Below are 57372 nucleotides of genomic sequence, written 5' to 3'. Positions count from 1 at the left end.
TATATCAGGGTTACCATCATTGACCGGGGAGCCGGCATCCCTGCGGAGCTTCTGCCGCGGATATTCGACCCCTATTTTACCACCAAATCCCAGGGGAGCGGCCTTGGCCTGGCTTCGGTCTATTCGATCCTGAAACGGCACGGCGGCATGGTGACGGCCTCCTCCAAGATAGGCGAAGGAAGCGCATTTACCCTGCTGATACCTGCCGTAAAGGCCCAGACAAAGGAAATACCGGATAACGAACCGGTAATTCCCTCACCGACGGGGCATGGCAAGATTCTGGTAATGGACGACGAAGAGATGATACGGACCCTTGCCGTATCCATGCTCAAGACGCTGGGATATCAGGCCGAATCCTGCGCCGACGGCCGGGAGGCCGTGGCACGCCATGCCGCTGCCCTTGAAAGGGGAGCCCCCTTTGACGCCATCCTGCTTGACCTCACCGTTCCGGGCGGCATGGGTGGCAAGGAGGCGGCACAACTGATCCATGCCCGGGACCCAAAGGTCGCCATGGTCGTTTCCAGCGGCTATTCAAGCGATACGGTGATTGCGGACTACCAGGATCACGGCTTTTCGGGCGCCGTCATTAAACCCTATACCATGCAGAGAATGGCTGCCGAACTGGCCAGGGTGCTGCGGAAGCAGGGAGATTGACGAAGCGGGGAGGTGGAATGGACAGGGCCCGGAATCTGATTAACGGAGAGACGCGATAACGCCCTTGACAGCTGCCACGCTCACGCGAGGGTGAACCAGAACGACGCCCCCTTCCCCACATCGCTCTCAGCCCAGATGACCCCGCCATGGCGATGGATGATCCGCTGTACGGTTGCCAGGCCGATGCCGGTCCCCTCGAACCTGTCCGAAGCGTGAAACCGTTGAAAGGCACTGAACAGTTTATCGGCACGTGAGGTATCGAATCCGGCACCGTTGTCGCTTACGCAGAAGGCCATCCCTTCCCATGACGGCGCCACGGAAAAGTTGATGACCGCCGGATCGACATCACGGGTATATTTCCACGCATTGCCCAGCAGGTTCTGCAGGACCGACCGCATCATCATGGGATCGGCGTCCGCCACAATCCCCTCGTCGATGTTACAGCGGACGTTACGTCCGGAATCCCCCTCGCAGAGTTCACAGCAGATCTCCCTGGCAAGGGCGGACAGGTCGACGGTCTGGCGATTCAGTTCGACGGAACTGAGGTGGGCAAGCTGCAGCAATGCATCGATCAGGCTCTCCATCTTGCCGCAGGCCCGTTCGATCCGTTCCGCATAGCCCCTGGCCCCCCCGGCAGCATCGTCGGGGCAATCGTCGAGCAGCAGCCGGGTGAAGCCGATCATGTTCCTGAGAGGCGCCCGCAGGTCGTGGGAAACCGAATAGCTGAATGACTCCAGCTCTTTGTTGACGGCCTCAAGCTGGGCGGTACGCTCGGCAACGCGCTGCTCCAGCTCGGCATTCAGCGTTCTGATTTCCTCTTCGGCCCGCTTCCGGGCAGTGATGTCCTGGGCAATGCCGAGAAAACCGGTGATGGCCTCGTCCTCGCCGCGGATGGCAGTGATCACCAGCTCAACCAGAAGACAGCTCCCATCCTTGCAGCAATAGGTCCATTCCCGTTTTTCCGCCCCCTCGTGGACGACACTCTCCATGAACATCTGAAAACCGGAAACGTCGACACCATATCGCTCGCCCACTTCCCTGGCGTGGGCCTCTAGCTCCTCATGGAGATGGAAGACGAGGGGGGTTGCCTGGCCGACCAGCTCATCGGCGCCATACCCCAGCATGTTTTCGGCACCACGATTGAAAAGGGTAATGATACCGTCACAGGAGGTCGCAATGATGGCGACCTGCGTGGCAGAGTCCATGACCGCCTGAAGATAGGCGTTAAGCGCGGTGAGAGATTTCTTGGCGTCTTCCAGCTCCTTGAGCCGAGCCTTAAGCTCGGGATAGTAGCTCTTATGCGCCGAATGTTCCCCCAGCCCGATGATCCGGTCCCGCAGATCATTCCAGTCCGGCGGCTGATCAGAGCGCTGCCGCATAAATAGCCTCAATCTCCTTGACCGTCGGGCGGCGCGGATTGGTTACCATACAGGCATCGAGCAGCGCTTTCTGTGCCAGGAGCGATAACTGCTCCGGTTTCACCCCTTGGGATGCCAGCGATCCCTTGATGCCCACCGCATTCCTGAACCTGCCGATACCTTCGACCAGGGCCTCGCAGACGACGCCATCGGTGCATCCGTGAAGATCGAACCCCAGTGCCTGGCCAATCTCGCGGTAGCGCACGGGAGAAGAGACGTAGTTGTAGGCAACGACATGCTCAAGCAGGAAGGCGTTGCAGTCCCCGTGGGGAGAGTCGAGCAGCCCCCCCAGGCTGTGAGCCATGGCATGCACGGCGCCGAGGCTTGCATTGGAGAAGGCAAGGCCGGCCTGGGTGCTGGCAAACATCATCCCGTTACGGGCGGTTATGGATTTCGGATCGTCAATGGCGGCAAGCAGATGGAAGGCAACGGAACGCACCGCCTGGAGAGCGTGAATATCGGTAAAGGGCGAACTGGCATTGGATACATACGCCTCTATCGCATGGGTCAGGGCATCCATGCCGGTGCAGGCGGTCAAATCGCGATCCATGGTAGTCGTGAGCATCGGGTCGATGAGAGCCAGATCGGGGACCACCGATTTGCTGACAATGGCGATCTTCCTCTGCCCCTCGGTATCGGTGATGATGGCGAACTGGGAGACGTCGGCTGCGGAACCGGCAGTAGAAGGGATGCAGATAAGAGGCGGCATCGGCTGGGGAACCTGATCGACCCCTTCGTAATCGAGGATATGCCCCCCGTTAGAGCAGACGATGCCGATACCCTTGGCACAATCCATGGGGCTCCCGCCACCGACTGCTACGATGCCGTCGCACCCCGCACCGCGGTACTGCTCGACACCAGCCATGATCTCGTAATCTTTGGGATTGGACGTGACAGCGACAAACGGCACGCCTACGATACCTGCCGCGTGCAAACTGTCCAGAACCCGGCCCAGCCAGCCGACCGACTCGACGCCCGGATCGCTTACGACGAGAACCGTGCTGAGACCGAGTCGTCCGGCATATTGGCCGGTCAGGCGATGGGCATCCACCCCGTAGATGATTTCCGGAACCACATATTTGCGCAACGCCCTAAAGTTTTCCATCGTTCCCTGTCCCATGGCAGCTGCCGGTTTCCTGAATTACTGCACTATGTTACATTGTATCAGCCAGGAGCTTATGCCGCAAATTTCGTCAGCCCCTGGCAAACCGCGACAATGATGATTATAGTTACCCCATGGAGTGGCACAGCGAAGGCAGCGCACCCGATACAGTCTGGCAGGAAGTCGCCCCGGGCCGACCGGAAGCCGGCCATGGAGCATTGAGCGAAGCGCAGGCCAACAGCCTGGCCCTGGTCCTTTTGTCGCGGTCGATCCCCTGCCAGCTCGAACAAGACGACAGGGGCTGGCATCTCCTTGTGCCGACGGTCGTCAGCGCCGCAGCCCGCGAGGAGCTCCACCTCTACTGGGCCGAGAACAGCAACTGGCCTCCCCCATCACCACCGTCCCGCCCCTTGGTGGAGAATACCCTCGCCACCCTGTCGGTCCTGCTCCTGCTCGCCGCTTTCCACAACATCACCCTCCTCGACATCTCGCTCCCCATCAGACAGCACATCGACTGGCTGGCACTCGGGAGTGCCGATGCCGCAAAAATCCGGGCGGGTGAGTGGTGGCGACTGGTAACAGCCCTTACCCTCCACGCCGACTGGCTGCACCTGCTCAGCAACCTGGCAATCGGCGGCATCTTCACCGTCCAGCTCTGCCGCGAACTCGGCTCGGGCCTTGCCTGGAGCCTTCTCCTTGGTTCCGGCGCCCTCGGCAACCTTGCCAATGCCTGGATTCACCCCCCCAGTCATAGTTCGGTGGGAGCCTCCACGGTGGTTTTCGGCGCCGTCGGTATCCTGGCGGCGCTCACCCTGGTCCGCAACCGGCACCAGCTGCAGAGGCGCTGGCCCCTTCCCGTCGCAGCCGCCCTAGCCCTGCTGGCGCTGCTGGGAACGCAGGGGGAGCGGACCGACCTGGGGGCACACCTGTTCGGCCTGCTCTCCGGCACCGGTCTCGGTCTCGTGACCGAACTCCTGCTCGGCCGATTCGGTCGACCCGGCCGCGGCTTGGATGCGCTGCTGGCGGCTGCAAGTGCCGCGATTGTGGTTATGGCATGGTGGGCTGCTTTGGCAAGCGGCTGAGCATCTTCCCGTCATCGCGGTAGAACGGGCAGGAACGGCGCACCGCAGACACCGCGTTACTGGACGATCCCACAGGCGACCCCCCCCTTGCCCTTGCCCCTGGCTTCGGTATAGAGCTTCTTCGCCCGAGCCACAAGCTTTTCCAGCGTCATGTTCGGCATCAGACACGAAACCACGCCGATATTGTACGAAATGGCATGCTCTTCCCCTCTGTTCACCGAGGCGATCGCATTCTTAATCTTGCTGACGGCATCGTTGGCCGCGCTGATGTTCGTCGAGGGGAGAAACAGGACGAATTCCGCCCCGCCGAGCCGAGCGAACTTGTCGGTCTTTCGCAGTTGAGCGGAGATGGCCGATACCATTGCCGCAAGCAGGGTATCGCCGGCCACGTACCCTTTGGACCTGTTGACCTCCTTGAACCCTTCCAGCCCCAGGTAGACCAGGGAGAACCACTCCTTGCCCCGGTTCATGAGAGCGATGTCGTTCGTCACGTATTCATTAAAGGTGGTCACGTTGAGAATGCCGGTCAGTTGGTCCCTTTTGGCGCTGAAGAGCTGGTGGTCGTACAGCACCCTGATCCTGGAGACGATGACCGAAAACGACAGGTAATAGCCGATGTTGGTCAACATCACCCACAACACGTGATCCCGTGTATAGATGTCGTTGGCATAGAACCAGGCAAAGGCACAGATGATCGAGAACATGAGCGCGTACAGGGTCTCGAAAAACCAGGCCATAATGCTGATGGGAATGAGATAGAACAGGGCCAGAGAGTAGTCGGTGCCAACCCGCACATCTACAATTGACATCACCAGCGTCAGGACAACGGCAATGGCGAGGATGGTCCCCTTCTTCTGCCGTTCCAGGTACCGGAACATCTGGATTACGAAACTCTGCTGCATCATCACGTCATCTCCGGTCAGTCCGGGTCATCAGGAATCTCCCAGGGTAAAATAAAACGTAGCGCCCCCGCCAACAGAGGCCTTTGCCCAGATCCTGCCATGATGACGGTCGATAATCCTCTCCACCGTGGCGAGGCCGATCCCCATGCCGGGGAATTCGTCCTCCCGGTGCAGCCGCTGGAAAGGGACAAAGAGCTTCTCTGCAAAGTCCATGTCGAACCCCGCCCCATTGTCCCGGACGAAAAAGACCCGTTGGCCATGCTGTTCGGTAACACCGAACTCGATCCGCGTCCCGGTCGTCTGGCCGGTATACTTGAGGGCATTGCCGACCAGGTTTTCGATACAGACCTCGATCAATGCAGGATCGGCAACCGCAACGACATCGGGAGCTATAGCCAGTGCAACCTGCCGGTCCGGATGCTCAGCCAGTTTGCAGGCAATCTTCTGCCGCACTATCCCGCTCAGGTCCACCGGCTGCAGCGACAGTTCGACCTTGGACAACCTGCTCAGCATCAGTATTGCATCGACCACCCCCTGCAACTGCCCGCTGGCCACACTGATCCGTTCGGCCAGGAAACGGGCCTCGCCGGCAGAAAGAGTCTCATCGGTCAAGGCTTTGCTGAATCCGATCAGGCGTGCGATCGGTGCTCGCAGTTCGTGCGTCACTGCATAGGAAAAACTGGCCAGTTCCTCGTTGATCCTTCCCAGTTCGAGGGTGCGCTCTGTCACCAGGTGTTCGAGGTTTTCGTTAAGGATCTTGATATCGCGATCCTGCTGCCTGCGCAAGGTTATATCCTGCGACGTCCCGAACAGGATCAGTTCGTCCGGCCTCCCCCCTTCCAGGCACCGGCAGACCTCGTGGACCCAGCGGACCGTGCCGTCCTTCCTGACTATCCTGAATTCGGCCGCATGGGTATCGCAGGGGGCAAGTCGCATCAATCCCTCGCTGATCCGTGCCACATCGTCGGGATAGACGATCTGCAGCCAGCACCCTTTGGCGGCAATCTCCTCCGGGGTATAGCCGGTAATCGTCTCGATGGCCCCCCCCAGCCACACAACACGGTAGGGATCGTTGCCACGGCGGCTGCAGGAATAGACATAATCCGAGGTCAGGGCGGAGAAGAGCCGGTAACGTTCCTCGCTCTCCCGCAGTGACCTCTCCATCTGTTTTCGTTCGGTGATATCGTGCATGATGCAGATGGTCAGTCCGGAACCGGTTGCCGCAAACTCGACAGTCCTCGTGCTGCCGTCCTTCCGGCGGATCACCAGTTCGCGGAGAACCGGGAAACCGGCGGCACGGTCGTCTTCGAAAAGGGCGCGGGCCGCTTCGTGCCCATCGGGAAAGATCCGGTGGTACCATTCGTCCTGGAGACCGATCTCCTGCCGCTCGTAACCGGTAAGCTCCTCTGCGGCCCTGTTCAGATAGACACGCTCCCCATCGATGAATACCGCGGCGATCGGCATGTTCTCGACGATAGTGCGGAGAGTATCGCTCCCCAGTCTGGCAATGTCTGGCACCGGCAGGTCCATCATGACTCCCTGATTCATGGCCGGTAACGGTCATTCGTTATATGGAAATAGTGCGAAAACTGTCGTGTGTCTCGATTTTATCAATAGTTGCCCGTTTGACAAGGCGCGACGGAGGGAAACTTCCCGCCTCACAGCTCCTTCAGCCAGGGATATCCCGCAGCGAAACTGCACAAAAAAACGGCAGATGACCGGCAAAGGGCACCCGCACAATCGTACAATAGCAATAAAGACTTACATATCAGTATAATATGGCTTGGCACACAGCATGCTTTACGAGAAACATCCGCTGAACCCCCTTGGCAACGACGCCAACCATTCCATGAACGGGTTGGCGTTTTTTTATGCGTGCTGCAGCACCGCACCGTCCGGAAAGGTGGAAACCATGGCCAGACCCGATTACTACGACGCCCCCGAATGCGACACCCAGGAAAAGGGCGCCCCCAAATTCTGCAAGAAGTCGGAGCCCGGAGAAGGTACCGAGCGGAGTTGCGCCTACGACGGCGCCCGCGTGGTACTGATGCCGATCACCGACGTCATCCACCTGGTGCATGGCCCAATCGCCTGCGCCGGCAACTCGTGGGACAACCGGGGAGCACGCTCGTCCGGCTCCCAGCTCTACCGCCGGGGCTTCACCACCGAGATGCTGGAAAACGACGTCATCTTCGGCGGCGAGAAAAAGCTCTACAAGGCGATCCTCGACCTGGCGGGCCGCTACCCCGAAGCCAAGGCCATCTTCGTCTATGCCACCTGCGTCACCGCCATGACCGGCGACGACGTGGAGGCGGTCTGCAAGGCAGCTCAAGATGCCCTCAACAAGAATTTTTGTTCAGGCCAAGGCGGCAAGGAGGAAGCGACGCAGGCGTACACGGAAGTACGTCGAGGAGATTCCGACGCAGCCAACGCCGGCCTGGGCAAAAAGGCGCCGTTGAGGATTCCGGTGATCCCGGTCAACACCCCCGGCTTCATCGGCGACAAGAACATCGGCAACCGGCTGGCAGGGGAAATCCTCTTCAAGCACGTGATCGGCACGGCCGAGCCGCCGGAGGTGGGGGAATACCCCATCAACCTGATCGGCGAGTACAACATCGCCGGCGACCTCTGGGGGATGCAGCCGCTCTTCGACCGGCTCGGCATCCAGATCCTCTCCTGCTTTTCCGGCGATGCCCGGTTCGAGGAACTCCGCTACGCCCACCGGGCAAAGCTGAACATCATCATCTGCTCCAAATCGCTCACCAACCTGGCCAAGAAGATGCAAAAGACCTACGGCATGCCCTACCTGGAGGAGTCGTTCTACGGCATGACCGACACGGCCAAGGCGCTCAGGGAGATTGCCAGGGAACTGGACAATGCGGTAAACGGCCTGGAGAAGCGGGTCATGCAGGATCGGGTGGAACAGCTGCTGGCAGAGGAAGAGGCGCTCTGCCGCATCCGGATAGCACCCTTTCGGGCTCGCCTGGAGGGGAAGCGGGCAGTCCTTTTCACCGGCGGGGTGAAGACCTGGTCCATGGTCAATGCCCTGCGGGAGCTGGGGGTGGAGATCCTGGCCGCCGGGACCCAGAATTCGACCCTGGAAGATTTCTACCGGATGAAGGGGCTGATGCACAAGGATGCCACGATCATCGAGGACACCTCCACCGCCGGCCTTTTGGGGGTCATGCGGGAGAAGATGCCGGACCTGATCGTGGCCGGGGGGAAGACCAAGTTCCTGGCGCTGAAGACCAGGACGCCGTTTCTCGATATCAACCACGGCCGGGCCCATCCCTATGCCGGGTACGAGGGGATGGTCACCTTTGCCCGCCAGCTCGACCTGACCGTCAACAACCCGATCTGGCCGGCACTGAACGCCCCTGCCCCCTGGGAGAAGAGCGCAGGGGAACTGGCAGCGGACGTCGCGCTGGCGGCGACCCACGGCGAAACCTTTCTCGGCGAGGATATCTCTGCCTCGCGGGTCAAGGTGTCGACCAAGCAGGCCACGGTCAACCCGCAGAAAAACTCGCCGGCGCTGGGGGCGACCCTTGCCTATCTCGGCATCGACGGGATGCTCGGACTCCTGCACGGCGCCCAGGGCTGCTCCACCTTCATCCGCCTGCAGCTGTCGCGTCACTTCAAGGAGTCCATCGCCCTCAATGCCACTGCCATGAGCGAAGACACCGCCATCTTCGGGGGATGGGATAACCTGAAAAAGGGGATCGGCCGGGTCATCGAGAAGTTTCAGCCCGCCATCGTCGGCGTCATGACCTCCGGCCTGACCGAGACCATGGGGGACGACGTGCGGAGCGCCATCCACCAGTTCCGCGAGGAACACCCCGAATCGGCGTCAGTGCCGGTGGTCTGGGCCTCCACCCCGGATTACTGCGGCTCGCTGCAGGAGGGATATGCCGCGGCAGTGGAAGCGATCGTCGCCACGCTGCCCGAGGGGGGGGAGACGATCCCCGGCCAGGTGAACCTGCTGCCCGGCGCCCATCTCACCCCGGCGGACGTGGAGGAGCTGAAGGAGATCGTCGAATCCTTCGGTCTGACCTGCCTGACCATCCCCGACATCGCCAATGCCCTGGACGGCCATATCGACGTCGAGGTGTCGCCGCTCTCCACCGGCGGGATTCCCGTCGAGGAGATCCGCCGTGCCGGACGGAGCCAAGCCACGCTCTATATCGGCGACTCACTGGCAAAGGCCGGCATCGTGCTGCGGGAAAAATTCGGGATACCGGCCTATGGTTTCTCGTCCGCCACCGGCCTGGCCGAGATAGACCGGCTGATGGCCACCCTTGCCGACCTCAGCGGGCAACCGATCCCGGAAAGGCATCGCCGCTGGCGGAGCCGACTCATGGACGCCATGGTGGACAGCCACTACCAGTTCGGCGCAAAAAAAGTCGCCATTGCCCTGGAATCCGACAACCTCAAGACCCTGACCCGGTTCCTCGCCGGCATGGGGTGCGAGATCCAGGCAGCGCTCTCCGCCACCCGCACCAGGGGGCTGGATGACCTCCCCTGCGCCAATGTCTCTGTCGGCGACCTGGAAGACCTGGAAGAGGCGGCCAAAGGCGTCGACCTGCTGGTGGCGAACAGCAACGGCCGCCAGGCAGCCGGGAAGCTGAAGATCGGCGCCCATCTGCGGGCCGGATTGCCGGTGTTCGACCGTCTCGGCGCCCACCAGAAGATGTGGGTCGGCTACCGCGGCACCATGAACCTGGTCTTCGAGGTGGCGAACCTCTTCCAGGCCAACGCCAAGGAAGCCCAGAAACTGGCGCACAACTGAGGTCCCGCGAGCCCCTACCTCTCTCCCTGGTACAGCCTGAACCGGGAGACCTGCTGTTCAAGCTCTGAGGCAAGGGTATTGACCTGGGCGGAGATATCGGCGGTCTCCCGGCCCATGGTTTGTGCATGCGCCACCACCGTGGCTATCTGCTGCAGGCTGGCGGAAATCTCGCCGGCAGTGGCACTCTCCTGACCGGCAGCAGTGGCAATCTCCGCGATCTGGGCAGCCACCTGCTCCACACTCCGAAGGATCTCCGCCAGCGAGGCGCCCGAGCGCTCCACTGCTTCACTCCCCTGCACTACCTCGTACACCCCCTCCTCCATGGAAGAAACCGCCAGCGCCGTCTCCTGCTGGATCGCCCGGATCATCTCGCCGATCTCTCGGGTGGCCTTGGTGGTCCGTTCGGCCAGCGCCCGCACCTCGTCGGCAACCACGGCAAACCCCCGCCCCTGCTCCCCTGCCCTGGCCGCTTCAATTGCCGCATTGAGCGCCAAAAGGTTGGTCTGATCGGCAATATCCTCGATGGTGGCAATGATGTTGCCGATCTGGTCCGATTTGGCCCCCAGCTTTCCTATAACCGTGGCGGTATCGTTGATCCGGTCGCTGATCTTGCGGATGCTGGTCACCGCCTCCTGGACGATCCCGACCCCGGCGGCCGCCGCCGTCGACGCATTTCCGGAGTTGTGCGCGGCCTGGTCACAATTGCCCGCGATCGTCGCCGAAGTGGCGGAAAATTCCTCAGCTGCTGCCGAGATGGAGAGGGTGCGGCCGGCAACGTCCTCGAGGTGGCCGGAGATGGTTTCCACGTCCCTGAACTGGGTGTTCGAGCCGTCTTTCACCAGCAGCGCCGTCTTCTTGACCGTGGTGACGATGTCGGAAAGACCGGTCTGCAACAGCGCGAGACTGTCGACCAGCGACCGGTCGCAGCCGGCACCGGTTCCGGCAACGTCAACCGACAGGTCACCTTCGGCAAACCGTGACGAGGTCCGGATGCTCATGTCGAGCGAGGCCAGAATGGTGCGAATGACCCGCATGAAGGCCATGAGGATGCCGCCGAGCAGCAGGAAGCCGGCCAGCAGCAGCCCTCCCTGATAGCGGGAGAGCGCCTGCGCCGTCTGCTTTTCGACCTGGCTGTTCTGTGCATTGGTCAGCGTGACGATTTCGTCGATAGCCTTGCGGTGCGCATCGTAGAGCGGCTGCAGCCTCTCTTCCGACACCTTGTGGGCCTGTTCGCGGTTGCCTGCTGCAAGCAGGGGGAAGAACTCCTTCTGCGCCAGGTCATAGAAGGCAACGGCCGGCGTATAGGAATCATCGAGCAGCAGCTTTTTGATGTTCCCTTCGGGCAGGTCCCTAAGCCAGAATTCGTGGCGGCTGTCGTAATCCTTGCGGAGCTGGGAAAGCCGCTCCTGCAGCCCCTTGATCTGGTCCGCATCCTTTGCCCCCAGAGCCTGCAGGGTCACCAGATACGACTCGATGATGTATTCGGGGGGCGGCAGGATATCGGCAATCAGGTCCTTGCCCCGGACGATCTCCTGATAGGCCGGGCCGTTCACCTTGACCTTGGCGGTGATGAACATCCCCAGGCCGATGAAGAGTGAAAAGCAGACAATGATCAACCCGACCATTGCGTAGAGCCTCGTCTTGATCGTTCCGTGCATAGTGCCTCCCTGACCCATGAAAAATGGCAATTACCCATAACCATGTGAACCGACGCAAAAAAGGGGATCGACACGCCGCGCGGCGGTCGACCCCCTTCTTTGGGAATCATTAGTTTTCTTTGCATATCGCCTTATACTTCTGACGACTTTAATAAAAAATTCATATGGAACGATTTCGGCATGGAATTCGGGGGAGCACAGGGGCCGGTGGTGGGGTGAGCGAAATTTTACTTGCCAACTCAAGACCTGAAATATATATTTAAAATATATATTATCGTGGAGGTCCGGGATGAAAACCGCAAAGATTTTTCAAAATGGACAAAGCCAGGCAGTAAGGCTGCCCAAAGAATTTCGCTTCGAAGACAGCGAAGTATTCATTAAGAAAAGCGGCAACGTCGTTCAATTGATCCCCCGGAGCGATTCGTGGGATTCCCTCTTCGACAGCCTCAAGAAATTCTCCCGCGATTTCATGTCCGAGCGCATACAACCTGAACCGGACAAGCGGGAGAGCTTCTGATGAAACTGCTGCTCGACACCAATATCTGCATTTACATCATAAAACAGCAGCCGGTCGCCGTGCTTAAGCGTTTCCTGGAGTACCAGATCGGGGACATTGGCATTTCATCCGTAACGCTCTCGGAATTGCGCTACGGAGTTGCCAAGAGCGCCCATAGAGAGAAAAACGCCAAAGCCCTCGACGAATTCATCATCCCTCTGGAATTGGTTTCATATGATGAAGCAGCGGCTCATGCCTATGGAGATATTCGAGCAATCCTAGAAAAAGCCGGCACGCCAATCGGCTCCATGGATATGTTGATTGCCGCCCACGCCGTATCGCTGGGAATCCCCCTGGTTACCAATAACACCCGTGAATTTCTCCAGGTACCTTCTCTCAAAGTCATTGATTGGACGGTTTAGCTTTTCCTGCTGGCAACGGGCGGGCGGTAACCCGCTCCTTTTCCCGTCTCACCTCTCAAATGGAGAATGAGGATTTGGCCCTTCATCCTCTCCCCCTATTCCTTTGATCTTCTCACATATCAGCTTGACAACGTATCAGCTACCGATACATTATGGCTTATGGCATGGAATGTTGTTTACAGCCGAAAGGCGGTAAAGCTCCGTGAAAAAATCCCGGAGCGGATAAAGGCGGTGCTTAATGCTCTCATTATCGACATTCGCGCCACAGGTCCAGTACGTGGAGACTGGCCAAATTATTCCAAACTTTCCGGAGGATTACACCACTGCCACCTGAAAAAAGGCCAACCAACTTATGTAGCTGTTTGGCGTGTTGAAGACAACGAAGTACATATTGTGGAGATTATTTATGTTGGCACCCACGAAAAAGCACCCTACTGAAAGTATTCGTATTATAGGATCTCCTGAAGTTATAAGCCGGTTGCGTAAATATGCACTCAAGGTCGGTGCCGGTATTATTGAGTCTTCCGATAGTATTCCTGCTCCCGATATTTCACCGGAGTTGGACACCAACCCTGCCGGGGTTTACCTTCGTGGTATCCGTTTGCGTGAAGGCCTCACTCAGGATGCACTGGCTGAATTGACTGGCATTTCTCGGTCAAACATTAGTGCCATGGAACACGGCAAACGGCCCATAGGCAAGGAAACCGCAAAGAAACTGGCAACTGCTTTGAGCTGTGATTATCGCCGCTTTCTTTAGTTTTTTCTTGGTGTTCGCCTTTCTCGCGGTTCCGGACAGGAATTCCGTCCACGCCTTGGGGGATGCCCTTTACATATTTACATTCGACCCATGTCGAACTTCCAAGCACCAAAATATAAATATCTAAATGACGTCCCCATGTCTTCCCCCGGTTTAGCCTTCCCCTGCTGGCAACGGGGCTGAGGCTGTACGGGCCTCACCGATGGTTAGCGGCTGGCTGTTTCTTAGATTCCGCCTTCTCCAGAATGTCAATGACATCTCGATGTTTGCCCTGTTTTGCCAGTTGAAGCGCGGTTTCTCCCCATTTATTCACCTCATTAATATCTGCACCAGCGTCGAGAAGTAATCCGACAACTCGTTTATGTCCGTTCCATGCGGCATGCATAAGTGGAGTTATGTCATCTCCGTCACCAACGTTAACTCCTGCCCCTGCTGCGAGTAATAATGAAACCATTTCTACACGACCAAGACGTGCGGCTTGAGTGAGGAATGTTGGAGAAGCTCGTGTATCTCTTCTTCTATTTGGGTTCGTGTATTTTTTTGCTAAGAGTACCTTCACTGTACGAATGTCATTTTTATCAATAGCTTCATTCATTTTGTCGAAGTAATTAGCGGCGTATGCGATATCTACAACAATTACCATACTGATAATAATCGCCAGTAGGACTCGGGTCATCATTATTCAACCTCTGCTTACGTGATATCAGATTTTTATGTCACATTTTTGCAGCTTTGCAGGCTTGACCCCATTACCTGCAGGCTTGACCCCATTACCTGTGACCCCATTACCTGCTGGCTTGACCCCATTACCCACCATTACCCTTCATGTATTCCCTGTCCCCATGTATTCCCCCTATGCTTGTTCAATAAGCTTCCTCAGCATTCGTTTTGCTTCAGTCGACAAGCTAACACTAAGAAATGGTTCGGCAGCTTCAAGAACAGAAGAAATTTTTGCAAGCCCACTATTAGAGCCATTTTGACAAGATTTCTCTATTTCCGTGAATGCCAATGAAGGCGTTGAAAATGCAAACCTTTGATTGTTTATCGCAAAAAGCCAACGTGAGATGAGTAATTCTTCTAACGCCTTTTCTGCCCAACGTTTTTCACTCATAAGTGCATTGAGCAGCCGAAAGGAAGCTTTCCATAACTCTTGTGGAGCAAGAGCCCCTTTCCTCAATTCTGAAATTGCGCCAGCGGCTTGCTGGTAAAGTGACTCATCTGGTTGTTCTCCATTTAGCACATCCAAAAACTGATTAACTTCATGAACCAAAGCACCAGATTTCGAAAGGTCACTGCGCCACCTCTCAATTGGTAATGCAGTGGCATCTGCGGTGCAAATAACGCTTGCTACAAGTAAATAATGGTAAATCCAATCCCGAGACTCCTGTTTCTCCCAATATTCAATAGGGAGTTTTGGGATATCACCGATTGCCCATTCGTCATTATTTTCATCGTTGAGAGATTTCGAATGTAACAAAGCTTCGTGAATCCCAATAAGCGCGGTGACAAGATTATCAAAATCCTTGTCTTTGAAAACCAATTCAAACGCAACAGTACGGCTATACCCCTCAATTAATTGAGGTCTTTTGCCACTATTCACAAGGGTGGAGCGAGCCTTGATGCCTATATCAAACCCAAGAATCTTCTCAGATGAGGCAAGTAATTCCCAAGCTGCACTTATGTCGATAATCCGATGTTCTTTAATCCCTTCGTGTGGGTCTTGATTGCTGCACATTCCTGGAATCGGTTCTGTAAAGTCAGTTGGGCGCTTCCCAAGTGCATCAAAATGTACCCAGGAAATACTATGGCGAACAGTCGCGTGAAGGTGACGAATACGGATATCATCCGAGAGTGGAATTGTGCCTAGCGAATCAAGTGTATCGGCAAAGAGCAAAAGACTTTTCTCATATTTCATTTGTTTCCATAACGCAAAGGCCGCATCTGCTAGCAATCCAATTCCCATGCTACTTCCAGCACTTAGTAATTTTACTTTATCAGCCCCCAACAGAAATAAACGTTCAGCTTCATCCCAAGCACCTGATTTCGCAACAGATATGCCAGCAACGCGGCAGCAAAAAGCATACTCGACATTTGAAAGGCCAGGCAAGTCAAGTGCTTTGTATGCTACTGGCAAAGCTTCCTTGTCTCGATTTGCGTGGAAGAGCACTTTTGCACGCTGATTTAACAACTTAACATCATCAGGGAATTCGATGTCTGCTGCATCTAAAACATCCAATGCTCTTTCGATTGAGTTGCCATATTCATCATGGATAACTGACATCGCTACGAGGCATGCTTTTGTAAGTTCTGTTTTTTGCCACTCCCGTGATTTTTCTAAAGTGAGGCCGAAGACTCGAATTGCCTTGTTTACGTCAAGATTGCCGTTTTCAACTTCTTTCCACCAAGCTCGACTGATTAATAGAGAAGCAAAATCCATATCTGAATTGCAGGCCATCAAAAGGTGGTCTCGTTTCTGTGCGGGAAGTGCATCCAATGATGTGACAAGTTCGCATAGGTCATCGAGGTCACTTATCCGCACAGCTTGATATGAGAAAAGAAGCTGTGCGGGCTTATTTTCTCCCACGTGAGGGAATTCCTCATGGGCATTTTCGAATGAATTGGATATTTCTTTTAAATTAAGATTCTCCTCCTGAAGATCGATAAAGCGTGAGAGCATCCGGATTACCATAGCTGCCGGAATTTTAACTTCAAGAGTATTGAGTATCATGCCATATGCAAGCCCCTCAGAAAGCTGCTTGAGTTCTGGTGGCTCAACTTCACTAAGTAATTCTTCAATTCGCTCAATTACTGCTATTGCATTATCTAATTTAGGCGCATTAGAAATTAGCTTGTATTGTGCCAAACGAAGCATGAAATCAATTGTTGGATTATCAGGGAATATTTTTTGGCCTTTCTCCAACCCCACCAAAGTAAACCAGCTCATCGCGTCATAGAGATGAAACGTGTTTTTTGTATCAGTAGTAGCTATAGTGTTAGCTAACTTAAACAATACAAACGTATGTTTTCCAAGAAATGCATGAAAAAAAGCCGAACTTACTTCAAACTGATCAATGCTCTTGCGACTGACTATGCTGACAGCGATTGCGCAATGGACATCTTTTATATTTGTGTCAGTCAAAACATCTTTAGCTGCACCAGTGAGCAATGGGGATATGCGGTAACGATTTTCTCCTTCTCGTTCAATCCACGGGCCAATTAGTGCATCAAAAGCTTCTCCAGGCAAAGATACCGGGGGTGGAGTCTCTGCAACTGCTATGGCAGTTTCACGAGTAAATGTGGAATTTATAAGGCTTAATCGATATGCCAAAACGCGGGTATTCTCAGTTGGGAATTCTGTTACCAGCCTGAGTCGTGCTTCAGATCTAACTCTTTCGACATCTTCGGGCGCGGTCAAGTCAGAAAAACCAATTGTCGGCCAACTGCGTGCACTAATATTTCTCACCCTTGCGTGAACCAGTTGGGGGTGTCCACTTGTCGTAAGCCAAATAGCCCGAGCCCATTCTGATGCACGTTTTTTATCACTAAGACCATTTGCATAAACCATTTCAGCTACTTCCGTTTCATTGAAATAGGGAACGGAAGCTTCGCATGCTTCACTTTTCCAAAGTTTAGGTAATAGATGAAGCGGAGGCCTTGATGGTCCTGTGACAATTACCAGCCCATTTGAGTTGGTGGCGGCGAAGATAAGCGTAATGAACTCTCGTTCAAATTGGGTTACTTGGCTGAGATCAAGATCATCTAGAACGAGGAATGGCAATAAGCGGGTTGAATTTATTTCAAAAACTGCACGTTTAAGGATGTCCTTTATTTGCTCTGGCTCTTTGCCACGGAAACCTGCCCAACCCCAATTCTCCCCAACCTGCTGTGAAATAAGCAAGGCAAGATTAGTCTTACCAATCCCACTACTTCCAGATAAGAAAACTATGCGGTGTTCAATAAGTAATTTAACAAGATTTGAGACAACAGTTGTTCTTGAGATGCCGCCATCCACAACAGGGATAGGACTCCCAATTACTGTGGACATATTAAGTAGTCGCAACATTTCTTGAGAATCAATCATCGTTGCAACTTGTTGCAAGCTACTGGTGCTAACCATTGATTCTAGTTTACCACGGGGAATAGTTACTGTGGTAGCTTCATCAAAAATGTCAAGGAAATCTGAAAATCTAAGTTCTTTTGGCCCACTAGTAGACAATAGGTCAGCAGTTTTCTTGAGAAGGTGCGGTAATACCTGGCACGACAAATGAGTATTAATACTAAGTTTAAATCCGTGAATTTTGAGTTTTTCCTCAATTGCATACTGAAGGGCTTCTCTCGGCTTATTTCCCATATCCCACTTAATGCGCCGGATTAAGTGGTCTCGAAGTTCATCCTGAGTCGCATTAGTAATGAACGAATGAATATTTTGAGAAAGTTCCAGCGTGAGTAGGAATGAACGGAGTGGCTCGATATCAACGTGATTTGACTCTGCAGACTGCCAGTAAATTAAGCCTTTTAAGCCTGCTCCAAATGGAGAGCCTTGTTCTTGCCCGGCTTCAGAGGTCGTTAAAAAACGTAGAACTATATCATAATCGGGGTTTCTTTCCTTATTTGTCCAGTAATTGTTGAGAGTGTCAATTACTGCCGCTGATCTTAACGTTATATTACTAGCGACATCCTTTATTTGTGTAGTAACAACTGATTGCCTGTAATGAACATCGAAATCCTCTGCTCCTTCAAGCACCAAAAGTTCACTATCCTTAAGTTTCATCCATGCATAGACGCTTTGATAAATCTGATAGACATATCCACGAATACTGGCTGTTGCATCACGATCTACATCAGTCTTAAAATCAGGTATGGAGCTCACAATTAATACCTCATATCACTAAATCGTCAATTCTTAGTATGCTTGCCAACTCATTATTGAGCAGTTAGCGCAATGTTTATACATTTATAAACAAGCTTATACATACAGAAGCAATGTTATAACTATATCAACCAAACAGGTTTCTATTAGAATAAACCCTTTAATGATATAGTACTTGGCGGGTTCATCAGGTGCGTTTCTAATACTATAAGCTTTCCCAGTTTCGTACTCGCAATGCACCCATATGGTACCAGCCAAACCTGCCGATGTTTGCCCCATCCCCACAGGTCGTCCCCCAACTTACCGAGAAGCACTACACCATTTCCGGTTAATTAGCAACAGGTTTTATGGCATAACTCATCGTATTACAACTCCATATCTGTCAACGCTACAGCTGGTCTCAGTCATATTCCCAGCCTATGACAGAGCCGATTGTGCAGACTCAAACAAACGTGTCTTGCAACCATTATTTGACAGCTCCTCATTAGTGCCCTTCCGGGACTCCGGATGAGACACTACGAGATTCTGCCGCATTATTCAGCTGGTATCAAAGCTGCCCATAAATTCGGCAAAAGTGACCAAACATGCCTCATCAGCTACGGACACGCCTCCTGTTGTGACGCAATTTCAGGCAGTTGCATTTTGGCACACGCCGTGCTTTTACATCGGCATTCGTTTCCGGTTCGGCAAAGGCGCCGCGCATCCATCAGGATGCCGGCGCCTTTTGTGTTGCAGAAAGGGGTTCCCATGAAAGTGGCATTTACCAGTACCAACGGCGAAATGATCGACCAGCACTTTGGCCAGTGCACCAGTTTTCACGTCTGGGAGATCGGCCCGGACGAGGCCGTGCAGCTGCCATCCATAAGCGCCATCACCTCGGCCGAGGACGAGGAGGACCGGATCGCTGCCAGGGCCGCTGCCATTGCCGGCTGCGCCATCGTCTATACCATGCAGATCGGCGGACCGGCGGCAGCCAAGCTGGTTGCCCGGAAGATCCACCCGATGAAAACCAATGCAGAGGTGCCGGTGGCCGACATCGTGAGCAAGCTCCAGGAAGTGCTCCAGGGAAACCCGCCGCCCTGGCTCAAAAAGGCGATGCACAAGGACGAACGGAGATCGTTTCTCGACGATTGAGACCCGGAAGAGGGACTGGCTTAGCCATCCCGACCCCGCACCACCTACAGGAGGTAGTACCAATGGCATACATCACCGGATTGCGCAGAGACAAGACCGAATGGACCCCGGAGTTCATCAAGTCCATCGACGACGAGACCTGCATCGGCTGCGGCCGCTGCTTCAAGGTCTGCGTCCATGACGTGCTGGCATACGAAGAGCTGGATGAGGACGATTCGGCCAAGATGTTCATGAAAGTGGCAAATCCCGGCAACTGCATCGGCTGCCAGGCCTGCGGCAGGACCTGCTCCAAGAAGTGCTTTACGTTCGAACCGGTCGTACTCTAGTCCGGAAAGGGCTCTTTTCCGCCCTGGCGGTGTCAATCCGCGGGATTCCTTGTGCAGCGTAGCGTGGCTCAAGCCTCCGCGCAATCCCTTGGTTTCCTTGCCAGGACGAAAAATTTCTCCTTTCTGATTTGCAAACCAGCAGTGTCTCATCCGGAGTTTTCGATGGACACTCGTTACGAGCAGAACAAGGGGGCATGTGCCCAAGGCCGCACGTCGGCAAGGAGGGAGATTATGCTCATCGCTGTCGCATCCAAGGACGGAAAGGTGGTCAACCAGCATTTCGGCCATGCCGAACGGTTTCTGATCTATGATGTGGACAATGGCAAGGCACGGCTGGTGGATGAGAAGAAAGTGGAGCGCTACTGCTCATACGATCCCGATCATCCGCTGCGCAATCACCTTCTGCAGGCAATCGCAGAAGCACTGACCGGTTGTCGGGCAGTGCTCTGTTCCCAGATTGGCGAGGCACCGCAGAACGCCATGCGGGACCTCGGCATCGAAACCTATGTGACCAGCGGGCCAGTGGAGCCGACTGTGGTGGAACTGGCCAAGCTGCTCTGATGTACGGAGAGAGGTCCGACCTCCTGACAGGGGGTGCGGCACGAGAACCGGCGGTTTTCCTCCTTTCACCCGGTCTTCGTGTCCCCCCCTGCCGATCTCCCGGAACATCGGCATACAACGAGGTATCGCCATGCGTAGCGGCTCCTACAACCTGTGCAACCTTCCCCCCTGGGTGATCGCCTCCCGCCATTTCAACGAAAACCCCCAGCCCCTTGTGATTCAAGGGGTCCGTCAGGCAAACCGCTTCCTATTCACAAAGCTCGACACCATCGCATCTGCCGAGGAGCGGGGCGTCGTCTTCAACGACTACATGTCGGTCAAATTCCAGCTCCACCACTGGCAGGACCAGGCCTCGGACACGGCCCGCAAGAGCCTGAAAAACAGCTATCTCCGCTTTCTGCGCGGCTGGATGATGGATTCCAACTCTATCGAAGGGGCGGTGCTCAAAGGATGGGTGGAGAGCAGGATCGGCATCCCGCCGACCTTTCACAAGATCCGCATTCCGGGCATCCATGCCGAAGAGTACATGGTCTATGCCGTGGACCGCACCAGGGGGAGCGAGCGGACCAGTGCCATCAATTCCCAGCTTGATCTCCTGTTCGAGTATTGCCAGTACGAGCTGGGACGGGCCTTCCCCCAGGCGATCCCCTGCATCAGGCTGTTCCGCGGCACCAACGACGCCAACGACCACGAGGTCATCCAGACCCTGGGCAGGCGGGAGCAGATCGTCCGGCTGAACAACCTGGTCTCCTTCACCTCGGACGAGGAACGGGCCTGGGAATTCGGCGACACGGTCTGGGAGATCATGGCGCCGCTCGCCAAGGTATTCTTTTACAACAAGCTGATCCCCAACAGCATCCTCAAGGGAGAAGGGGAATATCTGGTCATCGGCGGCGAGTACCTGGTGCGGCGGATCATGTGCACCACCTGAGCCGATGCTTCTTCAGGGAAAACGGGATATCACTGCGAGGAAAGCGGGGAGAGTCGCAAAAGCAGCTGGGCCAGGTCGACAAGTTCTGCGGCGACCCGTTTGTCCAGCCGTTTCAGCCAGCGCTGGGGAATGCTCTCCAGGCCGTAGTAGGCCCCGGCCAGACCGCCGATGATGGCTCCGGTGGTGTCAGCGTCCCCTCCCTGGTTGACCGCCCCCACCAGGCATTCCTCGAAGTCGCGGCCACGGAAGAAAAAATGGCAGACGGTCTGGAAGGTGTCCACCACGTAGCCGGTGGCAAGCCCCTTGTAGGGATCGAAGCGGAAGGTGGCAAACTCCTCCAGCATCCGGTCCACCTCGCGGCGGAGCCTCGACTTGGAGGCGCCCAGGAGGGCCAGGTGCAGGAGCCTGCCGTAACAGACGCAGGCAGCATCGGAGAGCGGGTGGTTGTGGGTCAGGTGCGCCTGCTGGATAGTGCAGCTCTGGAGGAGTTCGTCGCTGCCGACGGTGAAGAGGGCCACCGGGGCCATGCGCATCAGCGCGCCATTGCCCGCGTCCCACTGGTTGAACGGGGTTTCCAGATCCCCCTTGAGCATGAAGTTGCGGATGCCACGACGGCAGGTGTCCCCCACATCCACCGGCCTGGTCTTCAGCCAGGCGGCAAACTGCCCGGCAACCCCCGCCAGGTCCCAGCCACCGGCAGCAGCAATGGCCCGGCCGACGCAGAGGGACATCTCGGTATCATCAGTGACCTGGCCCGGCTTGAGGCGGAGCCACCCCCCGCCCACCAGCTCGCGCAGCACGCCATACTTTGCCCTGATCTCGCCGGAGGTCATGAATTCCACCGGCGCGCCCAGGGCATCGCCCAGGGCCACACCCAGCAGGGCAGACCTGGCGCGGGCAGCCACTTCTCCGGGATGGATCGGCAGCGAGGCTCTCATTGCTGCGCAAGGATTTCGGTCATGCTCCCGACCAGGAAATCGTACACCTCTTCGCGGGAGACGAGAAAGCACGGCATGTCGCGGATCATCAGCTCCTCGATGAGATGCAGGGTCCGGCTGTCGTCCCGGCCAAGCGCATCCATGACAGCACCGTACATTGGAATCACCTCGTAGAGGTCATCCCGGTTGAACGGCCGCGGATCGGGCAGGCCGGAAAACTTCGGCCGGTCCCGGTTGACGGTGTCCCTGGGATACTTATAATACAGGTCGGACGGTTTGATCTGGATGCCCATTGCTGGCTCCTTCTCTCCCTGCTTGGCATACTCCCCGCAAGAGGTGGCGCATGCGCGAAACAACAGGAAACATCTGGGATTATCTCGGTCAGGCGGTCATCGTCATCACCACCAACGGCCATGTCTCTCCCAATGGAGACGCCGTGCTCGGCAACGGCTGTGCCCGCCAGGCACGGCAGCGCTTCCCGGGTCTCCCTGCCGAACTGGGGCGCCTGCTGATGCACGGTGGAAACCATGTCCACCGGCTCGGAACGGACATGGCCAGCTTCCCGGTGGAGGAAACCCCCTGGTCGCTGCCGGATCTTCGCCTCATCAGCCGTTCTGCCAATGAGCTGCGCGAGCTCGCCGATCGCGAGGGATGGGAGCTGGTCGTCGTCCCCCGCCCCGGCTGCGGTGGCGGCGGGCTTGCCTGGGATCTGGTGCGCCCGCTCCTGGAACCGTTTTTCGATGATCGCTTCCTGGTCATCACCAACGGCTGATTTCCCGCCGGGTCACTTGCAGCCGCAACCGCCTGAAGAGCAGTAGGTTGTGCACCCCCTGGCAACCTTCATATCCGCGCCGTGAGTCTTGCAGCATTCCAGCGAATCACGGGTCACCAGCCATTCCCCCTCTGCCTCGATCCCGAGCAATGCCTTTTCCTTAAGCAGCATCATCACCCGCAGATGGGTCGTTGACAGCTCCGCAGCCGCCTCCTGCACCGTTACATGCTCAATGCCATCTATTGTCCGCGTCATGGGACACCTCCTCCAGTTGCAACTCTCTGCCACACCTTGATACATGGACCATGCCATCCTGTACAACGGCCATGGGCAAGGCTCCATCCGATTCGCCCCCATTTTTGTCGGGCCTGGTGCATAGGCAATAACCAGTGCTGCCTCGTTCAAGGCAGCAACCAGCCTTCCGGCACACCATCGTTCTCGTATCCAACCGAAATACAAAGGATTTACGCTTTAATGAAGTAATGGCACGGCAAATGCTATCTCCCGTGAAAAGGGACGATACAGCGTTGTATCAAGATGATGCATGGCGGGGAGGAGAGATTCCCCGGCTTCGGAGGATGTGGCAAGGGCGCGGACCAGACGGTCAGGCGCCCTTTTTTGTCCCTGAAAAGGGCTGCAGAGGAAAGGAGTCGATCATGGCAACAACATGCACGGAACGGAAAAATATCCAGGGGCATCCCTGCTTCGGCGGCAATCACCACAAAAACGGCAGGATGCACCTCGCCGTGGCACCGCGCTGCAACATCAAGTGCGGCTACTGCACGCGGCGGCACGACTGTGCCAATGAATCGCGCCCCGGCGTCACCAGCCGCATCCTCACCCCTGCCGAAGCGCTGACCAAGGTGCGCGAGGTCATGGCCAGCGAACTGTTGGGGCCGATGATCAAGGTGATCGGCATTGCCGGACCGGGCGACCCCCTGGCAAACGAGGAGACCTTCGAAACCTTCCGCCTGATCGGGGAGGAATTCCCCCACCTGATCCTCTGCATGAGCACCAACGGGCTGCTGCTGCCGGAAAGCATCGACCGCCTGAACGACCTGGGGCTGCACAGCCTGACCGTGACCGTGAATGCCCTCGATCCGGCCGTCGCGGCCCGCATCTACAATTACGTCAGCTATCGCGGCAAGCGCCTGACCGGCGAGGAAGCGGGCCGCGTCCTGATCGCCAACCAGCTTTCGGGCATCGAAAAGGCTGTCCGCTACGGCATGACCGTCAAGATCAACACGGTCTACATCCCCGGCGTCAACGAACAGCAGGTGCCGCTCGTTGCCCGGAAGATCAGGGAACTGGGCGCCTTTGTCATGAACGTCATGCCGCTCATCCCCCAGGCCGACTTCGCCGGCGTCGTGCCACCGACTCCGGAGGAGTTGGAAAAGGTCCGTACGGCCAACGAGCAGATCATCGGCCAGTTCAAGCACTGCCGCCAGTGCCGGGCCGACGCAGTCGGGCTGATCGGCCAGGACCTCTCCCAGACAACGGCCGGATGCGCCATACCATGATGCGGGTCGAACCGTTCGTTGCCGCGGATATCCCCCCTTTCCTTGCCATGGCAGACCGGGAGGGGTGGATCTGCGCACCGGAAGAGTTCTCCTTCCTCCTCAGGACGTTCCCTGCGGGCTGCTGCACTGTCCGCCGGGACGGCATCCCCCTGGCGTTCATCACCTCCATCCGCTACGGCACGAGCGGCTGGATCGGCAACCTGATCGTCGACCACGGCCTGCGGGGGCAGGGGGTCGGCAGACAGCTGATGGAGGCCGCGCTGGCGGCGCTGCAGCAGGCAGGAACCAAATCCGTCTGGTTGACGGCCTCGCAGCAGGGTGCACCGCTCTATGCCAGGCTCGGCTTTGCCACGGTCGACACGATCCGCCGCTGGCAGGGCATGGGAGCAGTTGCACCGGCACCGGCTGACAAGCTTTCCCAGTCTTCCTACCGCAAGATGGTGAGCATCGACCGCCACGGCTGGGGAGACCGGCGCGCCAGCATTCTCTGCGATTCCCTGGTGGCAGGCGACTGCCGCTCCCTTGACAACGGTTTCATCGTGACCCGGCCTGCTCCCGATGGCATCCAGATCGGCCCCTGGAGCGCCCTGACAGCCGATACCGCAACACGGCTCCTTGATGCCTCGTACAGCCCCGACCCTTCTGCATCGCCGGTGGTGCTCGATCTGCCGGAAGGGAACCGCCACGCAACCGACCTGCTCGGCCGGTCCGGTTTTTCAACCATCGGCAGCACCCTCCTCATGTGCCGCGGCACACTCCCACCGTTTCACCCGGAAACCATCTACGCCCTTGCCAGCATGGGGAGCATGGGCTGACCGCCAGCCGGTTCCCCTCATTTTTCGACTGGACTTCCCTTCAGGCTGTGAGAAAATATCACCCTACCCAAAGCTGATTCGACGATTCCACGGCAGGAGACGGCCATGACCAGAGACGCTCACGACCAGTGGCTCCATGCAACCATCATCCGGCACTGCCCCGATGCGATTCTCTATACGGACCGGGAGGGGATCATCCGCCTCTGGAACGAGGGGGCAGAACGAATCTTCCGCATCCCCTCCGACGAGGCGCTGGGGAAGCCGCTGGACCTGATCATCCCCGAGAACCTGCGCAAACGGCACTGGGATGGCTATCGCCAGGTGATGGAGAGCGGGGTCACCCGCTATCAGACCGGGCTGCTGTCCGTTCCCGCCCTGCGCGGCGACGGGGTCCGCATCTCCACGGAATTTTCCATCCTGATGGTCCGTGACGACGCAGGGACCCCGGTCGGCTGCGCGGCTGTCCTGCGCGACGTTTCCGATCGCTGGAAACGGGAGCAGGACCTGAAGAACCGCCTGATTGCCATGGAGACAGCCCGTTACGGCGACAGCGGGGACTGACCGGGCTTTCACACTCACCATCCGAAAGGCCACTGCAGATGCCGAAAACCCTTACCCCGGCCGAGGAACTCCTTCTTGGCGCAAACACCCTCCGGATGCTGGCGGTCGATGCCGTCGAGCAGGCGGCATCGGGCCACCCCGGCCTTCCTATGGGAGCCGCCGATTACGCCTTCCTCCTCTGGCACCACTTTCTGCGGTTCGATCCGGCAGACCCCTCCTGGGCCGATCGCGACCGGTTCATCCTCTCTGCCGGGCACGGCTCCATGCTTCTCTATGGCCTGCTGCACCTGTTCGGCTTCGACCTGCCGCTCTCTGAGCTGCAGCGTTTCCGCCAGTGGGGGAGCAGGACGCCGGGGCATCCGGAGTACGGCCACACCCCAGGGGTGGAGATGACGACCGGGCCGCTCGGCCAGGGCTTTGCTGCCGGTGTCGGCATGGCGCTGGCATCCAGGATGGCAGCGGCCCGCTTTGCGGACGACCAGTTCTCCCCCATCAGCCACCGGGTCTATGCCATTGTCAGCGACGGCGACCTGATGGAAGGGGTCAGCTATGAGGCCGCCTCGCTGGCTGGCCATCTCCGTCTGGGGAACCTCATCTATCTCTACGACGACAACTGCATCACCATCGAGGGTGCAACCGACCTGGCCTTTTCCGAGGATGTGGAAAAGCGGTTCGTCGCCTGCGGCTGGCAGGTGCAGCGGGTCGACGGCCACGCACCGGACGAGGTGGCGGCAGCGCTTACAAGTGCCCGGAAAGAGACGCAACGCCCCTCCCTGATCATGGCCCGGACCCGCATCGCCAAGGGGAGTCCAGGCAAGGAAGGGTCCGCCGCTGCCCATGGCAGCCCGCTGGGATCCGCCGAGGCGGCAGCGACCCGCCGGGCGCTCGACTGGCCCGAAGAGCCCTTTCATGTCCCGGCAGAGGTCCGTGCACTCTGCCGCACGCGGGTCGAGGAGCTGACTGCCCAATCCGCATCATGGCGGGAATCATTCGCCCGCTGGCAGGAGCGTAACCCCGACCGAGCCCGTCTCTGGGACCGGATGTGGCAGAAGGAGCTTCCCGAGGGGCTCATCCCCACCCTGCTGGAGGCGGCAGGGACGAACGACGGCGCCACCCGCTCCCTCTCCGGTGCTGTCCTGCAGGCGGCAGCGGCGGCGATTCCCTCCTTGGCGGGGGGATCGGCAGACCTTGCCCCGTCGACCAACAGCTGGATCAAGGAGAGCGACGCCATCGCTGCCGGTTCGTTCCTCGGCCGCAACCTCCATTTCGGCATCCGCGAGCATGCCATGGCCGCCATCCAGAACGGCATGGCCCTGTACGGCTGCTTCATCCCCTTCGGCGCCACCTTTCTCGTCTTTTCCGACTACTGCCGGCCTGCAGTAAGGCTGGCGGCCCTGATGAAACTGCAGACGATCTATCTCTTCACCCACGATTCGATCTTCGTAGGGGAGGATGGCCCGACCCACCAGCCGGTGGAACACCTGTCAGCGCTCCGGATGATCCCCAACCTGCAGGTGATCCGCCCGGCCGACGGCGTCGAAACCGCACTGGCCTGGGTCGCCGCACTGATGCGCCGGCATGGCCCCACGGCCCTGATCCTTTCACGGCAGAAACTCCCCCGCATCCAGCGTAATGCAGGTTCCTGCACCGATCTGCAACCCCTGGCCGGTTCGGTCGTGTTCGACCCTCCCGGCAACAGCCTCAGGGCGATCCTTCTGGCCAGCGGCTCCGAGGTCCATCTGGCAATCGGCGCAGCGCAGTTGCTGCAGGCAGACGGTGTGCAGACCCGCGTCATCTCCGTCCCCTGCCTGGAACAGCTGCTGGCGCTGCCGTCTGAGGACCGCGAGCGGCTGATCCCGCCCGGCATCCCGCGCATAGCCATCGAGGCGGGTCGCGGCGCCCTCTGGCACCAGGCTCTTTCTCACGACGACCTGTTCATCGGCATCGAGACCTTCGGCGCATCGGCCCCGGAAGAGGCGATCGCGCAGCAGTTCGGCTTTACCCCGCAGCAGGTCGCTGCCAGGATTCGTATCTTTTTACATCTGTGAGGTACTCTGTGGAAACCGCTGACATTCTCAAAAAATCGCTGCTCTTCTCCGGCCTGAACGATGGAAACCTGGGAGAGGTGGCGGAAATCGCCACCAGGCGCAGCATTGCCAAGGGAGAGACCCTCTTCAGCGAGGGTGAGCCGGCCAATGGCTTTTATCTCCTGGCATCGGGAGGGATGAAGCTCTGCAAAATATCCCCGGACGGCAGGGAGAAAGTACTCCATTTCGTGCACCCCGGCGAAACCTTTGCCGAAGCTGCATTCTTCGGCGACGGGCGGTATCCGGCCGAGGCACGCGCCATCGACAAGGGAGAGGCGCTCTTCTTCCCCCGCGAGGCATTCATGGGGCTTTTAGAGCGCAATCCGCAGTTCTCGCTGAACCTCATCGTCTCCCTGTCGCTGCTCCTGCGCCGGTTTGCGCGCCAGATCGAGGAGCTCTCCTTTGCCGAGGTCCCGGCCCGCCTGGCCGCCTACCTCTGCGAGCTGATCGAGCGCAAATCTACGACCTTCCAGGGGAAGACCTACCTGGAACTGGAGATGAAAAAGGGGGAACTGGCCTCACGGCTGGGAACGGTCAGCGAAACCCTCTCGCGTACGCTCCGCAAGCTGAGGGAAGAGGGAATCATCGAGGTAGAGGGGAGCAGGGTGATCATTTACGACCTGAAGCGGCTGAGAGAGCTGGCGGAAAGATAGAAGGGCGGGAATGAAAAAAGCCGGGACAGATGCCCGGCTTTTGATTTTAGCGGTTTATCAATGGGGAAATCTGACCGGCTGGGCTAGACGGCAGCCTGGCAGAGTCCGTGCGGCACCTGGCAGTCGCTGCTGGCACTGCTTTCGCCGCCGTTCAGGGTGCTTTCCAGGGAGTCGATGGAGATCTTGCCAAACTTGAGCCCTATCCCCTCTTCGGTCACCCGCACGACCCGTCCATCCAGCCCCAGGGAGAGATTTCCCTTATTTCCCTTGAATGAGAGGGAGATATTCACCGTCTCGTTCAGGGGAATCTTCTGATCCGTCTTGACGAACAGCCCTTTGAGGCTGAGGTTTTCCACCGTCCCGACAAAGGACACATCGCCGTGACTGACCAGAACCTGTGCGTTAAACGACATTCTTCTGAACTTCCTGTTGTCCAAGGGCGTGTCTCCTCCTTTCCCAGGTTCGATTTATAGCTTTCTATCGTCGTCGTGGGGAATATCTTGAGGAAATTAATCCGGTCATCCGGAAAAACAGCCGACGACATGCGCGAGCCGCTCCGGCTGCCTCTCCTTATAGCAGATCAGCCACAACCTTAGCAAGCCAAACAGTTTATTCTTCTACCTTTGCAGTCCGTGCCGGGCTGGTTCGCTTATCGACCACATAGCAGCTGCTCTCGGACTTCTTGGCAAAGGCCTTGAGTTCGGCGGCAACCTCGGCAACCTTGCCGTAATGACGGATATTGGGGTTATTGCCATGGACAATGCCAATGGCAAGCCCGAGCAGCGGGATCTGTTCCTTCTGCCCCCGCCGGTTGTAACCGATATAGTAGCCGCAGGTCTTTTCCTGTTCGCCGAAGAGGTCGGCAATGATGGCGGTAAAATTGCGGATGATCTCCTGACTCACCTGCTCTGCCCGCTCGATCGGAACGATGAAAACAAAATCGTCGCCGCCGATATGCCCCGTGAATCCCCCCCCCGACTCCTTGACCGAATTGAATATGATCCTGGCCAGCATGCGCAAAACCTCGTCGCCGTGGGAAAAACCATAGACATCGTTATAAGGTTTGAAGTGATTGATATCCACGTGGCAGATGGCCATCGGCTTGCCGATAACCCGTTCGACGGCATGCTGGATGGAGGTGTTGCCCGGCAGGCGGGTCAGCGCATTGTTGTCGAACACACGTCGAATCCGCTGCACGGACAGATCAATGCGGGTGAAGAGTTCGGGATAACTCACCGGCAGGAAGATAAAATCGTCGAGAGGCGTCTCTGTCCAGTCGAAACTGCGGGCCATGGACTCGCTCATGAGACCGATGATCGGGACGACACTGAAGTAGCTGTCCCTCTTAAGCTCCCGGATTATGGAAAAGGTAACCTCGTCACCCGCTGAAATATCCAGGATGAAAAGGTCAGGAGGGTCGTTATAGGCAAACCCGATGAGATTGCAGAATCCTTCAAGGGTGAATACCTGGTGCCCTTTGCTCTGCAGGCGGATCTCCATCTGCGATGCCAGCGACGGCGTACCGGCGATCAGGTAGATCCTAAGTCCGGGTTTCATTGCCTTCCTGTAGCTCCATGCTGAAGTTTTTCGCGTCGATCAGCCGGTCCTCGATCTCCTCGACGAGCTCCGCCAGGAACTGTTCGTTCAGATTGAGACGCTGCCAGGCCAAAGGCTGAATCTGGGGAACCAGGTCATCACCGCTGAAGCCGAAGCCGCTCGCCTTGACCAGGACATCGGCGAGATGGACCACGGCAGTCTTCACCTGATGATTCTTTGCCTTGCTCACATCGTGATGGTACATGATCGGTTCGACCAGTTTCTCGGGCAGATACCACGAGTTGGCAAGCCACCCCCCCACATCCGAATGGTCGATGCCCAGAAGTTCCAGTTCAGCCTTGTTGTAGTAGATATCCCGCTCCTCCACAAGCTTGAGAAGCTGGTCGTAGTCATCCTGAAATTTGAGCTTGATGATCACCTTGCCGATATCGTGGAGCAGCCCTGCAGTGGAGATCTCCTCGGTCTCGGCCAGCTTCAGTCGGCAGGCAATGACATTGGCCGCCACGCCGGTCCCCAGGGAGTGCTCCCAGAGCCCCATGATGTTCTGTTCCATGATCTCGAAGATGGAGGTGCTGAGGGCGAGACACTTTACCACGTCGATACCGAGCAGGATCATGGCATTGGAAATGGTGGAGACCCGGTAGAAACCGTATGAAGGGGAGTTGACCAGCCTGAGGACCCGGGCGGACAGCACCTGGTCGGAAGAGACCAGCCGGGCCATCTCCTGAATGGACGATTTGCTGTTCTGTGCCAGGGCATTGAGCTTGGTGATTATGCCGGGCAGGATCGGCAGGGATCTGGTGTCCTTGATGATGCTGAGGATTTCCTGGCGCTTGTCTCCCATCAGTCAGCACCATCCATCGAGCGGATCAACTGCGCTTTGTAGATTTCCTTCAGACGGTTCATCAACGGCTCGTGATCGACTTTCCTGAATCGCTTTTCCAGTAGTTCCAGTAGCTCCGGAAGGGTCTTGTCCCCTTCCAGCCAGACCGGATGCCCTTCCACGGTCACCTTCTGAACCCCCATCGACTTCAGCCGCTCAATGAGGGATTCGTTCAATACTACCCCCTTGCCGCAGACCGGCGGCCCCGACTGACTGTCGGGACGGCGCACATCACGCGCCAGCACCATTTCGGGAGCAGCAAGCAAGATTGGAATGTTCTGCATGGGAGAGCCTCTCTGATTAATCGTATCGGATATCCAACCCGACCTCTTGAGCGGTAGACAGCTCATTATCAATAATTAATAACAGGTATTGCCGATTCGGCAACCTCTCAACGGGCTTTGCCGCACATGGGGTATTCACTGCCGCACATGAGGCTTTCGCATCATCGACCTCCGACACCCCCCAGGCCGTAACCCCTTGCGCCACCAGACTTGACAACTTCACGGCAATTTGGCATACGTTATGCGTTGTAGTTGGAAAATCTCATTCAGTAAGGAGTCTCCATGAAAAAGATGATCACCACCGTAGTTGCCGCCCTGGTAGCTGTTTCCTTCGCCGGTATCGTAAGCGCCTCTGAGCCCGCTGCAGCTCCGGCTGCTCTCCCGCCGGGACACCCGCCGATCATGAAGGAAGAAAAGGCTGTTGCCAAGAAAGTGAAAAAGGCCAAGAAAGTCAAGAAGGCCAAGAAAGAAATGAAAAAAGAAGTAGCACCGGCTGCTGCTCCGGAAGCTCCTGCTGCAAAGTAATCCTTTCCCTCCAGGGGATGAAAAAGGCCGCATCGGAATCGATGCGGCCTTTTTTTCATTCTTGTCACCGGACACCGGTCGGCCGGTTACGGGGGGCAGGAAGCGCACATCGACCTGAAGAGCGAGGTACTGAGATAACGGTCCCCCCGGTCGGGGAGAATCGTGACGATGGTGCCGCTCTCCATCTCCTGGGCCATGGACAGGGCTCCCGCCACGGCCGCACCGCTGGACATCCCGACAAAAAGCCCTTCGTGAGTAGCCAGTTCGCGGGCAAAGGCAAACGCCTCCTCGTCGAGAACAGTGATCTTCCGATCCAGCGCCTCCTCGTGATAAATCGCGGGAACGATCGCCTCTTTCATGTTCTTGAGCCCTTGGACCTTGTGACCGAGGGTTGGCTCGACTCCGACGATCCTGACGCCCGGTTTCTGCTCGTGGAGGTAGGCGCCCACCCCCATCAGGGTCCCGCCCGTCCCCATTCCGGCCACGAAGACATCGACCTCCCCATTTGCCTGCCGGAGGATCTCGGGACCGGTGGTCTCGTAATGGGCCAGGACGTTGTTGCGGTTGGCATACTGGTTGGGCATGTAGTAGCGCTCGGGATCGTTCTCCAGAATGCGATGTGCCATCCGGATGGCGCCGTCAGTCGCTTCGTCGTGGGGAGAGAGAACCACTTCGGCGCCAAAGGCCTCCAGGACGCTACGGCGCTCCAGGCTGACACATGCCGGCATGACCAGCTTCACCCGGTATCCCTTGGCAGCACCGAGCATGGCCAAGGCAATGCCGGTATTCCCGGAAGTCGGTTCGAGGATGGTCTTGCCCGGTACCAGTTCGCCGCTCTCCTCAGCCTTTGTCAGCATGTAGAGCGCCGGGCGGTCCTTGATGGAGCCACCGGGGTTGTTCCCCTCCAGCTTGGCCAGGATCCTGACCCGGGGGTTGCAGTTGATCGAAGTCAGCTCGATGAGCGGGGTGTTGCCGATGTTGCTGATCAGTTGAAACGGATTACGTGCCATGCAGGAATCCCCCTGCCAGAAGGTAATGACGGATAGCGGCCAGCAGCAGCGGGCTCGGAATCCGCATCATGGTACATAATCTGTCGCAGAAACACAACGGTAACTATGCCCTCCCGGTCTTCACCCCACTCGCCCAGTAGACCGAAACGCCCGTATCAGTCCGTATAGAGCGCCTTCTCCCATAAGAGCAGGCCGGTATCTCCGGCATCGATGCCCCGACGCGGTGCCTCGCCACGGAACGGAACCATCACAAACTCGACGGCGAAGACGGTGCATCCTTCCAGGCAGTGCCCCCCCATGACCCGGCCGTCGCTCCCCGCCACCGCCAGATGCAGATGCACTGTCGGCTTGTCGTCGCGCAGAGAAATGGTGCCGCAGCCGGAGACAATCTCGTGGGGAGCATCGAAATCCAGCTCTTGGTAGGCCCGGATCTTCTGGTCGAAGAACGACAACCGCGCCCGGGAAAGAGAACCGATCACCTGCACCGTACCGGCCTGGATATCCTGTGCGGCGGCACACCTGTTCAGTTCCCGGAGCAGATCCCCGCGAAACGGCAATTTCCCCATGATCATGATCGCACCCCCTCTGTGCCCTTCGGTATCAGCTCAATGATACTCCCTCCCGGCGCTGATGCAACAAACGAGAGGGAAGCTGTCGCCTCCCTCTCGTTTGCTGCCCGTCATGCCGTTTCCAGGGCTATTCGACCGTTATCTTCCTGGTATGCCCTTCCTCGCGCGGAATCCTGATTTCCAGGATGCCATCCCTGAAAGTGGCAGTAGCGTTCTCGCTCCTGATCCCTTCCGGCAGAAGGAGCGTCCGATTGAACGATCCGTACGACCGTTCGAGTCGATAATAGTCTTTCCGCTCGACCATCTCCTCGTTCTTTTTCTCTCCGGTGATGATCAGCCGATTCTCTTCCAGCCTGACATCGATATCCTCACGTCTCATGCCGGGCATTTCCGCCTTCACCACCACTTCGTGCCCCTCTTCGAAGATATCCACCGATGGCAACACCTCGCCCACCATATTCAGGTCATGAAACAGTCGGCTGAACGGCCGCATCCCGAAGTCGAACAGGAACGGTCGATGCAGCGACTCCTCCATCCACCGCTCCATGTCATCAAACGTCGACATCAAGCTACGTGGATGCCGGGCTGGCAGCGTCCCTTCTCTCGTTGGCGTATCGGTTTTCACCTCGTGTTTTTCCACTCCCCGACCAGGAGAGGATTTCACTTCCACATGGCCTCCCTGTCGTCTCATAGCTCAACACCTCCTTTTTACTGCTTTTTTTACGATTTCATTATAGCAAAATGAAAATTGTTGTCAATATCGTCGACTGCCGCTGCAACCGCGGGGAGAAAGGCTCAACCGCTAACTTGGAAGGTCAAACCGGCGGTAAAAGAGGGTGTTCGGGAGTTCATCGTTGCAAATCACCTATTACCCGTTAAAATGGTACATTGCTTAACGTGCCCTTCTGCTCTGCAAAACCTCGCATCCAAAGGACACCGGATATGACCCTTAGTTTCGGCTCACGGGTTATCAAAACCCTGTTGAGTACCAGTATTGTCTTGAGCCTCTGCGGTTTCGTCGGGACCGGCCGCATGGCCGGCACTTTCGCAATCCCCGATACCCACCCGCTGGTTGCCGCCATCCGCGCCATCTTCGCGCTCAATATCGTGTTCACCCTGATCGCCCTCTGGCTCTACACCAAACGCAAGCTCCTGACCCGGGTTACCAGCATTGCCGATGCCCTGGAGCGGGGTGCGGATGGCGACCTCACCCCCCGCGTCCCGACTGAGGCGGACGAGATCGGACAGTTGGGGAGCAACCTCAACACCATGCTCAGCAAGCTGGGGGAATTTGCCGTGCGGGTCAATGCCTCGCTCACCGAGCTCCGCAACATCTCCCTCAATACCACCGGAGCAGCCAACCAGCTGGTGAGCGCCGCAGAAACCCAGTCGGCAGCCGTCAAGGAGACCGGCACAGCCATCACCGGGATCAGTGCATCCATCGAGAGCCTCTCCCACGAGATCGACACCCTTGCCCAGTCCGCCGTTCAGAATGCCGGCGCCATCAGCACCATGTCCATGAGCATCGACGCCGTGGGAAAGAACGTCGATGTCCAGGCAAGGGCCATCGACGAGGTCAGCACCTCCATCGTCCAGGTCGCCGCAGCGGTAAAGCAGATCGCCAGCAGCGTCAACAGCCTCATGGGTGCGGCCACCGCCACCGCGACGTCCGTGGCTGAAATGGATGCCTCGATCAAACAGGTAGAAAAGAATGCCCAGGGTGCCACCGGCATCACCGAAGCGGTGCGCGGCGATGCCCTGGTCGGGCAGCAGACCGTTGCCGCCACCATCCTGGGGATCGGCGAGATCCGGAACTCCACCCAGCTCACCTTCGATGCCATCGGCAGTCTCTCCCGCCGCGTCAAGGCAATCGGCAACATCCTCCTGGTCATCGACGAACTGGCCGAGCAGACCAACCTGCTGGCCCTCAACTCGGCCATCATTGCCGCCCAGGCAGGGGAGCACGGCAAAGGATTCGCCGTGGTCGCCGACCAGATCAAGGGGCTGGCCACGCGTACCCGCAACTCCACCCAGGAGATTTCCGACCTGATCACCGGTATCCAGAAAGAGAATGAGCAGGCGGTCAACGCTATCAAAATCACGGAAAAACGGGTGGAAGACGGGGTGCTCCTCTCCCAGAAATCGGGCGAAGCCCTGCAGAAGATCGTCGGCGGCATGGAGGTGGCCCTCCAGCAGGTGCACGACATTGCCCGGACCACCGTGGAGCAGGCCAAGGGAAGCCAGCAGATCCGCAAGGCCATGGAACTCATGTCGGACATGGTGGCGCAGATCGCCAAGTCAACCCGCGAACAGGGCGCAACCAGCGAGCTGATCATATCCGCCGTCGACAAGATGAAAGACCTGACCGACAGCGTCAGGTCATCCAGCCAGGAACAGCGCTCCCTCGGGGTAGAGATCGCGGACTCCACCAGGAACATGAGCGATATCATCAAGCGGATCGAGTTGTTGCGCAACGATCAGGCACAACGGAGCGCGCGGATAAGCAAGGCGGTACATGAGATGGACAGCGCCACCAATGCCGACCTGGCGGTGGTCAGAATCATGGAGGAGGGGGTAGAGATCCTCTCCCGGCAAATCGAGCTGCTGCAGGCGGAAATGGCCAAGCTCAAGGTGCACCAATAGCGCGGTATCGACTGGCGCCCCGTCATGCCGCGCGCCATATCCACTCAAAGGCAAGGACCTACGATGAACCAGATCTGTGCATGGTGTGGCGTTAAGCTAAACCCCTTTGATGAACAGAGCCCCCGCAACATGCTGTCCCATGGCATCTGCTCAGCCTGTGCAAACAGCGAAATGATGAAGATCCCCCTGAAGCTGCGTGATTTTCTCGACGAGATCGAGGCGCCGATCATCATTGTCGATGGGCAGGGGATCGTTACCGTCGCCAACCGGAATGCCAAGATCATGCTCCACAAGCAACTGGCCGAGATCGAAGGCCGCCTGGGGGGAGACGTCTTCGAATGCGCCTATTCACGACTCCCCGAAGGGTGCGGCAACACCGTTCACTGCTCCGGCTGCACCATCCGCCGCACCGTCATGGAGACCCATGCCACCGGCGAGGGGGTCATCAGGAGACCCGCCACCCTGAAGCAGCAGACCAACTGCACGCCCACAGACATCCATTTCCACGTCACCACGGAAAAATTCAACGACTACGTGGTGCTCCGGATAGACCCGTAACGAACCGACAGGCCAACAGAGCCCCCCTGCCGCACGGCACCGATACATGCCCCGCCGCTACAATCCGGACTCACCTGCCGACCGCTACAGGTCGAGATCAACCCAGACGCAGTGATGGTCGGACGCCTGCTCCCGCGCATTGGTCACGGTCGCAAACGGCTTCCATTTGGATGACCGGTAGCCGCGCCGCTCGACCCCCACGGCCCGGACCTTCCCCTGCAGCACCTTCGACAGCAGCAGATAGTCGAGCTTCTTCGCTTTGGCCCCGGACTGGTACGTGCCAGGGAATCTGCTCTTTTCCGGGTAGGCATCCAGCGCCATGGCGTCCTTCAGCTGCGGATGGCCGAGCAAGGCGGCGAGGTTCCCCTTTTCCGGCGCTTCGTTCAGGTCCCCGGCGACAATCACGTGAGGAGTGATTGTCAGGGCAGCATCCACGAGCCTTGCCACCTCTGCCGCCTGTTCCTTTCGCCGTTTGCCATAGCGGTCCGAGCCCTGGCTGGTGAAATGATTCGCCAGGATGACCAGCGGCGCCCGGCCGGGCAGCGTGCAGACGAACTGGGCGCAGTCCCGCGAGAAGAGCGGGTTGCCCGCGGCATTGCGCAGCTCCACGTGGGTCTTCATCGACTCGACCGGGAGCCGCGACAAAAGCCCCACATCGATCCCCCGGCTGTCGTTGCCGTCCATCAGCAGCACATGGCGGAACGGCTCCCTGCCCCGCTCCTGCAGCTTCGGGACCAGCAGGTCGTCGTTAAAACGCTGCAGCGTCACCCGGTCCTCAACCTCCACCAACACCTGGATGTCCGCCGCAACCTCGGCAAGCACCAGGGCGGTATTGTCGATGGCCCGGTCGTCTATGGTTTCCCGCACCAGTTCGCCCCAGCCGAGGAAATCGCCCGCCCCTTTGGCGAGCCAGGTCCGCGTTCCGCTCTCGCTTCGGCGCCAGAGCTGCCCGCGGATCTCGCGCAGGATGATCTGCTCATGGTCGGCAGCGTGGTCGGTAAGCGCGTATGTATCGTCAAGCGCCTCGATCTCCCGCTTGATCTTGTCGGTGTAGACGGTCTGGCGCAGCAGGGTGTTGAGCCGGTGAAAATCGTTGAGCACTGGCAACCCCGTGGCATTGTCAGGGTAGTTCATCGAAACCGGCCGGCTGAACAGGTTTTCAAGATTGAAGGTTGCTACGCGCATGGCATCTCCCTCCCTTCCCGTTGGCGCAGACAGGTCTTACCTGTCATCAGTCTGCGGCAGCACCGTTCTCCGTGCAGACGCGGTCATGGCAACTGCCGTCATCGGCCCGGCCTGGCGCCGGCCGTAGCATCCATGCTACAATGAAGATGAGAGGAAGTGATGCGCCATGACGTACCTGATCGTTTCATTGATTGTCATCATCGCCCTCAGCTGGGGCTATGGGGTGCGCCCCCACCACCCCGACGAACGGCCGCTCCATCTCCAGCGGGGAAGCGACCGGCACTGGCCGCACCATCACCGTCACGCCTGACCGGGACGGCAGCTACGGCAAGCCGGAGCAGATACCGATGCACAAGGCCGCTCAGAGATGAACGGCCTTGTGTCGCATATCATCCCTCGATCGGTTCGAACAGCTCCTTACCGACGCCGCAAACCGGGCAGACCCAGTCAGCCGGCAGATCGGCAAACGGTGTGCCGGGGGCGATCCCGTTGTCGGGGTCTCCTGCTGCCGGGTCATAGGTGTAGCCGCAGATGGTGCAGAGATAGCTTTGCATAGATGAACCTCCCTCTCTTCAGTCTGAATTCCCTCGTCACAAGTGTACAAAGAACCGGCCGGATTGCCACCATCAACCCGCAGCCGGGAAGAATGCCGCAGCATGATCGGCACCGGCCGCCGTGGCAACTGTTCCCTGCAGGCGATGGGCAACGATATCCGCCACCGTCACCAGCGGGATGCCGTGCTGCTCGCCGAAGCGGACGATCTCGGCCAGGCGCGACATGGTGCCGTCCGGGTTGGTCAGCTCGCAGAGCACCCCATAGGGGCGCAGGCCCGCAAGCCGCATCAGGTCGACGGTCGCCTCGGTATGCCCCTGGCGTTCCAGCACCCCACCCGGCCGGGCGCGGAGCGGAAAGATGTGGCCGGGGCGGTTGAGGTCGCCGGGCTGCGCATCGTCGGCAATGGCGGCCTTCACCGTGGCAACCCGGTCGGCAGCCGACACGCCGGTGGTAACCCCCTGTGCCGCCTCGATGGAGACGGTAAAGGCGGTCTGGTAGCGGCTGGTGTTGCTCACCACCATCATCGGCAGCTCCAGGGCCCGGACCTTCTCGTCGGGCAGGCAGAGGCAGACGATGCCGCTGCATTCGCGGATCAGCATGGCCATCTGCTCAGGGGTCAACGATTCGGCGGCAAAGATGAGGTCCCCCTCGTTTTCGCGCTCCTCGTCGTCCACCACCAGCACGCCTCTGCCGCTACGCAGGGCTGCCAGCGCCAGGGTCATGCGTTCCGTAGGACTGTGGGTGTTGTGTGCGGGGATCTGATTCATGGTGCTACCTCCAAAGGATGGGATGGCTTACCGGAATCAGGGCGAAAGAGAAGGGAATGCCGACACGCGGAGACAGGCATGCCAAAGGAATGACCAACGGCAGGGTTGTGACTGCCATCCTCTCTCATCCGGACTGTAACCGTCGGCTCTGGCATCGCACCAGATCTGCTGACCTCCCTCCGCATCGGAGGAAGCGCTCGCGGGCTCCCCAGGAAACCTGGGATACCGCCGGTGGGGACTTGCACCCCGCCCTGAGAATAAGCGGTTTCATGCTAGTGCATCGGCGACCGGCTGTCAATCCCTTTGCCCCCTTTTCCCTGCGCCTTTTCTCCCCCTATTGCCGGTTCCTTGATCTGGGTCAAAGGCAATTTCGCGATCGATGCTAGTCTGAAGTCATTGCCAACGCACAGGCAAACTGACTGCCGGCAACCAACAGGCCCGGTCACGAGGGAGGACAGATGCGGTTCCCCACATCCCCGAAGAGCAGAATAGCCCTTTTCTCCTCTGGCATTGCCGGTCTTGGCATCCTGGCCTTCCTGCTGGTCGGCCCGCCCCAACTCCTGGCCAGATCGGAATCCCCGGCTTTTTGCGCCAGCTGCCACGTCATGGAAGAGCAGCACACCGCCTGGAGCCATGCCGGCGCCCACCGGCGCATCCGCTGCGTAGACTGTCACCTCCCCAATGGCAATCACCTGCTGCACTATGCCTGGAAATCGATCGACGGTCTGAAGGATGTGGTGTCGTTTCACTCGGGGATGGTCCCGGAGCGGATCACCCTGTCCAGCCACGGCGCAAAGGTCGTGCAGCGCAATTGCATCCGCTGTCACACGGAAGCGGTTTCACAGATGGATACCACCCGGCAGTGCTGGGGATGTCATCGGCAGCTGCGCCACCGGCTTACCGGCGTCGTCGCGGCCAGATAGTTTCCATCCGGAAACTCCGAATGAAAAACTTTCGGTTTCCGGATCGGAAAGGAGGGATTTTTCGTCTTGGCAAGGAAATCAAGGGATTACGCGGAGGCGTAGCAGCGCTACGCCGCACAAGGAATCCCGCGGATTGACGCCGCCAGGGCGGAAAAGAACCCTTTCCGGACGGAAACAGATAGCTGACAAGGAGAGGAGAAAGGTATGAATATCTCAAGAGGTTGCGCCCTGCTGGCGCTGATGGCGGTGATGACGGCCGGTGCAGGTTGCGCCCCGAAACGAACGGAGCCGGTGCGGGCCGGGGAGATCCCTGACGGGACGATCGATCCGGCGCAATGGGGAAAGGTCTACCCGGTGGAGTATGAACTCTGGAAAAAGACGGGGGAGCCGACCCCGGCGGGAAAAAGCAAATACAAACGCGGTTACGACCAAGGGGAAGAGCGTCCCGACAAGCTTGACGAGTATCCGTTCCTGGCGCTGCTCTACAATGGTTGGGGCTTTGGCATAGAATACAGGGAGCCGCGGGGACATCTCCATATGATCGAGGACCAGTTGGAGGTAGATCCTGGGCGGATCAAGGCAGGCGGCTCCTGTCTGACCTGCAAGACACCCTATGCCCCGATCCTGCAGAGGCAGATGGGGAAGGAATATTTCTCCGCGCCCTACAAGGAGGTGCTGGCCAAGATTCCGAAAGAGCACCAGACGCTCGGCGTGGCCTGCATCGATTGTCACAACAACCAGGACATGTCCCTGAAAATCTCCCGCGGGTTCACCCTTGGCAAAGCTCTGCAGATGCTCGGCGTCAATGAGGCGAAAATGACCCAGCAGGATAAGCGGAGCCTGGTCTGCGCCCAGTGCCACGTCACCTACAGCATTCCCAAGGATGCCGCCATGCACTCAACTGATGTCTTCTTCCCGTGGGAGGGGAGCACGTGGGGGCACATCACCATCGAGGACATCATCAAAAAGCTCCGCAACAACCCGCCCAGCGGCGAATGGACCCAGAGCGTCACCGGTTTCAAGCTGGCCTTCATCCGCCACCCGGAATTCGAACTCTTCTCCAATAACAGCGTGCATTGGCAGGCGGGCGTCGCCTGCTCCGATTGCCACATGCCCTACACCAAGGTGGGGAGCAGGAAGGTATCCGACCACCGGATCATGAGCCCGCTGAAAAACGACCTGAAGGCCTGCCAGCAGTGCCACACCGAATCGCCGGAATGGCTGCGCAACCAGATCTTCGCCATCCAGGACCGGACCATGTCCCAGTTCATCCGCTCCGGCTACGCCACGGCGACCGTAGCCAAGCTGTTCGAGATGGCCAACAAGGCCCAGGCGGCAGGCAGGCAGATCGACCAGGGTCTCTATGCCCAGGCACGGGACCACTACGAAGAGGCGTTCTACCGGGTAGTGTTCATCGGTGCCGAGAACTCCACCGGGTTCCATAACCCCAGCGAAGCACTCCGCATCCTGGGCGATGCCGGCAACCAGGCGGGCAAGGCCGAAGGCTTGCTGCGCCAGGCCCTGACCAAGGCCGGGGTAACGGTCCCGGTCAAGATCGACCTTGAACTGGCCAAATACGTGAACAACCGGGGGGTGAAAAAGCTCATGTTCAAGCCGCAGCATGAGATCAAAGACCCCTTTGCCGGGAAGTAGGCCTCTATCCAGGGGCAGGGCCAACCTGCCCCGCAACAACACGCAGGAGCCTATCACATGGGCGAGCTTTCGAGAAAATCGATAATCACCATACGCACCCTGGTGCAGTGGTGCTTTTTGGCCTGGGTGGTCGGCATCGGCATCCGTTTCGCCCTGTTCGTCCATGCCGCCGAAAGCGGCGCAGCCGCTCCACCGGTCTCCCGGCCACCGGGCGTGGAGGGGTTCCTCCCCATCGGAGCCCTGACCAGCTTCAAATACTGGCTGGTTTCCGGAGAAATCCACCCGGTCCATCCCGCGGCGCTGGTCATCTTCCTGGCAATCCTGCTCATGAGCCTGCTTGCCGGGAAATCGTTCTGTTCCTGGCTCTGCCCGGTCGGCACCCTTTCCGATGCTGCGCACAGGCTGGGCAATCGCCTGTTCGGGCGGAACTTCCGCGTCTGGCGCTGGCCCGACCTGTTTCTGAGAAGCATCAAGTACCTGCTGCTTCTGCTATTCATCAAATTCATCCTGCTGGACATGCCGGCAGAAGCGCTGGGTGGCTTCCTGGATGCGCCCTACTGGGCGGTCAGCGACGTCAAGATGCTCCACTTCTTCACCCGCATGTCCGTGACCACGATGGCGGTCCTAACAGTCCTGACCGTCATGTCGCTCCTGGTCAGAAATTTCTGGTGCCGCTATCTCTGCCCCTATGGCGCTCTGCTGGGGCTGGCAAGCGTCTTGAGCCCGTTCAGGATCCGGCGTGACGCGACCGGCTGCACCCGGTGCCAGCGCTGCACCGCTGCCTGCCCATCTGGGCTCGCGATACATTCCCGCCCCACGGTTACTTCGCCGGAGTGCACGGGATGCCTCACCTGTGTGGCAAACTGCCCGGAAAGGGACGTGCTCGCCATGCGGCCTGCATTCCTGGCGCGGCCGCTCCCGGTCTGGGTCTATCCGGCAGTGGCCGTGGCCATCTTCATAGCGGTGATCGGTGCCGGGATGATCGGCGGACACTGGCACAGCTCCTTGGGTTATGCCGATTACCAGCGGCTCTTGCCGCTCATGCCATACCTGAGCCATTGAGCCGGACCGGAGCCGGAAATGACATGAAAAGACGCCTCTCCATACTCTGGCAGAGAAACATAGCGATCAAAAGAAGGCTGGCCCGGTTGCACCGGGGCTGCAAGGCCCCGATCCGGGGGGCACGGCCGGCCATGACGCTGCGTTATGCCGTCTGGAGCTTCCTCAGCGCCACGCTGGGTATCCTGGCCATCGGCGAGATAACGGTTCTGGTCGGCCATCCCCTGCTGATCGGCTCCTTCGGCGCGTCGGCGGTACTCCTTTTCGGTGCCACCGACTCGCCGCTGGCCCAACCGCGCAACCTGGTGGGGGGGCATCTCGTCTCTGCCGCGGTGGCAGTGGCAGTGGTCGCCCTCCTCGGCTCCACGCCGCTCTCCATGGCTATTGGCGTAGGGTTGGCCATCTTTGCCATGAACCTCTCCCACACCACCCACCCCCCTGGTGGCGCCACCGCCCTGATCGGGGTGCAGGGAGCGGTTGGTCCGGCATTCATCCTGCTGCCGGTACTGGCAGGGACCCTGGTTCTGTTGGCCATGGCGATCTTCACGAACAATGTGGTATATCACCGCTCCTACCCCAAACACTGGCTGTAACCCGAAGAAAGGACCATTATGCGTCGCATCGCCTGCAGAAGTTGCCGGATCGCCTGTACCATGCTCCTCATGCTCCCGCTCCCGGCACTGGCCATACCCGCCATTACCTGCCACTGCTTCACCGACCGCTCCTTCGACCCGGCCCACCCCACGGTGGCCGACCCCTATTTCCTGGCCACGACCCAGAACTCCTTTTTCGCCGCCGCGTTTGGCGTCGAGAAACGGGCCATCGTGGTCGAAAAGCAGAAAGGGGTCTCCGGCGATGACCTCTGGGTCGCCTACTGGCTGGCGACCAGGTCCGGGGCAGATCCGGATGCCCTGCTGCAGGAGCGCAAATCCAAGGGCTCGTGGCGTCAGGTGGCGCTCCCTCTGCCCATCTCCACGTCGCGCAAAGACAGGGTTGCAGCGGCGCTGAAGACCACCACGACCGATGAACGCCTGGCCATGGCGGTGGTCGACGAACTGCTGCTCCGCTTCCGCTTCCACAACGAGGCGGAACTGGCAGCACTGCGCAAGGCCGGCGCCGGCAACCAGGAGTTGGTCATTGCCGCAGTTATTGCCGCAAAGACCCGGCAGCCGGCAATCCAGCTCTATCGTGAGGTCAAGGGGGGAAAGACGAGTTGGGGGGCGCTCCTGCAGCGGGCCAAGATCGAGCCCGGAGAGATCCAGGCCGTGGTCACGGCCATGGTGACCGGGACGAACGGTTCGAAATCGAAATGACCGGGGAGATCATGCCGGTCGCTGCGCGAGCCCCGGGGATAAGGCTTTCGGCTCACTTCCCCCCGAAAACCGTGCGCAGGAGATCGGTGGTACGGGCAGCCGGGTTGGTCCGGATCTTCTTTTCCTCTGCGGCAACCATCTTGAACAGGCCGTCCAACGCCTTGTTGGTCACGTAATCGTCCAGGTCGAGGGAAGGCACGCCCGCCAGGGCGGCAAAGGGCGTCACATCGTACGTGCCGAGCATCTCCTTGTAGGCGCGGGCCGTCCCGACCTGGTCCATGCTCTTGACAACCGTCGGCTTGAAGGCAGCAAAGAGCTGCGCGCGGGTCTTCCTGTCGAAGTAGTCGGTTGCCGCCGTATCCCCTCCGCTGAGTATCCCCTTGGCATCCTCGACCGACATCTGTCGAATGGCATCGCCGAAGAAGCGGGCTGCCTGCGGCGCCGCCTTCTCCGCGGCCCGGTTCATGGTCAGCACCACCGTGTCGACCTGCTGCCGGTAGCCGAGCGTTCCGAGGAGATCTGCCGCCTTTTGTACCTTGTCCGGAAGAAGGATCTTGATCATCTCGTTACCGAAATAGCCGTCAGGCCTGGCGACCTCGGCCACTGCCCGTTCGGTGCCGGTGGCCAGGGCCTCCTTGAGCCCCTTGACGATGGTTGTGTTATCGAGTGACACCTGCGGCTGGGCCGGCGAAAAGATCCTGTCGGCAAAATCGCTCAGGAACCCGGCCTGGCAGGGGGAGAGCAGAGCGAGGAATATTGCTGCAGCGAGGCAGAGTGTGCGTTTCATGGGAAACCTCCTTGTGCAAAGCGGAATACCTGCTCCATGACAAGTGTGGTCTATTTTAGCGGATCTGCAAGCAGGCAGGGGAAATCAGCTCGCAGCCCCCGCCCGGCCCCCATGCTTCTCCTCAAGCCGCCGGATTGCCGCCTCGATAATGCAATTGCTCACACCCATCCCGACATATCCGCATTGGGCATAGGTGTCGTACAACGGAAGCATCTCTATAAGCCGCAAAATTTCATCGTCGGCATCATGGGAACAGTCAGGTAAATCGGCCAGAGCAAGCAACCGCACGGCAAGATGATCCGGCAACTCGTTTTCTTCCACAGCTCGAAGCGTTTCCGAGCGAAGACGAGCAAATAGATTCATAATTACCTCCTTTTACCGCCAGACTCGTGCTGATACGATTGAGATCGTCCGTTTTGCACGGGCGTATGGACATTGAAACGCGACTTTCTGAGCTGTAATACGGCGGTACTACACCACCTCCCGCCGATTGGCAACCGAAAAATCCCTGAGCACAGGTTATTTACACAGAAAAATTCCCATACACCCCGTAAAAGTGCCTGTCATCATGTCCGGTTGTGTCAGTCACCTTCCGCGAAATGATACAAAACGGCACACACGTTTACTGTCATACCGTTATTCATGAGCATATCGGAAGCGGGAAATGACGAGATGTGAGATAGCCGGCCGGCAGATTCCGTCAGGTTTCGCCGGATTCTCCGAGGGCGATAGTGAGCTTGTTGTAGAGGGTATTCATGTCGAACGGCTTCTGGATGAAGTGCATGCCCTCCGCTACCACGCCTCGCTGTGCCACGACATCCGCAGTGTAGCCGGACATGAACAACACCTTGATGCCGGGCCTGATGGAAGAAATCCGCTCCATCATCTCCTTGCCATTCATCTCGGGCATGATGACATCGGTCAAAATGATATCGATAAGGGTGTCCTTGTTTTCGCACAGCGAGATCGCTTTTTGGGGCGATTCGGCAATGAGAACCTGATAGCCCATCTGCTGCAGGATCAGCGAAGTCGTGCAGCTCATCAGATAGTCGTCCTCGACAACCAGAACCCTTCCCGAACCTGAGGGGAGCGTACGTGGCGGCACGGTCTCGGGAGCCGCCTCTTCCGGCATTCGGGGGAAATACAGATTAAAGGTCGTCCCTTGCCGCAGTTCGCTATAGACCTTGATGAACCCGCCATTCTGGGTGACGATGCCATAGACCGTCGAAAGCCCGAGCCCCGTCCCTTTGCCGACTTCTTTTGTGGTAAAGAACGGCTCGAAGATATGATCGAGGGTCTCTTTCTCCATACCCATGCCGTTGTCGCTCACTGAGACCTGGACGAAGTCTCCCGGCCTGGCATCGAGCACGTACTGGCAGTAGGTTGCATCGATATGGGCATTCCTCGTCATTATGATCAGGTCGCCGCCATTGGGCATGGCATCGCGGGCATTCACCGCCAGATTGATGAGGATCTGATCCACCTGGGACGGGTCGAGATGGACCGTCCAGAGATCGGGGGCAGGCTTGAACGCCAGCTTGATATCTTCTCCGATAAGCCGGAACAGCGTTTTTTCCGCTTCTGCAATGAGATTGTTTAGTTTGAGCGGCCGGGGAGAGATCAGCCCTTTGCGGGAAAAGGCAAGGAGTTGCCTGGTTATGTCGATCGAACGGGATGCCGCTTTGGAGATCATCTCCAGGTGCTCCCGGACCTGATCGTCTTTCGGCAGTTTCTGCATCGACAGCTCGGTAAGCCCGAGAATGACCGCCAGCATGTTGTTGAAGTCATGGGCAACGCCACCGGCAAGCCGGCCGACCGATTCCATCTTCTGCGCCTGCAGATATTGCTGCTCCATTTTTCGGTGTTCGGTTATGTCCATTGCAATGGCAAGCAGGCAGGCCTGTGCGGAGACCGTCAGCATCTCGCCCCAGAATTTGCAGAGGAGTTTCCGGTCCGACTTTGTCTGCAGGCTCAGTTCTAATTCGGTTATCTCCCCGTCCCGGAGAATCTGCCCCTTTATCTGCTCCCAGTCTGTCCCGCTCATCACCCCCAATCCAGCGGGGGACGTACCGACGACCTCATCCCTGCTGAATTCCGTGACATCGAAGAATCGCTGGTTTGCGTCCAGACAGGTGCCGTCTTCGAGCCGGTATATGGCAATCATGATCGGCGCCTTGTTGAAGGCTGCCGAGAACCGGTTGTCGCTTTCGAGCAGAGATTCCTGAACCTGTTTCCGTTCGGCAATGTCCCACGAGAGATCGGCAAAGCGGGAGACGATTTCGGTATCCTCTTCAGTATAATCGCTTGCCTTGTTTCCGATGCCAAGTATGCCGACGATCCTGTCGGAGCGGAAGATCGGCACCACCAGTTCGCGGATCACACCGGCATGCCCCGGCGGCATCCCCTTGCGATGGGGCAGCGCAGCATAATCGTTGTGCACGACGGGTTTGCGCTGATGTATGCAATCTACCCACACACCTGCTTTATCGATGTCGTAATGACTTCCACCTCCTTCAGCCCTGCAGAAATCTTTACTGGTCCGCGTGGACCAGGCATGCAGCGTAAGCGTCCGCTGATCGTCCTGCAGGAAATGGTAAAACCCGATCTGGCTGCCGGTAAGCTCTTCGACCTTGTCGAGAGTCTCGGTAAGGAGTTCGTCCAGTCTGCTCGTGTACCCGAATTCGATCAGATGCAGTCGGGCTTGCAGGAGCTGTTCTTCCTTCTTTTCCTTGGTGATGTCCCTCCAGATGCAGTGATAGACGTATTTCCCCCTGATGTTGGTAAATTGCGCCTTCACATGGGTGATCCGGGCATCTCCCTGCCGAGTCACCAGTTTTGTGTCGAATTCGTCGGAACCGTCGCGAATGATTCTTTGTATGTGTGCACTGACAGCGTCCACCGACTCGGAGCATTCTATCTCGACCAGATGGAGCGAGCCGAATTCTTCGCGGGAATAGCCGAGTTGCCGGCAGGCCTGATCGTTGAAGTCGATAAACCGTGTTGTCTCCGGGTCGACAATCACGATCCCGTCCGGAGAATGATCGAAGAGGGCATGATAGCGATTCTCGCTCTCCCTGATCGTTATGGCTGCATCGAACGCCCTGTTGCGGGAAGTGAGGAGCATGAAGGAGATCAGGGTCAAGAGAAGGCTTACGAGGATTCCCCCGATCAGCACGGCAACGGATGAGACCCAATTCAGATTGGCACTGAATGGAGGAAGCGCTTTGAAGACACAGACCCATCTTCTTCCGTATGCGTCAAATGATTCGACGCTCTGGTAATCCGGCTTGAACGGTTCCGGGACAACCAGCTTTTCTGCCTGGACACTACTGAACAGCAGTGAATCCGGGTTTGGAGTCTCAGAGGCATAGAGTTCGAACGCGATATCGTGGGGCATTTTGCCCAGGGTCGCGTACATGAAGTCTCGTATCCGAATAGGGCAATAGACAAAGCCCCGGATGGCTTTTCGACGATTTTCGATCGTATCCGTTGGGATTCCATGGCGGTAGACCGGAAGGTACATCAATATTCCATACTGAATATCTTTGCCCGTTTCCTGGATCAGTTGCACCTTCCCTGACAGGATTGCATCGCCGCTATCCTTTGCCATCTCCATGGCTGCCCGACGCACCGGCTCGGAAAACATGTCGTATCCGAATGCACGCTGGTTACGCCAGTCAAAAGGCTCCAGGTAGATGATGGAGGTATAGGCCGGGCGGTTTCCCGCCGGATGGATGGTATATTCGGGGAATCCTTTGGCCCGGATTTGCCGAACATTCTGCTCTACTTCCGACGGGAGCAGCCATGCGGAGAATCCGACACCCTGAATGCCGGGGTAGTTTTCGCTCAGTTTCAGGGATGACACATACCGCCGCCATTCGTCACGCGTCACATCGATACTTGCATTGAAGAGGCCGACACCTCCCCGCAGCACCTGCTCATCCCGACGCATCCTCCGGAGAATATGAGAAGAAATCTCCTGCGTCTTGTCTTTGTAGAATGCATATTCCCGTGCTTTGAGGCTTGAATCGTAAAGGAACCAGAAACAAAGGGTCAGCGAGAGGGAGAGGAAAAGGACAATGTACGGCAAAAACCGTGCAATGCCGGCATACGGCGAGGGAATTCCCGACTCAACGGGCGATGGGATTGCGTCGACCCGAATTGCTTGTATGAACCTGTCGAGGAAAAAACGTAGCATCACTCGGTGCCTTTCAAAGGTGAATGGCCCAATGCTCGCTTCATGAATTGTCTGAATTCGTTAACAAGTCCTTCTGTGTAGCTTAGACCATTTCAAAGGGCTGTCCATATTCTATCTCCCTTAGGGGAATTTTCAAAAAACATGACAAACGTAGTCAAATCAGGGGTATCAATGAGAAATGGCATTGGAAGAGCCAGCCGTCGATCCTTTCCTTGACCGATCCGGTGAGGCTCTCCTGGATGTCGCTCAGCGCAAGAATGTCTTATGAAGCCGAGTACTACCTGACCGCCCCCAGCGTCACTGCAATCTTGTCGGTCAGGCTCACCGTGCCGGTGGTGACCGGGTCGAATCCGGATGCCTCGATGATGTCGACCGGCGAATTGAGCGTCTTCACGTCGGCAAGGGTGATAGTGCTGCCCGTATCTACACTACAGGAGAGGCGTAGGAACTCCCCCGCACGGTAGGTGCTGCTGGTGGTGGCCATGGTGAGGTAGGCCGTGCGCGTTGAGGACGAGTAGTTGCCATAGGCCAGGTTGGTCCCGGTGAGAGCCGAACCGGCAGTGACCGAGGTGGTTACGATCTGGCCGGAACCGCCGCTGGTGGTGGCGACGTTCATCCCCTGCGGCAGTTTTACGCTGAAGACGATGCCGCTGATGGAGGTAGGGAGCGTGGCCGTGCTCATGGCGGAGAAGGTAAAGGTCGCCGTGCCGGCCGGGAAGAGGTAGCTGTCGTCCACTGCGCCGCCGCTGTCTCCCCCGCCGCCGCAGCCGAACAGGGTCATGTATGCCAGGGCCAGCAGAGTCAGTTTCAGGGTTGTCTTCATAGCTGCATCCTCCAAGGAATAGGTAGTGTCAGAGCAGTCCCACGGCCTTACGCAGGATAATAATGACGTCTTCGATGTCGATAACGCCGTCGCCGACCGAGGCACCGTTGACCATGGGCGCCACGTCGAGACGGGAGATCTGACTGCCAGTCAGGCTGTTCAACCCCACTGTCGCCTGCAATGACTGCAGGGCGTCGACGATGGTGAGCGGGTCGCTTTCCGTGGCTATGGCCATGATATTGCGCTGTACCGTCACGGTGTTGCCGCTCTGGTCGGCAGCGGCGATGCTCACCATGTAGACCTTGTTGCTGCCAAAGGCGAGCTGCTGCTGAAAGGCGCCGGTAGTGCCGTCCACGGCCGGTGTGTAGCTCTGGCCGTCCATGGTGACAGTAACAGTTACCGGCGTGCTGTTGCCGCTGACGGCCCCTTGCAGCAGGTAGCTCCCCATGACCGTGCGGATGTCGCTGGACGGCGCGCTGACAGCCAGGGAGAAGGCGGGCTGGAAGGTGACGGTCCGCTTGGCCTGGGACGTTGCGCCGCTGCTCCCGGTGGCCATGACCAGGACGGTGTTCATGCCGGCAGCCAGGTTGACTGTGCAGCTCCAGGTGGTGCCGGCGATACTGGCGGCCTGGAGGCTGCCGCCATTGACGCTGCAGCCGACCCCGGTGGCGGTCTCCGCCACGGTGCCGCTGACGGTTGCGAATGCCAGGTTGACCACGGCCTGATCGGCGGGGGCGGCGATCGTCAGGGCAAGCGCCGTAGCGTCCAGGGTGATGGTCCGGCTGTCGCTGATGATATCGCTGCTGGTGCTGGTGGCAATGACGACGATGCTGTTGGCGCCGGCCAAGAGTTGCAGCGGGTAGCTGAAGCTGCCGTCGCCGGCGACCGTGACGTTTACGCCGTTGATGGTGAGGGTGGCGAGCCGTGCCGGGTTGGAGACCGTGCCGCTGACGTTCAGGGTGGCGGCGGCAGTGACCGCGCCGTCGGCAAGGGTCGAGACGGTCAGGGAGAGCGGGATGGCAACGGCGATGGTCCGGGTCACCTGGGGAGCAGCAAGGTAGTTGGCATCCCCTGCCTGGTTGGCGGCAACGATGCAGTCGCCGGTGGCCAGGCCGTTGATGGTGGTGCCGCTGACGGTGCAGATCGAGGGGGTCTGGGAAGAGAAGGTCACAGTCAGGCCGGATGTGGCAATGGCGCTCAATGTGGCGCTATCACCGACAGCTAGGGTTGACGGCGTGATGCCGATGGTACCGATGGTCTGGCTCCCCTTGGCAATGGTGAGGTTCTGCGTTACCTGCGTGGCTCCGTTGTAGATGGCATCGCCTGCCTGGTCCACGGCAACGGTGCAGGTGCCGGCAGCCACGCCGGTAACGGTGACGCCGCTGACGGTGCAGAACGCAGGGGTCTGGGAGGAGAAGGTCACAGTCAGGCCGGATGTGGCAGTGGCGCTGAGCGTTGCGCTTTCGCCGACAGCCGGGGCCGATGGCGTGACGCCGATGGCGCCGATGGTCTGGCTTACCTTGCCGATGACCAGGGTGCCGCTGGCACTCCCCAGGTAGTTGGCGTCGCTGACCGTGGCGACCACGGCGTAGCTCCCCACTGCCGTGGGTGCCGTGGCACTGCCGTCATAGGTGACGGCAACGGTCAGACCCGCCGGGACGGTCGTGACGGCGGCGGCCTTTGGCGAGCCGTCGTAGGTAACGGAGAGGCTTGCCGGGGTCAGGGTGACCGTGGCTGTAGCCTTGGCCACGACGATGGACCTCACCACATCGGCAGCGGCAAAGTAGTCGGCGCTCCCCGCCTGGGAGGCAGTGACGACGATGGTGCCGGCGCCGGTGATGGTCAGGATGGTGCCGCTGAGACTCCCCGGACCGCTGGTGACCGCGAAGGTGACCGGATTGCCCGAGGCCCCGCCGGTGGCGGAAAGGGTGATGGGACCGTCGCCATAGGTTGCACTGGCCGGCGGATTGAAGGTGATGACCTGTGCTGCCTTGTCGTTGGTCAGGCTGTAGGTGGCCGACAGTGCGCCGGTCGCTGCCGCGACGGTATACGAACCGGCCAGGCCATTGGCCGTGGCGCTGAAGGCGGCGCTGCCGGCAGTGTTGCTGGCGACGCTGCCGCCGGCGGCGATGCCGGCGCCGCTCCCCGGTCCGGTGAAGGTAACGCTGATGCCGTCCAGCAGGCCGCCCAGCGCATCGGCTACCCTGGCCGTGAGCGGATTGGTAAATGCCGTGTTGATGACCGTGGACTGCGGGGTGCCGGAGGTTGCCGTCAAGGCGGCTGCCGCGCCCCGCTCGTAGGCGCCCATATCGCAGGTGACGTTCTGGGGTCGCGCCATGCCGCGCTGGTCGGCAGTGGGCGCCCCGGTGCAGGTGCCGGCACCAATGGCCGGCGAGCCGGACAAGAGCGCCATGGTGAAGCTCGGCCCGCCGTTGTTGGCGAGTGTGCCGAGCAGCGGGTTCTGGCCGGTGATGTTGCCGGTGGTGTCGCCGCCGATGACGGCATCGGTGGTGACCCTGATCAGGTTATACCCCTGGGAGGTGACGCTGCCGTAGATCTCCGGACCGGTGGGAGCGCTGTTGTCGGCAATGATGGTGTTCTTGAAGGTTAGTGTGCCTGCGTTCTCGGCACCCCCGCCCCGGACGGCAGCGCTGTTGCCGGCGATGGTGGCATTGAGCAGGGTGGCGGTCCCGCTGGCGGCATTGTACAGACCGCCGCCGGAACTGGCGCTGTTGGCGGCCAGGGTGACGTTGGTGAGCGCCAGGGCGCCGCTGCTGGAGATGGCTCCTCCATACACGGCGCTGTTGCCGCTCAAGAGGGTGTCGCTGACGGTCATGGCCCCGCCGGAGTAAATGGCACCGCCGCTGGCAGTGGCGGTATTGGCGCTGAAGACGCAGCCGGTGATGGTGGTCGTGGTGCCGCTGTCGGCAAGCAGCGCACCGCCGTTGTCGGCAATGCCGCCTGTCAGGGTCAGGTACTGCAGGATCAAGGTGCTGCCGGCGCTTACCTGGAGGATGCGGGTCGAGCTGCCGCTGACGATCAGGCTCCCTGCGCCGGGACCGCTGATGGTCAGATCCTTGTCAATGACCAGCTGCGTGGCCAGGGTGATGGTCTGGCCGCTCAGGCCGGCGGCAAAGGTAATGGCATCGCCGGGTGCGGCGCTGGCAATGGTCTGACGCAGCGACCCGGCGTCGCTGTCGCCGGCGCTGGTGACGACCAGGGTCGTGGCAGTGGTCTGGCTGATGGTGTTGGAGTCGGCGCCGGTGCCGCTCGTGTTGTAGGCCCGCACTCGGTAATGGTAGGGGGTGGCGGATGAAAGCCCGGTTACGGCGGCAGAGGTAAGGTTCCCCACGTCCTTGTTGCCGTAGCCGGTGACAAGGCTGGTGAAGCCGCTGTCCGTGGCCACGTCCAGGTAATAGCCGGTGGCGCCGGTCACGCTCCCCCAGTTGGCTGTGAAGCCGGTAAAGCTGACGGCGCTGGCGACAGTTGCAACCGGAGCCGCCGGGAGGGTCAGGGCGGTGATGCTGTTGGAGTCGGCGCCGGTGCCGCTGGCATTCACGGCCCGCACCCGGTAGTAGTAGGTGGTACCGGCGGAGAGGCCGGTGACGGCGGCGGAGGTGACGTTCCCCACGTCTTTGTTGACGTAGCCGGTGACGAGGCTCGTGAAGCCGCTGTCAGTGGCAACGTCCAGGTAGTAGCCGGTGGCGCCGGTGACACTCCCCCAGTTGGCGCTGAAGCCGCTGGCAGTGACGGAGGTGGCGGCCGTGGCTACCGGAGCCGCCGGGAGGGTCAGGGCAGTGATGCTGTTGGAGTCGGCGCCGCTACCGCTCGTGTTGTAGGCTCGCAGCCGGTAATAATAGGTGGTCCCGGCAGAGAGCCCGCTCACGGCAGCGGTGACCACGTTCCCCACATCCAGATTGCTGTAACCGATGACGAGGCTGGTGAAGCCGCTGTCCGTGGCCACGTCGAGGTAGTAGCCGGTGGCGCCGGTCACGCTCCCCCAATTGGCGCTGAAGCCGCTGGCAGTGACGGAGGTAGCAGCCGTGGCCGTGACGGCACCGGGTAGGGTCAGGGCGGTGATGCTGTTGGAGTCGGCACCGGTGCCGCTGGCATTATAGGCCCGCACCCGGTAGTAATAGGTCGTGCCCGCGGAGAGGCCGCTGACGGCAGCGGTTACCACGCTTCCCACGTCCTTGTTGCTGTAACCGGTCACCGGGCTCGTGAATCCGCTGTCAGTGGCAACATCCAGGTAGTAGCCGGTGGCGCCGGTCACGCTCCCCCAGTTGGCGCTGAAGCCGCTGTCAGTGACGGAGGTGGCAGCCGTGGCCGTGGCAGCGCCGGGCAGGGTCAGGACGGTGATGCTGTTGGAGTCGGCGCCGGTGCCGCTCGCGTTGTAGGCCCGCACCCGGTAGTAATAGGTCGTGCCCGCGGAGAGGCCGCTGACGGCAGCGGTCACCACGTTCCCCACGTCCTTGTTGTTGTAGCCGGTCACCAGGCTGGTAAAACCGCTGTCCGTGGCCACGTCCAGGTAGTAGCCGGTGGCGCCGGTCACGCTCCCCCAGTTGGCGCTGAAGCCGCTGGTGGTGACAGAGGTGGCGGCCGTGGCCGTGGCTGCACCGGGCAGGGTCAGGACGGTGATGCTGTTGGAGTCGGCGCCGGTCACGGTCCCGGCATAGGCCCTGACACGGTAGTAATAGGTGGTGCTCGCGGAAAGGCCGCTGACGGCAGAGGTCACCACATTCCCCACGTCCTTGTTGCTGTAGCCGGTGACCAGGCCGGTGAAGCCGCTGTCCGTGGCCACGTCCAGGTAGTAGCCAGTGGCGCCGGTCACGCTCCCCCAGTTGGCGCTGAAGCCGCTGGCAGTGATGGAGGTGGCGGCCGTGGCCGTGGATGCAGCAGGGGCAACCGAAGCGGTGATCGTTCGCGTGGCCGAGGCAGTGCCGTCGCTGACCTGGACGGTGAAGGTTTCCGTACCGGCATAGCCGCTGGCGGGCTGGTAGGTGATGGTGCCACCGGGGGTGATGTCCGTACTGCCGGACGAGGCCGTGGCGCCGGAAAAGACGAGGGTGCCGCCATGGTTCGGGGCCGCGTTCTGGCTCCAGGTCTCGGTCTGGCTGGCGTCGGTATCGCTCACGTGCAGAAGGCCCCTAATGTCGGTGGCACCGGCATTCTGGTCCAGACTCAGGGTGGTGGTGCTGCCGACGAAGCTCGGCGCGGTGTTGCAGGGAGGGGTAAAGGTGGCATCGCTGCCGTAGGTGGTGCCGCCGCTGTTTACCCCCTTGGCCCGGAAATGATAGGTGGTGCCACAGGTGAGCCCGGAAACGGCGGCAGAGACCGCAGTGGCGGTGCTGCCGGTCAGCGGGCTCTGGCTGGCCGTGGCGCTGCTGCCGTAGCTGGTGGTGGTGCCGTAGTCGAAGGTGACGACCGTGGAGTAGCCGTTGGGATTGACCGTGCCGTTCAGGGTGGCGCCGGTGGGGGAGATGGCGGTGGCCGCATTGGTGGTGACCGTGGGGACCGGCGCTGCGCTGACATTGGCGATGGTGATGTTGTCGAAGTTCAGGTTCGACGGCGCCGGCCAGGAGGGTGAGCCGAGAAACCGCCAGGTGATCTCGATCAACGCCACGTTGCTGTCGTTGAACTGGCTGCCGCCGTTGATGAGGGTGCTGAGCTGGGTAATGGAGGTCGAGCTGAACGAGACGCTGCCCGAGTGGGTGGCGATGATCACTCCGTTCTGGTCTTTGGTGGTGACTGAGATTTCACTGAGGGTGGTGGAGCCGTCATAATCGTGAATCGCCAGGTCCTTGAAGGTGAACGACTTGCAGGTCGATCCCCCTTCGGCCTTCACCTTGAACGTCCCATAGGTGTCTGCCACCATCTGCGACCCGGTCCAGATGGAGGTCAGGACAATGTCGTCGATGAGCATGCCGTTACTGAGGAAGAACTTGTCCGAAAAGGTGGCAAACCCGGTCCCTGCCGAGTCGTCTGCGCCGATGTTGCCGTTGGTGGCGGTATTGCCGTCGCTGAAATCGTAGGTGCCGTCGGTAGTGCCAAAGATGCCGGCAACTGCCGGTCCGCACAAACAGAGCGCAAACAGCGCGACAAGTAACGAAGCGATCGGCCGTCGGAACATGGTATCTCCCCTTCTGTGCGGTTTCGACCCCAACCCCTTGCCCGTTGCCGGGGTCCGGTCTCGGCAGAGTGCACTCGCCGCCTGCTACCGGCGCCGTCGTGATGCCTAAGAGCTTGTTCGTAAATACTGTACCCGGATTTAAGGCAGATTTGACCTGGCTGATTGAGCAAAACCGTAAGCATAGCAGGGCTACGTTGAGGATTTTGCGATTGAGGCCGGGGTAAAGATGCCGTGAAGACGGGATGCGGTATCCTACCCCCTCACAGGGTATTCGCCATACAGCGCAATACAGAGCAGCAACGGCAGATAGGGCTGCATGTTGTCGTGGGGTATCTGCCCCGTTGCCGTCCCTGCCGGCTGCACCGCGTCGGCGGCCAGTTGGACGCCAGTCGCCGATGGCGGCTGATAGGTGTTGGAGGTAACGGGCGGCTTCCCTGCTGACGGCACCTTTGCCAGGTAATGGTTCGCTGCCGGCTTCTGATCCGCGGTACTGTTGGAAACCGACTGCAAGGCATGGGTATGGGGCGGGAAATGATTCGCCGACAGCGATACCGAGGCATCGCCCGTCGCAGCCCCCAAGGTTCGCGGGGTGAGTCCCGGACCGGCGCCGAAGCTCATGGGGGCGCGTCCCTGCAGGTTCGGCAACCCGAAGGTGGTTTTTCCATCGCCGCCGTAGGTCGTTCCCAGCAGGCTGTAGAGCGCCTGGTTCTGGACGATGTTCAGGGTCTGCCCGTCGCAGGTCGCCCAGTTCATGGGAGCAAAGGTAAAGGCAAAGGCCCGTATTTCTCCGACAAATGGATCAGCCATGTCCCGTTTCTCCTTTTCAAGACCTGGGGGGGAAATACCCCGTCAGGGCGATGCAGTAGGTGATGGCCAGCGAGGGCTGGACGTTGTTGTGGCTGCTGGAGGCGCCCGCCGGAGACAGTGTGCCGGGCGCCAGGGTCGCCGCCGGGGTCGCCTTTGCCGTGGCATAGGCGAACTTCGTCCCGCTGCTGTCCTGCACCGTTGCCAGCAGGTTCCCCTGGGGCACGTTGCTGCCGCCGACAGCGGCATTGGCCGCAAGCAGATGGGTATGGGCGGGCAACTGGGCGGTTGTCGACAGGGCAACGGTTTCCGCTCCCCCTGCCTTCCCCTCCTGGTAAGTGGCGCTCCGATGCAACGCCGTCCGCCCCCTGAGATCGGGCAAGTTGAAGGTAGTCGTGCCGTTGCCGCCATAGGTCGTTCCGAGCAGGGCGTAGAGCGCCTGGTTCTGAACGATGTTCAGGGTCTGGCCGTCGCAGGTGGCCCACCCCTGAGGGGCATAGCCGAAACTGAACAGCCGTATTTCACCGATATATGGTTCCGCCATGGATTGTCTCCTTTTGTCTCAAGCCCTCTGGGGAAAGTAGCCGGAAAGCGCAATGATGTAGTTTATGCACAGGGTCGGCATCAGGTTGGAATGGGGCTGGGCACCGGTGGTTGCGGATGGCCCAACGGCAGACGGGTTCAAGGTGCTGTCGGGAGCG

The 57372-nt window shown here is 59.1% G+C and carries 54 protein-coding genes and 1 riboswitch (2 of these 55 cut by a window edge); of the genes, 26 read left to right on the top strand and 28 right to left on the bottom strand.

Going from position 1 to position 57372, the window contains the following annotated elements; genetic code table 11:
- Positions 1-654 carry the end of a PAS domain S-box protein gene (locus tag GJT30_09545; GenBank protein MSM39846.1) on the top strand. The gene continues 2874 nt to the left of window position 1, outside the view, so 654 of the gene's 3528 nt are visible here — the last part of the coding sequence; its start codon lies off the left edge, out of view; its stop codon occupies positions 652-654.
- An 80-nt stretch (positions 655-734) separates the two neighbouring features.
- Here GJT30_09545 and GJT30_09540 read toward each other — a convergent pair whose 3' ends face one another.
- Entirely contained in the window at positions 735-2033 is a 1299-nt protein-coding gene (locus GJT30_09540) for a PAS domain S-box protein (GenBank protein ID MSM39845.1), read from the bottom strand.
- Positions 2017-3177 carry an iron-containing alcohol dehydrogenase gene (locus GJT30_09535; GenBank protein ID MSM39844.1) on the bottom strand — a complete coding sequence of 387 codons (1161 nt, stop codon included), beginning with the start codon at positions 3175-3177 and terminating at the stop codon, positions 2017-2019. Before GJT30_09535 ends, GJT30_09540 begins: the two co-directional genes overlap by 17 nt.
- A 131-nt stretch (positions 3178-3308) precedes the next feature.
- On the opposite strand from GJT30_09535, the gene GJT30_09530 reads away from it, so the two are divergent.
- Entirely contained in the window at positions 3309-4256 is a 948-nt protein-coding gene (locus GJT30_09530) for a rhomboid family intramembrane serine protease (GenBank protein MSM39843.1), read from the top strand.
- A gap of 56 nt (positions 4257-4312) precedes the next feature.
- On the opposite strand, the gene GJT30_09525 is transcribed toward GJT30_09530, so the two are convergent.
- A complete protein-coding gene (locus GJT30_09525) occupies positions 4313-5164 on the bottom strand; it encodes a diguanylate cyclase (GenBank protein MSM39842.1) in 852 nt (283 codons plus the stop codon).
- A gap of 24 nt (positions 5165-5188) precedes the next feature.
- On the bottom strand, positions 5189-6706 hold the full coding sequence (locus tag GJT30_09520) for a PAS domain S-box protein (GenBank protein MSM39841.1): 1518 nt from the start codon (positions 6704-6706) through the stop codon (positions 5189-5191).
- A gap of 364 nt (positions 6707-7070) precedes the next feature.
- On the opposite strand from GJT30_09520, the gene GJT30_09515 reads away from it, so the two are divergent.
- Positions 7071-9944: a bifunctional nitrogenase iron-molybdenum cofactor biosynthesis protein NifEN gene (locus GJT30_09515; protein MSM39840.1), complete on the top strand. Its 2874-nt coding sequence runs from the start codon at positions 7071-7073 to the stop codon at positions 9942-9944.
- Between the two features lie 14 nt (positions 9945-9958).
- Here GJT30_09515 and GJT30_09510 read toward each other — a convergent pair whose 3' ends face one another.
- The gene (locus tag GJT30_09510; protein MSM39839.1) at positions 9959-11620 is read right to left on the bottom strand and encodes a methyl-accepting chemotaxis protein; all 1662 of its coding nucleotides are present in this window, start codon (positions 11618-11620) and stop codon (positions 9959-9961) included.
- 271 nt (positions 11621-11891) lie between these two features.
- On the opposite strand from GJT30_09510, the gene GJT30_09505 reads away from it, so the two are divergent.
- The 4 genes from GJT30_09505 to GJT30_09490 all read left to right on the top strand — a co-directional run bounded on the left by GJT30_09505 (position 11892) and on the right by GJT30_09490 (position 13277).
- A complete protein-coding gene (locus GJT30_09505; protein ID MSM39838.1) occupies positions 11892-12119 on the top strand; it encodes an AbrB/MazE/SpoVT family DNA-binding domain-containing protein in 228 nt (75 codons plus the stop codon).
- Positions 12119-12520, top strand: coding sequence for a PIN domain-containing protein (locus GJT30_09500; GenBank protein ID MSM39837.1), 402 nt, complete (start codon positions 12119-12121; stop codon positions 12518-12520). The genes GJT30_09505 and GJT30_09500 overlap by 1 nt, the downstream gene beginning before the upstream one ends.
- A gap of 159 nt (positions 12521-12679) precedes the next feature.
- Positions 12680-12958: a cytotoxic translational repressor of toxin-antitoxin stability system gene (locus GJT30_09495; protein MSM39836.1), complete on the top strand. Its 279-nt coding sequence runs from the start codon at positions 12680-12682 to the stop codon at positions 12956-12958.
- A complete protein-coding gene (locus GJT30_09490; protein ID MSM39835.1) occupies positions 12927-13277 on the top strand; it encodes a helix-turn-helix domain-containing protein in 351 nt (116 codons plus the stop codon). The genes GJT30_09495 and GJT30_09490 overlap by 32 nt, the downstream gene beginning before the upstream one ends.
- A gap of 196 nt (positions 13278-13473) precedes the next feature.
- Here GJT30_09490 and GJT30_09485 read toward each other — a convergent pair whose 3' ends face one another.
- Both GJT30_09485 and GJT30_09480 read right to left on the bottom strand, forming a co-directional pair.
- Positions 13474-13956: a hypothetical protein gene (locus tag GJT30_09485; GenBank protein ID MSM39834.1), complete on the bottom strand. Its 483-nt coding sequence runs from the start codon at positions 13954-13956 to the stop codon at positions 13474-13476.
- Between the two features lie 174 nt (positions 13957-14130).
- Positions 14131-18147 carry a hypothetical protein gene (locus tag GJT30_09480; GenBank protein ID MSM39833.1) on the bottom strand — a complete coding sequence of 1339 codons (4017 nt, stop codon included), beginning with the start codon at positions 18145-18147 and terminating at the stop codon, positions 14131-14133.
- Between the two features lie 747 nt (positions 18148-18894).
- Here GJT30_09480 and nifX point away from each other — a divergent pair.
- From nifX to GJT30_09460, 4 genes are all read left to right on the top strand, one after another.
- Complete coding sequence (nifX, locus tag GJT30_09475) at positions 18895-19281, top strand: nitrogen fixation protein NifX (protein MSM39832.1); 387 nt, start codon at positions 18895-18897, stop codon at positions 19279-19281.
- Between the two features lie 62 nt (positions 19282-19343).
- Positions 19344-19607, top strand: coding sequence for a ferredoxin III, nif-specific (gene fdxB / locus GJT30_09470; GenBank protein ID MSM39831.1), 264 nt, complete (start codon positions 19344-19346; stop codon positions 19605-19607).
- Positions 19608-19838: 231 nt separating this feature from the next.
- Complete coding sequence (locus tag GJT30_09465; GenBank protein MSM39830.1) at positions 19839-20168, top strand: dinitrogenase iron-molybdenum cofactor biosynthesis protein; 330 nt, start codon at positions 19839-19841, stop codon at positions 20166-20168.
- Positions 20169-20298: 130 nt separating this feature from the next.
- A complete protein-coding gene (locus GJT30_09460) occupies positions 20299-21099 on the top strand; it encodes an N-acyl homoserine lactonase (GenBank protein ID MSM39829.1) in 801 nt (266 codons plus the stop codon).
- Positions 21100-21128: 29 nt separating this feature from the next.
- Here the strand turns inward: GJT30_09460 and draG are convergent, their stop codons facing one another.
- Together draG and GJT30_09450 are read right to left on the bottom strand one after the other, a co-directional pair.
- Entirely contained in the window at positions 21129-22037 is a 909-nt protein-coding gene (gene draG / locus GJT30_09455; protein ID MSM39828.1) for an ADP-ribosyl-[dinitrogen reductase] hydrolase, read from the bottom strand.
- The gene (locus GJT30_09450; protein MSM39827.1) at positions 22034-22330 is read right to left on the bottom strand and encodes a hypothetical protein; all 297 of its coding nucleotides are present in this window, start codon (positions 22328-22330) and stop codon (positions 22034-22036) included. Before GJT30_09450 ends, draG begins: the two co-directional genes overlap by 4 nt.
- Before the next feature lie 50 nt (positions 22331-22380).
- Here GJT30_09450 and GJT30_09445 point away from each other — a divergent pair, with 50 nt between their 5' ends.
- Positions 22381-22809, top strand: coding sequence for an ADP-ribose-binding protein (locus GJT30_09445; protein ID MSM39826.1), 429 nt, complete (start codon positions 22381-22383; stop codon positions 22807-22809).
- Positions 22810-22821: 12 nt separating this feature from the next.
- Here the strand turns inward: GJT30_09445 and GJT30_09440 are convergent, their stop codons facing one another.
- Positions 22822-23064, bottom strand: coding sequence for a hypothetical protein (locus GJT30_09440; GenBank protein MSM39825.1), 243 nt, complete (start codon positions 23062-23064; stop codon positions 22822-22824).
- A 401-nt stretch (positions 23065-23465) separates the two neighbouring features.
- On the opposite strand from GJT30_09440, the gene GJT30_09435 reads away from it, so the two are divergent.
- The 5 genes from GJT30_09435 to GJT30_09415 all read left to right on the top strand — a co-directional run bounded on the left by GJT30_09435 (position 23466) and on the right by GJT30_09415 (position 28445).
- Positions 23466-24329, top strand: coding sequence for a radical SAM protein (locus tag GJT30_09435; GenBank protein MSM39824.1), 864 nt, complete (start codon positions 23466-23468; stop codon positions 24327-24329).
- On the top strand, positions 24314-25144 hold the full coding sequence (locus tag GJT30_09430) for a GNAT family N-acetyltransferase (GenBank protein MSM39823.1): 831 nt from the start codon (positions 24314-24316) through the stop codon (positions 25142-25144). The genes GJT30_09435 and GJT30_09430 overlap by 16 nt, the downstream gene beginning before the upstream one ends.
- A 105-nt stretch (positions 25145-25249) precedes the next feature.
- Positions 25250-25705 (top strand): PAS domain S-box protein, encoded by a 456-nt coding sequence (locus GJT30_09425; protein ID MSM39822.1) that lies wholly within the window; start codon positions 25250-25252, stop codon positions 25703-25705.
- Between the two features lie 38 nt (positions 25706-25743).
- A complete protein-coding gene (gene tkt, locus GJT30_09420; GenBank protein ID MSM39821.1) occupies positions 25744-27753 on the top strand; it encodes a transketolase in 2010 nt (669 codons plus the stop codon).
- 8 nt (positions 27754-27761) lie between these two features.
- On the top strand, positions 27762-28445 hold the full coding sequence (locus tag GJT30_09415; GenBank protein MSM39820.1) for a cyclic nucleotide-binding domain-containing protein: 684 nt from the start codon (positions 27762-27764) through the stop codon (positions 28443-28445).
- Between the two features lie 83 nt (positions 28446-28528).
- Here the strand turns inward: GJT30_09415 and GJT30_09410 are convergent, their stop codons facing one another.
- From GJT30_09410 to GJT30_09395, 4 genes are all read right to left on the bottom strand, one after another.
- Entirely contained in the window at positions 28529-28858 is a 330-nt protein-coding gene (locus tag GJT30_09410) for a PilZ domain-containing protein (GenBank protein MSM39819.1), read from the bottom strand.
- A gap of 196 nt (positions 28859-29054) precedes the next feature.
- Entirely contained in the window at positions 29055-30002 is a 948-nt protein-coding gene (locus GJT30_09405; GenBank protein MSM39818.1) for a diguanylate cyclase, read from the bottom strand.
- Positions 29986-30846: an HDOD domain-containing protein gene (locus GJT30_09400; protein ID MSM39817.1), complete on the bottom strand. Its 861-nt coding sequence runs from the start codon at positions 30844-30846 to the stop codon at positions 29986-29988. Before GJT30_09400 ends, GJT30_09405 begins: the two co-directional genes overlap by 17 nt.
- Positions 30846-31169, bottom strand: coding sequence for a hypothetical protein (locus GJT30_09395; GenBank protein MSM39816.1), 324 nt, complete (start codon positions 31167-31169; stop codon positions 30846-30848). The genes GJT30_09400 and GJT30_09395 overlap by 1 nt, the downstream gene beginning before the upstream one ends.
- A 282-nt stretch (positions 31170-31451) precedes the next feature.
- Here GJT30_09395 and GJT30_09390 point away from each other — a divergent pair, with 282 nt between their 5' ends.
- Positions 31452-31694: a hypothetical protein gene (locus GJT30_09390; GenBank protein MSM39815.1), complete on the top strand. Its 243-nt coding sequence runs from the start codon at positions 31452-31454 to the stop codon at positions 31692-31694.
- 86 nt (positions 31695-31780) lie between these two features.
- On the opposite strand, the gene GJT30_09385 is transcribed toward GJT30_09390, so the two are convergent.
- The 3 genes from GJT30_09385 to GJT30_09375 form a co-directional block, all read right to left on the bottom strand.
- Positions 31781-32704, bottom strand: coding sequence for a cysteine synthase (locus tag GJT30_09385; GenBank protein ID MSM39814.1), 924 nt, complete (start codon positions 32702-32704; stop codon positions 31781-31783).
- Positions 32705-32859: 155 nt separating this feature from the next.
- The gene (locus tag GJT30_09380; GenBank protein MSM39813.1) at positions 32860-33276 is read right to left on the bottom strand and encodes a DUF296 domain-containing protein; all 417 of its coding nucleotides are present in this window, start codon (positions 33274-33276) and stop codon (positions 32860-32862) included.
- Between the two features lie 124 nt (positions 33277-33400).
- On the bottom strand, positions 33401-33964 hold the full coding sequence (locus tag GJT30_09375) for an Hsp20 family protein (GenBank protein ID MSM39812.1): 564 nt from the start codon (positions 33962-33964) through the stop codon (positions 33401-33403).
- Between the two features lie 251 nt (positions 33965-34215).
- On the opposite strand from GJT30_09375, the gene GJT30_09370 reads away from it, so the two are divergent.
- Together GJT30_09370 and GJT30_09365 are read left to right on the top strand one after the other, a co-directional pair.
- Complete coding sequence (locus tag GJT30_09370; GenBank protein ID MSM39811.1) at positions 34216-35916, top strand: HAMP domain-containing protein; 1701 nt, start codon at positions 34216-34218, stop codon at positions 35914-35916.
- A gap of 63 nt (positions 35917-35979) precedes the next feature.
- Complete coding sequence (locus GJT30_09365) at positions 35980-36474, top strand: hypothetical protein (GenBank protein MSM39810.1); 495 nt, start codon at positions 35980-35982, stop codon at positions 36472-36474.
- Positions 36475-36558: 84 nt separating this feature from the next.
- Here the strand turns inward: GJT30_09365 and GJT30_09360 are convergent, their stop codons facing one another.
- Complete coding sequence (locus tag GJT30_09360) at positions 36559-37659, bottom strand: endonuclease/exonuclease/phosphatase family protein (protein MSM39809.1); 1101 nt, start codon at positions 37657-37659, stop codon at positions 36559-36561.
- A gap of 166 nt (positions 37660-37825) precedes the next feature.
- Here GJT30_09360 and GJT30_09355 point away from each other — a divergent pair, with 166 nt between their 5' ends.
- Positions 37826-37969, top strand: a complete 144-nt coding sequence (locus GJT30_09355; protein ID MSM39808.1) for a hypothetical protein — start codon at positions 37826-37828, stop codon at positions 37967-37969.
- A gap of 79 nt (positions 37970-38048) precedes the next feature.
- Here the strand turns inward: GJT30_09355 and GJT30_09350 are convergent, their stop codons facing one another.
- Together GJT30_09350 and ribB are read right to left on the bottom strand one after the other, a co-directional pair.
- Positions 38049-38213, bottom strand: coding sequence for a rubredoxin (locus GJT30_09350; GenBank protein MSM39807.1), 165 nt, complete (start codon positions 38211-38213; stop codon positions 38049-38051).
- 72 nt (positions 38214-38285) lie between these two features.
- Positions 38286-38981, bottom strand: a complete 696-nt coding sequence (ribB, locus tag GJT30_09345) for a 3,4-dihydroxy-2-butanone-4-phosphate synthase (protein MSM39806.1) — start codon at positions 38979-38981, stop codon at positions 38286-38288.
- A 112-nt stretch (positions 38982-39093) separates the two neighbouring features.
- Positions 39094-39244: riboswitch (FMN riboswitch) on the bottom strand.
- A gap of 195 nt (positions 39245-39439) precedes the next feature.
- Here ribB and nrfH point away from each other — a divergent pair.
- The 5 genes from nrfH to GJT30_09320 all read left to right on the top strand — a co-directional run bounded on the left by nrfH (position 39440) and on the right by GJT30_09320 (position 43929).
- Positions 39440-39904, top strand: a complete 465-nt coding sequence (gene nrfH / locus GJT30_09340; protein MSM39805.1) for a cytochrome c nitrite reductase small subunit — start codon at positions 39440-39442, stop codon at positions 39902-39904.
- Positions 39905-40108: 204 nt separating this feature from the next.
- Positions 40109-41557 carry an ammonia-forming cytochrome c nitrite reductase subunit c552 gene (locus tag GJT30_09335; protein MSM39804.1) on the top strand — a complete coding sequence of 483 codons (1449 nt, stop codon included), beginning with the start codon at positions 40109-40111 and terminating at the stop codon, positions 41555-41557.
- Between the two features lie 57 nt (positions 41558-41614).
- On the top strand, positions 41615-42619 hold the full coding sequence (locus tag GJT30_09330; protein ID MSM39803.1) for a 4Fe-4S binding protein: 1005 nt from the start codon (positions 41615-41617) through the stop codon (positions 42617-42619).
- Positions 42620-42642: 23 nt separating this feature from the next.
- Positions 42643-43209, top strand: coding sequence for an HPP family protein (locus GJT30_09325; protein MSM39802.1), 567 nt, complete (start codon positions 42643-42645; stop codon positions 43207-43209).
- 60 nt (positions 43210-43269) lie between these two features.
- Complete coding sequence (locus tag GJT30_09320) at positions 43270-43929, top strand: hypothetical protein (protein MSM39801.1); 660 nt, start codon at positions 43270-43272, stop codon at positions 43927-43929.
- Positions 43930-43981: 52 nt separating this feature from the next.
- Here GJT30_09320 and GJT30_09315 read toward each other — a convergent pair whose 3' ends face one another.
- The 8 genes from GJT30_09315 to GJT30_09280 all read right to left on the bottom strand — a co-directional run.
- Positions 43982-44716 (bottom strand): DUF4197 family protein, encoded by a 735-nt coding sequence (locus GJT30_09315; protein ID MSM39800.1) that lies wholly within the window; start codon positions 44714-44716, stop codon positions 43982-43984.
- Positions 44717-44800: 84 nt separating this feature from the next.
- Positions 44801-45079, bottom strand: a complete 279-nt coding sequence (locus GJT30_09310) for a hypothetical protein (GenBank protein MSM39799.1) — start codon at positions 45077-45079, stop codon at positions 44801-44803.
- 337 nt (positions 45080-45416) lie between these two features.
- The gene (locus tag GJT30_09305) at positions 45417-48917 is read right to left on the bottom strand and encodes a GAF domain-containing protein (protein ID MSM39798.1); all 3501 of its coding nucleotides are present in this window, start codon (positions 48915-48917) and stop codon (positions 45417-45419) included.
- Positions 48918-49191: 274 nt separating this feature from the next.
- Positions 49192-49737 carry a hypothetical protein gene (locus GJT30_09300; GenBank protein MSM39797.1) on the bottom strand — a complete coding sequence of 182 codons (546 nt, stop codon included), beginning with the start codon at positions 49735-49737 and terminating at the stop codon, positions 49192-49194.
- A 28-nt stretch (positions 49738-49765) separates the two neighbouring features.
- Positions 49766-55867: a hypothetical protein gene (locus GJT30_09295; protein MSM39796.1), complete on the bottom strand. Its 6102-nt coding sequence runs from the start codon at positions 55865-55867 to the stop codon at positions 49766-49768.
- Between the two features lie 252 nt (positions 55868-56119).
- Complete coding sequence (locus GJT30_09290; GenBank protein ID MSM39795.1) at positions 56120-56674, bottom strand: phage tail protein; 555 nt, start codon at positions 56672-56674, stop codon at positions 56120-56122.
- Positions 56675-56690: 16 nt separating this feature from the next.
- A complete protein-coding gene (locus GJT30_09285) occupies positions 56691-57215 on the bottom strand; it encodes a phage tail protein (GenBank protein MSM39794.1) in 525 nt (174 codons plus the stop codon).
- 18 nt (positions 57216-57233) lie between these two features.
- Positions 57234-57372 carry the 3' end of a phage tail protein gene (locus GJT30_09280; protein ID MSM39793.1) on the bottom strand. The gene runs 383 nt beyond the window's last position, so 139 of the gene's 522 nt are visible here — the last part of the coding sequence; its start codon lies off the right edge, out of view — the gene reads right to left on this strand; it ends in the stop codon at positions 57234-57236.

It is taken from the genome of Geobacter sp., assembly GCA_009684525.1.
Taxonomy (GTDB): Bacteria; Desulfobacterota; Desulfuromonadia; order Geobacterales; family DSM-12255; genus Geoanaerobacter.
Note: the sequence above shows the minus strand (reverse complement) of the source record. Positions and strands in the feature narration are given on the sequence as shown.

Bases quoted from the DNA above. Each gene is read 5' to 3' on its own strand.
- GJT30_09540 (MSM39845.1), bottom strand. From the start codon at position 2,033: ATGCGGCAGCGCTCTGATCAGCCGCCGGACTGGAATGATCTGCGGGAC.
- GJT30_09535 (MSM39844.1), bottom strand. From the start codon at position 3,177: ATGGAAAACTTTAGGGCGTTGCGCAAATATGTGGTTCCGGAAATCATC.
- GJT30_09530 (MSM39843.1), top strand. From the start codon at position 3,309: ATGGAGTGGCACAGCGAAGGCAGCGCACCCGATACAGTCTGGCAGGAA.
- GJT30_09520 (MSM39841.1), bottom strand. From the start codon at position 6,706: ATGAATCAGGGAGTCATGATGGACCTGCCGGTGCCAGACATTGCCAGA.
- GJT30_09515 (MSM39840.1), top strand. From the start codon at position 7,071: ATGGCCAGACCCGATTACTACGACGCCCCCGAATGCGACACCCAGGAA.
- GJT30_09510 (MSM39839.1), bottom strand. From the start codon at position 11,620: ATGGGTCAGGGAGGCACTATGCACGGAACGATCAAGACGAGGCTCTAC.
- GJT30_09505 (MSM39838.1), top strand. From the start codon at position 11,892: ATGAAAACCGCAAAGATTTTTCAAAATGGACAAAGCCAGGCAGTAAGG.
- GJT30_09500 (MSM39837.1), top strand. From the start codon at position 12,119: ATGAAACTGCTGCTCGACACCAATATCTGCATTTACATCATAAAACAG.
- GJT30_09495 (MSM39836.1), top strand. From the start codon at position 12,680: ATGGCATGGAATGTTGTTTACAGCCGAAAGGCGGTAAAGCTCCGTGAA.
- GJT30_09490 (MSM39835.1), top strand. From the start codon at position 12,927: ATGTTGGCACCCACGAAAAAGCACCCTACTGAAAGTATTCGTATTATA.
- GJT30_09485 (MSM39834.1), bottom strand. From the start codon at position 13,956: ATGATGACCCGAGTCCTACTGGCGATTATTATCAGTATGGTAATTGTT.
- nifX (MSM39832.1), top strand. From the start codon at position 18,895: ATGAAAGTGGCATTTACCAGTACCAACGGCGAAATGATCGACCAGCAC.
- fdxB (MSM39831.1), top strand. From the start codon at position 19,344: ATGGCATACATCACCGGATTGCGCAGAGACAAGACCGAATGGACCCCG.
- GJT30_09465 (MSM39830.1), top strand. From the start codon at position 19,839: ATGCTCATCGCTGTCGCATCCAAGGACGGAAAGGTGGTCAACCAGCAT.
- GJT30_09460 (MSM39829.1), top strand. From the start codon at position 20,299: ATGCGTAGCGGCTCCTACAACCTGTGCAACCTTCCCCCCTGGGTGATC.
- draG (MSM39828.1), bottom strand. From the start codon at position 22,037: ATGAGAGCCTCGCTGCCGATCCATCCCGGAGAAGTGGCTGCCCGCGCC.
- GJT30_09450 (MSM39827.1), bottom strand. From the start codon at position 22,330: ATGGGCATCCAGATCAAACCGTCCGACCTGTATTATAAGTATCCCAGG.
- GJT30_09445 (MSM39826.1), top strand. From the start codon at position 22,381: ATGCGCGAAACAACAGGAAACATCTGGGATTATCTCGGTCAGGCGGTC.
- GJT30_09440 (MSM39825.1), bottom strand. From the start codon at position 23,064: ATGACGCGGACAATAGATGGCATTGAGCATGTAACGGTGCAGGAGGCG.
- GJT30_09435 (MSM39824.1), top strand. From the start codon at position 23,466: ATGGCAACAACATGCACGGAACGGAAAAATATCCAGGGGCATCCCTGC.
- GJT30_09430 (MSM39823.1), top strand. From the start codon at position 24,314: ATGCGCCATACCATGATGCGGGTCGAACCGTTCGTTGCCGCGGATATC.
- GJT30_09425 (MSM39822.1), top strand. From the start codon at position 25,250: ATGACCAGAGACGCTCACGACCAGTGGCTCCATGCAACCATCATCCGG.
- tkt (MSM39821.1), top strand. From the start codon at position 25,744: ATGCCGAAAACCCTTACCCCGGCCGAGGAACTCCTTCTTGGCGCAAAC.
- GJT30_09410 (MSM39819.1), bottom strand. From the start codon at position 28,858: ATGTCGTTTAACGCACAGGTTCTGGTCAGTCACGGCGATGTGTCCTTT.
- GJT30_09405 (MSM39818.1), bottom strand. From the start codon at position 30,002: ATGAAACCCGGACTTAGGATCTACCTGATCGCCGGTACGCCGTCGCTG.
- GJT30_09400 (MSM39817.1), bottom strand. From the start codon at position 30,846: ATGGGAGACAAGCGCCAGGAAATCCTCAGCATCATCAAGGACACCAGA.
- GJT30_09395 (MSM39816.1), bottom strand. From the start codon at position 31,169: ATGCAGAACATTCCAATCTTGCTTGCTGCTCCCGAAATGGTGCTGGCG.
- GJT30_09390 (MSM39815.1), top strand. From the start codon at position 31,452: ATGAAAAAGATGATCACCACCGTAGTTGCCGCCCTGGTAGCTGTTTCC.
- GJT30_09385 (MSM39814.1), bottom strand. From the start codon at position 32,704: ATGGCACGTAATCCGTTTCAACTGATCAGCAACATCGGCAACACCCCG.
- GJT30_09380 (MSM39813.1), bottom strand. From the start codon at position 33,276: ATGATCATGGGGAAATTGCCGTTTCGCGGGGATCTGCTCCGGGAACTG.
- GJT30_09375 (MSM39812.1), bottom strand. From the start codon at position 33,964: ATGAGACGACAGGGAGGCCATGTGGAAGTGAAATCCTCTCCTGGTCGG.
- GJT30_09370 (MSM39811.1), top strand. From the start codon at position 34,216: ATGACCCTTAGTTTCGGCTCACGGGTTATCAAAACCCTGTTGAGTACC.
- GJT30_09365 (MSM39810.1), top strand. From the start codon at position 35,980: ATGAACCAGATCTGTGCATGGTGTGGCGTTAAGCTAAACCCCTTTGAT.
- GJT30_09360 (MSM39809.1), bottom strand. From the start codon at position 37,659: ATGCGCGTAGCAACCTTCAATCTTGAAAACCTGTTCAGCCGGCCGGTT.
- GJT30_09355 (MSM39808.1), top strand. From the start codon at position 37,826: ATGACGTACCTGATCGTTTCATTGATTGTCATCATCGCCCTCAGCTGG.
- GJT30_09350 (MSM39807.1), bottom strand. From the start codon at position 38,213: ATGCAAAGCTATCTCTGCACCATCTGCGGCTACACCTATGACCCGGCA.
- ribB (MSM39806.1), bottom strand. From the start codon at position 38,981: ATGAATCAGATCCCCGCACACAACACCCACAGTCCTACGGAACGCATG.
- nrfH (MSM39805.1), top strand. From the start codon at position 39,440: ATGCGGTTCCCCACATCCCCGAAGAGCAGAATAGCCCTTTTCTCCTCT.
- GJT30_09335 (MSM39804.1), top strand. From the start codon at position 40,109: ATGAATATCTCAAGAGGTTGCGCCCTGCTGGCGCTGATGGCGGTGATG.
- GJT30_09330 (MSM39803.1), top strand. From the start codon at position 41,615: ATGGGCGAGCTTTCGAGAAAATCGATAATCACCATACGCACCCTGGTG.
- GJT30_09325 (MSM39802.1), top strand. From the start codon at position 42,643: ATGAAAAGACGCCTCTCCATACTCTGGCAGAGAAACATAGCGATCAAA.
- GJT30_09320 (MSM39801.1), top strand. From the start codon at position 43,270: ATGCTCCTCATGCTCCCGCTCCCGGCACTGGCCATACCCGCCATTACC.
- GJT30_09315 (MSM39800.1), bottom strand. From the start codon at position 44,716: ATGAAACGCACACTCTGCCTCGCTGCAGCAATATTCCTCGCTCTGCTC.
- GJT30_09310 (MSM39799.1), bottom strand. From the start codon at position 45,079: ATGAATCTATTTGCTCGTCTTCGCTCGGAAACGCTTCGAGCTGTGGAA.
- GJT30_09300 (MSM39797.1), bottom strand. From the start codon at position 49,737: ATGAAGACAACCCTGAAACTGACTCTGCTGGCCCTGGCATACATGACC.
- GJT30_09295 (MSM39796.1), bottom strand. From the start codon at position 55,867: ATGTTCCGACGGCCGATCGCTTCGTTACTTGTCGCGCTGTTTGCGCTC.
- GJT30_09290 (MSM39795.1), bottom strand. From the start codon at position 56,674: ATGGCTGATCCATTTGTCGGAGAAATACGGGCCTTTGCCTTTACCTTT.
- GJT30_09285 (MSM39794.1), bottom strand. From the start codon at position 57,215: ATGGCGGAACCATATATCGGTGAAATACGGCTGTTCAGTTTCGGCTAT.